57 protein-coding genes (2 of these 57 running past the window's edge) are annotated in these 55,785 nt (G+C 67.4%); 38 read left to right on the top strand and 19 right to left on the bottom strand.

Features of this window, described 5'->3' with window-relative positions:
* Window positions 1–947, bottom strand: the 5' portion of a protein-coding gene (locus JIN95_RS12620) for a lysylphosphatidylglycerol synthase transmembrane domain-containing protein (protein ID WP_095635928.1). 67 nt of this gene lie to the left of the window's left edge; 947 of the gene's 1,014 nt are visible here — the first part of the coding sequence; it begins with the start codon at window positions 945–947; its stop codon lies beyond the left edge, outside the window.
* Window positions 948–1,136: 189 nt separating this feature from the next.
* On the opposite strand from JIN95_RS12620, the gene JIN95_RS12615 reads away from it, so the two are divergent.
* Both JIN95_RS12615 and JIN95_RS12610 read left to right on the top strand, forming a co-directional pair.
* Window positions 1,137–2,006, top strand: a complete 870-nt coding sequence (locus tag JIN95_RS12615; RefSeq protein WP_095635929.1) for a hypothetical protein — start codon at window positions 1,137–1,139, stop codon at window positions 2,004–2,006.
* A 37-nt stretch (window positions 2,007–2,043) separates the two neighbouring features.
* The gene (locus tag JIN95_RS12610; RefSeq protein ID WP_200531713.1) at window positions 2,044–3,036 is read left to right on the top strand and encodes a glycosyltransferase family 4 protein; all 993 of its coding nucleotides are present in this window, start codon (window positions 2,044–2,046) and stop codon (window positions 3,034–3,036) included.
* Window positions 3,037–3,046: 10 nt separating this feature from the next.
* Here JIN95_RS12610 and JIN95_RS12605 read toward each other — a convergent pair whose 3' ends face one another.
* Entirely contained in the window at window positions 3,047–3,751 is a 705-nt protein-coding gene (locus JIN95_RS12605) for a hypothetical protein (RefSeq protein WP_200531712.1), read from the bottom strand.
* Between the two features lie 113 nt (window positions 3,752–3,864).
* On the opposite strand from JIN95_RS12605, the gene JIN95_RS12600 reads away from it, so the two are divergent.
* Entirely contained in the window at window positions 3,865–4,911 is a 1,047-nt protein-coding gene (locus JIN95_RS12600) for a PAS domain-containing sensor histidine kinase (protein WP_200531711.1), read from the top strand.
* A gap of 645 nt (window positions 4,912–5,556) precedes the next feature.
* Here JIN95_RS12600 and JIN95_RS12595 read toward each other — a convergent pair.
* Window positions 5,557–6,369 (bottom strand): SDR family oxidoreductase, encoded by an 813-nt coding sequence (locus JIN95_RS12595; RefSeq protein WP_200531710.1) that lies wholly within the window; start codon window positions 6,367–6,369, stop codon window positions 5,557–5,559.
* A gap of 139 nt (window positions 6,370–6,508) precedes the next feature.
* Window positions 6,509–7,663 (bottom strand): galactonate dehydratase, encoded by a 1,155-nt coding sequence (gene dgoD, locus JIN95_RS12590; protein WP_200531709.1) that lies wholly within the window; start codon window positions 7,661–7,663, stop codon window positions 6,509–6,511.
* 296 nt (window positions 7,664–7,959) lie between these two features.
* Between dgoD and JIN95_RS12585 the strand changes: the two genes are divergently transcribed.
* From JIN95_RS12585 to JIN95_RS12560, 6 genes are all read left to right on the top strand, one after another.
* Window positions 7,960–8,601, top strand: coding sequence for a bifunctional 4-hydroxy-2-oxoglutarate aldolase/2-dehydro-3-deoxy-phosphogluconate aldolase (locus JIN95_RS12585; RefSeq protein ID WP_200531708.1), 642 nt, complete (start codon window positions 7,960–7,962; stop codon window positions 8,599–8,601).
* 389 nt (window positions 8,602–8,990) lie between these two features.
* Window positions 8,991–9,824 (top strand): MBL fold metallo-hydrolase, encoded by an 834-nt coding sequence (locus JIN95_RS12580; protein WP_200531707.1) that lies wholly within the window; start codon window positions 8,991–8,993, stop codon window positions 9,822–9,824.
* Between the two features lie 108 nt (window positions 9,825–9,932).
* A complete protein-coding gene (locus tag JIN95_RS12575) occupies window positions 9,933–11,675 on the top strand; it encodes a hypothetical protein (RefSeq protein ID WP_200531706.1) in 1,743 nt (580 codons plus the stop codon).
* 75 nt (window positions 11,676–11,750) lie between these two features.
* On the top strand, window positions 11,751–12,656 hold the full coding sequence (locus JIN95_RS12570) for a hypothetical protein (RefSeq protein ID WP_095635938.1): 906 nt from the start codon (window positions 11,751–11,753) through the stop codon (window positions 12,654–12,656).
* 674 nt (window positions 12,657–13,330) lie between these two features.
* Window positions 13,331–13,711 (top strand): DUF5805 domain-containing protein, encoded by a 381-nt coding sequence (locus JIN95_RS12565; protein WP_200531705.1) that lies wholly within the window; start codon window positions 13,331–13,333, stop codon window positions 13,709–13,711.
* Window positions 13,704–14,738, top strand: coding sequence for a tyrosine-type recombinase/integrase (locus JIN95_RS12560; protein WP_095635940.1), 1,035 nt, complete (start codon window positions 13,704–13,706; stop codon window positions 14,736–14,738). The genes JIN95_RS12565 and JIN95_RS12560 overlap by 8 nt, the downstream gene beginning before the upstream one ends.
* A gap of 297 nt (window positions 14,739–15,035) precedes the next feature.
* Here JIN95_RS12560 and arsB read toward each other — a convergent pair whose 3' ends face one another.
* The 8 genes from arsB to JIN95_RS12520 form a co-directional block, all read right to left on the bottom strand.
* Window positions 15,036–16,145: an ACR3 family arsenite efflux transporter gene (arsB, locus tag JIN95_RS12555; protein ID WP_200531704.1), complete on the bottom strand. Its 1,110-nt coding sequence runs from the start codon at window positions 16,143–16,145 to the stop codon at window positions 15,036–15,038.
* A 163-nt stretch (window positions 16,146–16,308) separates the two neighbouring features.
* Window positions 16,309–16,764 (bottom strand): RidA family protein, encoded by a 456-nt coding sequence (locus tag JIN95_RS12550; protein WP_200531703.1) that lies wholly within the window; start codon window positions 16,762–16,764, stop codon window positions 16,309–16,311.
* Window positions 16,765–16,956: 192 nt separating this feature from the next.
* Window positions 16,957–17,628 (bottom strand): FKBP-type peptidyl-prolyl cis-trans isomerase, encoded by a 672-nt coding sequence (locus tag JIN95_RS12545; protein WP_200531702.1) that lies wholly within the window; start codon window positions 17,626–17,628, stop codon window positions 16,957–16,959.
* On the bottom strand, window positions 17,625–20,210 hold the full coding sequence (locus tag JIN95_RS12540; protein ID WP_200531701.1) for an arsenate reductase (azurin) large subunit: 2,586 nt from the start codon (window positions 20,208–20,210) through the stop codon (window positions 17,625–17,627). Before JIN95_RS12540 ends, JIN95_RS12545 begins: the two co-directional genes overlap by 4 nt.
* Window positions 20,211–20,212: 2 nt before the next feature.
* Entirely contained in the window at window positions 20,213–20,803 is a 591-nt protein-coding gene (locus JIN95_RS12535; protein WP_200531700.1) for an arsenate reductase (azurin) small subunit, read from the bottom strand.
* A gap of 311 nt (window positions 20,804–21,114) precedes the next feature.
* A complete protein-coding gene (gene mobB, locus JIN95_RS12530) occupies window positions 21,115–21,585 on the bottom strand; it encodes a molybdopterin-guanine dinucleotide biosynthesis protein B (protein WP_200531699.1) in 471 nt (156 codons plus the stop codon).
* A 5-nt stretch (window positions 21,586–21,590) separates the two neighbouring features.
* Window positions 21,591–21,920, bottom strand: a complete 330-nt coding sequence (locus JIN95_RS12525; RefSeq protein WP_200531698.1) for a winged helix-turn-helix domain-containing protein — start codon at window positions 21,918–21,920, stop codon at window positions 21,591–21,593.
* Between the two features lie 48 nt (window positions 21,921–21,968).
* Window positions 21,969–22,400, bottom strand: coding sequence for a RidA family protein (locus tag JIN95_RS12520; protein ID WP_234699205.1), 432 nt, complete (start codon window positions 22,398–22,400; stop codon window positions 21,969–21,971).
* Between the two features lie 420 nt (window positions 22,401–22,820).
* On the opposite strand from JIN95_RS12520, the gene JIN95_RS12515 reads away from it, so the two are divergent.
* The 13 genes from JIN95_RS12515 (at window position 22,821) to JIN95_RS12460 (ending at window position 33,557) form a co-directional block, all read left to right on the top strand.
* Window positions 22,821–23,492 (top strand): helix-turn-helix domain-containing protein, encoded by a 672-nt coding sequence (locus JIN95_RS12515; RefSeq protein ID WP_200531696.1) that lies wholly within the window; start codon window positions 22,821–22,823, stop codon window positions 23,490–23,492.
* 137 nt (window positions 23,493–23,629) lie between these two features.
* Entirely contained in the window at window positions 23,630–23,959 is a 330-nt protein-coding gene (locus tag JIN95_RS12510) for a carboxymuconolactone decarboxylase family protein (protein ID WP_200531695.1), read from the top strand.
* A 100-nt stretch (window positions 23,960–24,059) separates the two neighbouring features.
* Window positions 24,060–24,305, top strand: a complete 246-nt coding sequence (locus JIN95_RS12505) for a 4Fe-4S ferredoxin N-terminal domain-containing protein (RefSeq protein ID WP_200531694.1) — start codon at window positions 24,060–24,062, stop codon at window positions 24,303–24,305.
* Complete coding sequence (locus JIN95_RS12500) at window positions 24,298–27,042, top strand: molybdopterin-dependent oxidoreductase (RefSeq protein WP_200531693.1); 2,745 nt, start codon at window positions 24,298–24,300, stop codon at window positions 27,040–27,042. The genes JIN95_RS12505 and JIN95_RS12500 overlap by 8 nt, the downstream gene beginning before the upstream one ends.
* Window positions 27,042–27,926, top strand: a complete 885-nt coding sequence (locus tag JIN95_RS12495; RefSeq protein WP_303646643.1) for a 4Fe-4S dicluster domain-containing protein — start codon at window positions 27,042–27,044, stop codon at window positions 27,924–27,926. Before JIN95_RS12500 ends, JIN95_RS12495 begins: the two co-directional genes overlap by 1 nt.
* Complete coding sequence (gene nrfD / locus JIN95_RS12490) at window positions 27,923–29,221, top strand: NrfD/PsrC family molybdoenzyme membrane anchor subunit (RefSeq protein WP_200531692.1); 1,299 nt, start codon at window positions 27,923–27,925, stop codon at window positions 29,219–29,221. The genes JIN95_RS12495 and nrfD overlap by 4 nt, the downstream gene beginning before the upstream one ends.
* Window positions 29,218–29,889, top strand: coding sequence for a molecular chaperone TorD family protein (locus JIN95_RS12485; protein WP_200531691.1), 672 nt, complete (start codon window positions 29,218–29,220; stop codon window positions 29,887–29,889). Before nrfD ends, JIN95_RS12485 begins: the two co-directional genes overlap by 4 nt.
* A gap of 3 nt (window positions 29,890–29,892) precedes the next feature.
* Window positions 29,893–30,282, top strand: coding sequence for a hypothetical protein (locus JIN95_RS12480; protein ID WP_200531690.1), 390 nt, complete (start codon window positions 29,893–29,895; stop codon window positions 30,280–30,282).
* Window positions 30,279–31,397: an Mrp/NBP35 family ATP-binding protein gene (locus JIN95_RS12475; protein ID WP_200531689.1), complete on the top strand. Its 1,119-nt coding sequence runs from the start codon at window positions 30,279–30,281 to the stop codon at window positions 31,395–31,397. The genes JIN95_RS12480 and JIN95_RS12475 overlap by 4 nt, the downstream gene beginning before the upstream one ends.
* 10 nt (window positions 31,398–31,407) lie before the next feature.
* Window positions 31,408–31,854: a molybdopterin-dependent oxidoreductase gene (locus JIN95_RS12470; protein WP_200531688.1), complete on the top strand. Its 447-nt coding sequence runs from the start codon at window positions 31,408–31,410 to the stop codon at window positions 31,852–31,854.
* A 170-nt stretch (window positions 31,855–32,024) separates the two neighbouring features.
* Window positions 32,025–32,150 carry a hypothetical protein gene (locus JIN95_RS16420; protein ID WP_255521286.1) on the top strand — a complete coding sequence of 42 codons (126 nt, stop codon included), beginning with the start codon at window positions 32,025–32,027 and terminating at the stop codon, window positions 32,148–32,150.
* 13 nt (window positions 32,151–32,163) lie between these two features.
* Window positions 32,164–32,562 carry a metalloregulator ArsR/SmtB family transcription factor gene (locus JIN95_RS12465; protein WP_200531687.1) on the top strand — a complete coding sequence of 133 codons (399 nt, stop codon included), beginning with the start codon at window positions 32,164–32,166 and terminating at the stop codon, window positions 32,560–32,562.
* Window positions 32,559–33,557, top strand: a complete 999-nt coding sequence (locus JIN95_RS12460; RefSeq protein ID WP_200531686.1) for a permease — start codon at window positions 32,559–32,561, stop codon at window positions 33,555–33,557. Before JIN95_RS12465 ends, JIN95_RS12460 begins: the two co-directional genes overlap by 4 nt.
* 18 nt (window positions 33,558–33,575) lie before the next feature.
* On the opposite strand, the gene JIN95_RS12455 is transcribed toward JIN95_RS12460, so the two are convergent.
* Complete coding sequence (locus tag JIN95_RS12455) at window positions 33,576–33,971, bottom strand: metalloregulator ArsR/SmtB family transcription factor (RefSeq protein ID WP_095635943.1); 396 nt, start codon at window positions 33,969–33,971, stop codon at window positions 33,576–33,578.
* Between the two features lie 319 nt (window positions 33,972–34,290).
* On the opposite strand from JIN95_RS12455, the gene arsD reads away from it, so the two are divergent.
* The 4 genes from arsD to hcsS all read left to right on the top strand — a co-directional run bounded on the left by arsD (window position 34,291) and on the right by hcsS (window position 37,222).
* A complete protein-coding gene (gene arsD / locus JIN95_RS12450) occupies window positions 34,291–34,620 on the top strand; it encodes an arsenite efflux transporter metallochaperone ArsD (protein ID WP_095635944.1) in 330 nt (109 codons plus the stop codon).
* A gap of 3 nt (window positions 34,621–34,623) precedes the next feature.
* The gene (arsA, locus tag JIN95_RS12445; RefSeq protein WP_200531685.1) at window positions 34,624–36,579 is read left to right on the top strand and encodes an arsenical pump-driving ATPase; all 1,956 of its coding nucleotides are present in this window, start codon (window positions 34,624–34,626) and stop codon (window positions 36,577–36,579) included.
* A gap of 77 nt (window positions 36,580–36,656) precedes the next feature.
* On the top strand, window positions 36,657–37,007 hold the full coding sequence (gene hcsL / locus JIN95_RS12440; protein WP_095636243.1) for a halo-CC-star protein HcsL: 351 nt from the start codon (window positions 36,657–36,659) through the stop codon (window positions 37,005–37,007).
* A complete protein-coding gene (hcsS, locus tag JIN95_RS12435; RefSeq protein WP_095635946.1) occupies window positions 36,998–37,222 on the top strand; it encodes a halo-CC-star protein HcsS in 225 nt (74 codons plus the stop codon). Before hcsL ends, hcsS begins: the two co-directional genes overlap by 10 nt.
* A gap of 84 nt (window positions 37,223–37,306) precedes the next feature.
* Here hcsS and JIN95_RS12430 read toward each other — a convergent pair whose 3' ends face one another.
* Window positions 37,307–37,762: an arsenate reductase ArsC gene (locus tag JIN95_RS12430; RefSeq protein ID WP_200531684.1), complete on the bottom strand. Its 456-nt coding sequence runs from the start codon at window positions 37,760–37,762 to the stop codon at window positions 37,307–37,309.
* Between the two features lie 263 nt (window positions 37,763–38,025).
* Complete coding sequence (locus JIN95_RS12425) at window positions 38,026–38,454, bottom strand: universal stress protein (RefSeq protein WP_095635948.1); 429 nt, start codon at window positions 38,452–38,454, stop codon at window positions 38,026–38,028.
* Window positions 38,455–38,606: 152 nt separating this feature from the next.
* On the opposite strand from JIN95_RS12425, the gene JIN95_RS12420 reads away from it, so the two are divergent.
* Both JIN95_RS12420 and JIN95_RS12415 read left to right on the top strand, forming a co-directional pair.
* The gene (locus JIN95_RS12420; protein ID WP_095635949.1) at window positions 38,607–39,683 is read left to right on the top strand and encodes a radical SAM protein; all 1,077 of its coding nucleotides are present in this window, start codon (window positions 38,607–38,609) and stop codon (window positions 39,681–39,683) included.
* A 442-nt stretch (window positions 39,684–40,125) separates the two neighbouring features.
* Window positions 40,126–40,875, top strand: a complete 750-nt coding sequence (locus JIN95_RS12415) for a CbiX/SirB N-terminal domain-containing protein (RefSeq protein ID WP_200531683.1) — start codon at window positions 40,126–40,128, stop codon at window positions 40,873–40,875.
* Between the two features lie 62 nt (window positions 40,876–40,937).
* On the opposite strand, the gene JIN95_RS12410 is transcribed toward JIN95_RS12415, so the two are convergent.
* From JIN95_RS12410 to cobN, 3 genes are read right to left on the bottom strand one after another with little or no spacing between them, the layout of a single operon-like run.
* A complete protein-coding gene (locus JIN95_RS12410) occupies window positions 40,938–41,720 on the bottom strand; it encodes a cobalt-precorrin-7 (C(5))-methyltransferase (protein ID WP_200531682.1) in 783 nt (260 codons plus the stop codon).
* Window positions 41,717–42,439, bottom strand: coding sequence for a precorrin-8X methylmutase (locus tag JIN95_RS12405; RefSeq protein WP_200531681.1), 723 nt, complete (start codon window positions 42,437–42,439; stop codon window positions 41,717–41,719). The genes JIN95_RS12410 and JIN95_RS12405 overlap by 4 nt, the downstream gene beginning before the upstream one ends.
* Complete coding sequence (gene cobN / locus JIN95_RS12400; RefSeq protein WP_200531680.1) at window positions 42,429–46,346, bottom strand: cobaltochelatase subunit CobN; 3,918 nt, start codon at window positions 46,344–46,346, stop codon at window positions 42,429–42,431. Before cobN ends, JIN95_RS12405 begins: the two co-directional genes overlap by 11 nt.
* A gap of 33 nt (window positions 46,347–46,379) precedes the next feature.
* Between cobN and JIN95_RS12395 the strand changes: the two genes are divergently transcribed.
* The 4 genes from JIN95_RS12395 to JIN95_RS12380 are packed head-to-tail and all read left to right on the top strand — an operon-like array spanning window position 46,380 to window position 49,895.
* A complete protein-coding gene (locus tag JIN95_RS12395; RefSeq protein WP_200531679.1) occupies window positions 46,380–48,581 on the top strand; it encodes a VWA domain-containing protein in 2,202 nt (733 codons plus the stop codon).
* 56 nt (window positions 48,582–48,637) lie between these two features.
* Window positions 48,638–48,826: a CbtB domain-containing protein gene (locus tag JIN95_RS12390; RefSeq protein ID WP_095635955.1), complete on the top strand. Its 189-nt coding sequence runs from the start codon at window positions 48,638–48,640 to the stop codon at window positions 48,824–48,826.
* The gene (locus JIN95_RS12385; RefSeq protein ID WP_095635956.1) at window positions 48,826–49,548 is read left to right on the top strand and encodes a CbtA family protein; all 723 of its coding nucleotides are present in this window, start codon (window positions 48,826–48,828) and stop codon (window positions 49,546–49,548) included. Before JIN95_RS12390 ends, JIN95_RS12385 begins: the two co-directional genes overlap by 1 nt.
* Window positions 49,548–49,895 (top strand): (2Fe-2S) ferredoxin domain-containing protein, encoded by a 348-nt coding sequence (locus tag JIN95_RS12380; protein ID WP_200531678.1) that lies wholly within the window; start codon window positions 49,548–49,550, stop codon window positions 49,893–49,895. The genes JIN95_RS12385 and JIN95_RS12380 overlap by 1 nt, the downstream gene beginning before the upstream one ends.
* A 15-nt stretch (window positions 49,896–49,910) precedes the next feature.
* On the opposite strand, the gene JIN95_RS12375 is transcribed toward JIN95_RS12380, so the two are convergent.
* Window positions 49,911–50,714, bottom strand: a complete 804-nt coding sequence (locus JIN95_RS12375) for a MarR family transcriptional regulator (RefSeq protein ID WP_095635958.1) — start codon at window positions 50,712–50,714, stop codon at window positions 49,911–49,913.
* Between the two features lie 150 nt (window positions 50,715–50,864).
* Between JIN95_RS12375 and cbiT the strand changes: the two genes are divergently transcribed.
* The 6 genes in view from cbiT to cobJ are tightly spaced (at most 28 nt apart) and all read left to right on the top strand, a layout consistent with a single transcriptional unit that may run on beyond the window.
* Window positions 50,865–51,434 (top strand): precorrin-6Y C5,15-methyltransferase (decarboxylating) subunit CbiT, encoded by a 570-nt coding sequence (cbiT, locus tag JIN95_RS12370; protein WP_095635959.1) that lies wholly within the window; start codon window positions 50,865–50,867, stop codon window positions 51,432–51,434.
* A 28-nt stretch (window positions 51,435–51,462) separates the two neighbouring features.
* Window positions 51,463–52,206: a cobalt-factor II C(20)-methyltransferase gene (locus tag JIN95_RS12365; protein WP_200531677.1), complete on the top strand. Its 744-nt coding sequence runs from the start codon at window positions 51,463–51,465 to the stop codon at window positions 52,204–52,206.
* A complete protein-coding gene (locus JIN95_RS12360; RefSeq protein WP_200531676.1) occupies window positions 52,199–53,140 on the top strand; it encodes an SAM-dependent methyltransferase in 942 nt (313 codons plus the stop codon). The genes JIN95_RS12365 and JIN95_RS12360 overlap by 8 nt, the downstream gene beginning before the upstream one ends.
* Window positions 53,140–54,150, top strand: a complete 1,011-nt coding sequence (gene cbiG / locus JIN95_RS12355; RefSeq protein WP_200531675.1) for a cobalt-precorrin 5A hydrolase — start codon at window positions 53,140–53,142, stop codon at window positions 54,148–54,150. The genes JIN95_RS12360 and cbiG overlap by 1 nt, the downstream gene beginning before the upstream one ends.
* The gene (locus JIN95_RS12350) at window positions 54,147–55,100 is read left to right on the top strand and encodes an SAM-dependent methyltransferase (RefSeq protein ID WP_200531674.1); all 954 of its coding nucleotides are present in this window, start codon (window positions 54,147–54,149) and stop codon (window positions 55,098–55,100) included. The genes cbiG and JIN95_RS12350 overlap by 4 nt, the downstream gene beginning before the upstream one ends.
* A gap of 2 nt (window positions 55,101–55,102) precedes the next feature.
* Window positions 55,103–55,785, top strand: the 5' portion of a protein-coding gene (cobJ, locus tag JIN95_RS12345; protein WP_095635964.1) for a precorrin-3B C(17)-methyltransferase. 394 nt of this gene lie beyond the right edge of the window; 683 of the gene's 1,077 nt are visible here — the first part of the coding sequence; the start codon lies at window positions 55,103–55,105; the stop codon falls past the right edge of the window.

The raw sequence follows: 55,785 nt of genomic DNA, 5'->3' as shown, positions 1-55,785 counted from the left end.
ACGCCGCCGCGGAAGACGAGCACTGCCGCGGTGACCGCTGACGCCGGGACCCCGGTCGTCGGGACGAGCAGGGCGACGAACGCCGCCTCGATCCCCCCGAGTCCGCCCGGGAGGGGCGTCGCGCCCGCGACGTACGCCAGCGGGACGGCGAAAAGCGGGATCACCGGCGAGATCCCGTGGCCGACGGCGGCGAACGCGACCGTGAGCGCGGCCGCTTGGAACACCCACCCGGCGAGCGAGAGCCCGACCGCGGCGGCCAGCCGCCCGGGGCTCGTCCCGACGCGCTCGATGTCCTCGAAGAAGTTCCGCAGCCTGTTGGCGATCCCGGCCTCGACCGTCTCGGCGTCGAACCGGTCCAGTCGGCCGGCCACCGCGCCGACCGCGCCGGGAAGCCGATCGACGACGACACGCCGGTACCGCCAGCCGAGCGCGATCCCCGAGACGATCGCCGCGATCAGCGCGACGGCGACGCCGACGGCGATTTCGAGGCGTTCGCCGACCGCGGCGCTCGTCGCGTAGTAGCCGACCCCGAGGAACACGAGCGAGATGGAGGGGACGACGTTGAGCACGTCGACGCTGGCGATCCCGACGAGCCCCGTCTCGTAGCGCGACCCGGAGACGCGGGAGATGAGCGCGGCGGCCACCGGCTCGCCGCCCGCTTGCCCGAACGGGGTGACGTTGTTCGCGAAGACGGCCCCGGCGTACACGAGGAACGCCGTGCCGACCGAGAGGGAGACGTCGAGCGACCCGAGGACGGTCCGGAGCATGAGGCTCCACGCGACCAGCCAGCAGAGCGCGAACCCGAACGTCGCCGCGACCAGGGTCGGGTCCGCCGAACGCAGCGTCCCGATCACGCGGTCCGCCCCAACGACGACGAAGAGGACGGCGAGGACCGCGAGCGCCGCGATCCCGCCGATGACCACTCCCCGCCGCTGGCTCCCGTCCATGGGGGGTATGACGCGCTGGCGGACTTGAAACGTCTGATCGGTTCTCGCTCCCCGTTTGGGGGCTCCCCCGATGCGAGGTCAGCGGAGAGAACGCCGAGAAGACGACGCTGAGGGCGTGTGTAGCCGAATTATATCACGAGAGCGGCACCAACAAGAATACAACCGTCGGGGGGGTACGGGGGCGTACTTATGGACGATCAGCGGTTCCTCGAGTCGGAGTGGGACTACTGTCTGGTGTTGGACGCGTGCCGCTACGACGTGTTCGAGGACGTGTACGATGAGTACCTCGACGGCGACTTAGAGAAGCGCCGGAGCGTCGGATCGTCGACGCCGGAGTGGGCCTACCGGACGTTCACGGGCGACCACGACATCGCCTACTTCTCGGGGAACCCCTTCATCAACGACCTCGGCATTCCGCTGAACGAGCTGAAGTGGGGCGCGAGCTGCGACTACGACTGGACCGCCTCCGACCACATCAGCGACATCCACGACGTGTGGAAGACCGGCTGGGACGACGACCTGGGCACCGTCCCGCCGGAGGGGCTCGCCGAGGCGTACCGGAACAACCGCGACGCCGTCGAACGCGCCGACCGCACCGTCCTCCACTACATGCAGCCGCACGCTCCCTACCTCTCCCGCGGGAAGGGACAGAAGCTCAAGCAGATCCAGAAGGGGATCAAACGGCAGGAAGAGGAGGAGGCGAACGGCGGCGACGCGGGCGACGACGGCGGCCTCCTCTCGTCGCTCAGCGACTCGGTCCGACCGAAGATCGAGAGCCGGCTCGACGACAGCGAGTTCGCCCAGAAGGCGGGGCTGTGGCTGGAGCTCGACCCGAAGGACCTCGTGAAAGACGGCACCCGCGTCACCGCGTTGAGCATGTACGAGGAGAACCTCCGGATCGCCTTAGAATCCGTCGCGGATCTCGTCGAGGAGCTCGACGGGAAGGTGGTCGTCACCGCCGACCACGGCGAGGCGTTCGGCGAGGAGGGCGTGTGGGAACACCACATCGAGACGTACATCCCGCCGCTGATGGAGGTCCCGTGGCTGGAAGTGGAGTGACCGTCGCCGCTTCGCGTTCCAATTCCGAGACCGCGCCATGAAGGTCAGCCACTACTTCGAGTTCGAGGAGCGCGTCACCGGCGGCATCCGCGAGTCCGTCGTCCACCAGCGGAAGATGCTCGACCGCGAGGGGATCGCCTACACCACCGAGCCGACCCTCGACGCCGACGTGCTCCACTGCAACCTGATGGGGCCGCGCTCGGTGTGGTACGCGAAGCGAGCGAGCGACCGCGGGGTCCCCGTCGTCGCGCACACCCACGTCACCGCCGAGGACTTCGGCGACAGCTTCCGCTTCACCAACGCCCTGGCGAAGCCCCTCAAGCCCTACCTCAGCCGCGCGTACGGCCTCGCCGACGCGTTGGTCTGCCCCTCCGAGTACAACCGCGGCGTGATCGCGGAGTACGCCGACGCGCCGACGACCGTCATCTCGAACGGCGCCGACCGCGAGAAGCTGGCCGGCTTCGAGTCGCTGGAAGCCGAGTACCGCGACCGGTACGACCTCGACCCGCCGACCGTCTTCCTCGTCGGCCACGTGATCAAGCGGAAGGGGTTGGAGACGTTCGTCGACCTGGCCCGTGCGCTCCCCGACATCGACTTCGCGTGGTTCGGACCGCTCGACCTCTCCTTGAAGGGCCGCGAGACCACCCGGCTCATCGAGGAGTCGCCGGACAACTGCACGTTCACCGGCTTCGTCGACGACGTGCGGGGCGCGTTCGCCGCCGGCGACGTGTTCCTCTTCCCGACCCACGAGGAGAACGAGGGGATCGCGCTGCTGGAGGCGATGACCGCCGGGAAGGCCGTCGTCGTCCGCGACATCGAGACGTTCTCGTGGCTCGACGACGGCGAGGACTGCCTGAAGGTCGACCCCGCCGCCGGGGACGACGAGACCGCGGCGTTCGCCGACGCGATCCGGCGCCTCTCCGACCCCGCGCTCCGGGAGCGGCTCGGGTCGAACGCGGAGGCGCGCAGCGAGTCGTTCTCGCTCGACGCGATCGCGGAGCGGTACCGCGAGCTGTACGAGTCGCTGTGACCGCCGCCCCCTACTCGCTTCCGTCGTCGCCGCCGATCGTCGCCTCGTCCCTCTCGACCGAGAGCGACCCGTCGTCGGCGAGCACGAGCGCGAAGCCGAACGTCGCCTCGGACTCGGGGGCGTCGTCTCCGGGTCGTCCGCGGTGTACCGTCACGTCGTCGCCGAAGGCGTAGGTTCCGGCCGGGAGACACGACTCGTTCTGGTACCCGTACACGGCGTATCGCTGACGCAGCGCTTCTCCCGGAGCCACCGCCGTGTACGCCCCCATCTCTTCGATCACGGCGTCCCGCGTCGCGTTCCAACACCCGCTCTCGACCGTCTCGGAGATCCGGTCGGTCCCGTCGGACCACCCCAAGGGGCTCTCGTCGGCCGGGACCTCGGGAACGAGAACGAGTCGGTTCGCGTCCGGGTCGCCGTCGCTCAGGTAAGAGGTGAACGGCGGCGTCACGCCCGTGAAGACGGAGATCGGGTCGGCGGCGGTGTTCCGGAGCTCGGCCCGGATACGCGCGGGGTGATCCGCGGTGAACGGCTCCGTCGCGCTCGCCTCGAACGCGACGTCGTCAGCGGTCACCGGCGCCGGCGTCGACGTGTCGGTTCCGTTCGCGGAGCCGTTCGACTCCCCGGGCCCTCGGTTCGCGCCGCAGCCGGCGAGCGCGAGCGCGACGGACGACCCGACGACCCGAAGGGCGGTCCGCCGATCGAAGCGGGAGGGCATTCGCGATCCGCTTGCGGGGTCGGCGAGGTAAGCGTTCCGCCGATCCGCGGTCGGAAACTGCGACGTGTGGATCCACGACCGGCCTTTATCACTTTCGGGGTGGAAACGCCGGTATGACTCACGGCTCGCTCGGGAAACGGCGCGATTTCCGAGCCCTGTTCGACCACCTCGACGGCGTCGCGCTGTGGACGGCCACGCAGCCCGGCGAGTTCGACTACATCAGCGCCGGATTCGAGGACATCTGGGGAATCCCTCCCCAGGAGATCAAAGACGACGTGTCCCTGTTGATCGACAGCATCCACCCCGAGGACCGCGATCGGGTGCGAGAGAACATCGAGGCGGCGGCCCGAGGGACCAGAGACGAGGCGTACGAGGGTCGCGTCGTCCGGCCCGACGGATCGGTTCGCTGGGTGCTCACGCGACAGGTCGCGCTCCGAGACGAGGACGGCGAGATCGCGGAAGTCGTCGGTATCTGTACGGACATCACCGAACAACGCGGCCGGGAACAGGAGCTCGAACTGCTGAACCGGATCGTCCGCCACGACATCCGCAACGACATGGCGGTCGTTCTCGGCTGGATGGAGATGCTCGAGGACCACGTCGACGCCGAAGGGGAAGAGTACCTGCGGAAGATCCTCGCCAGCGCCGAACACGTCGTCGAACTGACCGAGGTCGCGCACGACTACGTCGAGGCGGTCGTCTCGAACGGGGACATCGCCGTCGAGCCGGTCTCGCTCCGCTCCGTTCTGACGACCGAGCTGTCGCTCCGCGAGGAGTCGTTCCCACAGGCGGAGTTCGTCGTCGAGGGGTCGATCCCCGAGGTCGCGGTGGCCGCCGACAGCATGCTCAGTTCGGTGTTCCGGAACCTCCTGAACAACGCCGTCCAACACAACGACAAGGACGCCCCGCTCGTCGAGGTGTCCTGCGAGGCGCGCGACGACGACGTCGAAGTCCGGATCGCCGACAACGGCCCCGGCATCCCGGACGACAAGAAGGACATCGTGTTCGGCAAAGGCGAGCGCGGTCTCGGGAGTCCCGGCACCGGAATCGGGCTGTACCTCGTGGAGACGCTGGTCTCCCAGTACGGCGGCCGCGTCTGGGTCGAGGACAACGAGCCGACGGGCGCCGTTTTCGTCGTCGAGCTTCCGCGCGTCGAGTGACGCCGACCGTTGGAACGACGCGTCTCCGTCGAAGGCGTCCGACGCTTGAGTGACCGGGGATCGGAGCCGTATCCGTCCCACTCGAATATACATAATAAATACTATCATTCAAGATTAATATACTATTTCTATCATAACATGAGTCGATCCCGAACCGGTCACCACCGAGATCGCGGTTTCTGCACTCTCTCGAAGGGGCGTTGACCGATCGAATCGAGAGACGACGGACCGATCGGAGCGTTCACACCGCCCTCGTCTCGGCAGTTTGAGAGACTTCGGTCCGCGAAGACGGTCGAGCTCGTCTCGCCCGACATCGAATGAGACTGCCGTTTCGATTCGGGACCGGCGTGGGCCGGCGATCCTACTGCCATCCCCGATCCGAGTCGCGGTCGATGCGAACACCTCTCGGTCCGGAGTCGGCCCGACGGCGGCCGCCGACCCCTCCCTAGTCGAAAACGGCCGATCGATCGGAGTGGAAAATCATACCATATTTCAAAGATATATTTTAATCTGATATATGCCGTCGAATTCGGTGCATATTCCCGTCGGCGGCGATGGTGTGACCTCTCCACAAACGCTGTGGCCCGGTCGGTTCTCCGGTCGCGGCAGCCCCACCGTTGGCCCGAGAGCCCCACCGCCGATCGATCACGCGTCGCGGCGGTAGTCGAGGTAGACCTCGTCTTGCATCACCTGCGAACGCCCGCCGTCGATCAGAATGCTCTCGCCGGTGATGAAGCTCGCGTCGTCGCTCGCGAGAAAGGCGGCGAGCCCGGCCACGTCGGCGGGCGTTCCGAGCCTCCCGACCGGGTGGATCTCCTCCGTGTACTCGTACTTGTCGCCCAGCTCAGCTTCGGTGCGGTCGATCTCGATCCAGCCGGGGTTGATCGTGTTCACCGTGATCCCGTCCGGCCCGAGCTCCAGCGCCAGCGCGCGAGTCATCCCGTTGATCCCGGCCTTCACCGCGTTGTAGGGGAACAGCCCCGGCATCGTGAGGAACGCGTGGTTCGAGGAGGTGTTGAGGATCGTCCCGCCCTCAGGCATGTGGTCGGCGGCGTGTTTCGCGCACAGCCAGAAGGACCGGAAGTCGGTCTCGACGACGAACTCCCAGTCGTCGATCGTCGCCTCGCTCGCGGTCGTCTCCGTCTGGACGCCCGCGTTGTTCACTAACACGTCTATCCGCCCGTACTCCGCGACGGCGTGCTCGACGAGCGCCTCGATCTCCGCGGGCTCGCGCATGTCCGCCCGGACGAACGTCGCCTCGCCGCCCGCCGACTCGATCTCGTCGACCACCGCCTCGCCGCTGTCGGCGGAGCGACCGGTCACCACGACCGAAGCGCCCTCGGCGGCGAAGCGACGGGCGACGCCCTCGCCGATTCCCCGCGTCGATCCCGTGACGACGGCGACGGTGTCCGCGTGTCTGTTCGCGACGGCGTTCTCGGTCGGGTTGCCCGGCGACATATCCCTAACTGGTGATGCCCCCGGCAAATAATCACCGTCTGCGGGGCCGCCGTCGCCCGACTTGCTCGGCGGCGCTTGCGGTCCGGCGGTGCTCACCGTCCGGCGGCGCTTGCGGCCCGGCGATACTACCGCCCGGCGCTCACCACTCGGCGACGCTCCCGTCCGCGTGGCGCCACACGGGGTTGTGCCAGTCTACGTCCTTCTCGGCCTGCGCGCGCACGTGCTCCTCGTCGATCTCGATCCCGAGGCCGGGCGCGTCGGGGATCTGGACGGAGCCGTCCTCGTAGTCGAAGACGGAGGGGTCCGCGAGGTAGTCGAGCACGTCGCTCGTCTCGTTGTAGTGGATGTTGAGGCTCTGCTCCTGGATGAAGGCGTTCGGAGAGACGGCGTCGACCTGCAGGCAGGAGGCCAGCGCGATCGGCCCGAGCGGGCAGTGGGGCGCCATCGCCACGTCGTACGCCTCAGCCATCGCGGCGATCTTCTTCACCTCGGTGATCCCGCCGGCGTGCGACAGGTCCGGCTGGATCACGTCGACGGCGCCGTCCTCGAACACCTCCTTGAAGTCCCATCGGGAGTACATGCGCTCGCCGGTCGCGATCGGCGTCGTGGTGTGCTCGGCGATCTTCGGGAGGGCGTCGTTGTGGCCCGACAGAACCGGTTCCTCGACGAACATCGGGTCGTACGGTTCGAGCGCCTCGACGAGCCGCTTCGCCATCGGCTTGGAGACGCGCCCGTGGAAGTCGACGCCGATGCCGACCTCGTCGCCGACCGCCTCGCGGACCTCTCGCAGCCGCGTCGCGGCGGCGTCGACGGTGGCGGGGTCGTCGACCCGTTCGATCTCCTCGGTCGCGTTCATCTTCAGCACCGTGAAGCCCGCGTCCACCTGTTCGCGCGCCTGCTCGGCCACGTCGGAGGGGCGGTCGCCGCCGATCCACTGGTACACCCGGATCCGCTCGCGCGCCGCGCCGCCGAGCAGCTCGTAGACGGGGACGCCGAGCTGTTTGCCCTTGATGTCCCAGAGGGCCTGGTCGACCCCGGCGATGGCCGACATGAGAACCGGGCCGCCGCGGTAGAACCCGCCGCGGTACATCGTCTGCCAGTGGTCCTCGATCCGACCGGCGTCCTCCCCGAGCAGGTAGGTGTCGAACAGCTCCTCGACCGCGGTCCGCACCGTCTTCGACCGCCCCTCGACGACCGGCTCCCCCCACCCGACGGTGCCGTCCGCGGTCTCGACGCGCAGGAAGAGCCACCGCGGCGGCACTTCGAACAGCTCGTAGTCGACGATTTCGCTCATTCGTGAGCAAGGTACCCCGCCGGCTCTGTTAGTCGTTACGGGACGGCCGGTTCGGAAGCGACGCCGTGTCGGCTCCTTCGGCGGAAGTCGGAGTCCACGCGTGATCGGCTCCGTATCGTTCGTATTCGATCTCGTGTCGACCGTGTTCCGTGTCGATCGCAAGTGCCGCTCCGCACCGGTCCCGACCCCGCGGGTCCGTATTGCGTCCCGGAGAAACTCCATTACAGAGTTATCTCTGTAAGTAGTGTCGTTCCCGAGGCGTCCCATTTATTACGGCCGGCGTCCGGGGTAGCCGTATGCACGCACGACGAGTCGATCAGATCCGAGCGGGCGGCGTCGTCGCGATCCTCCGCGGCGTGGGTCCCGAGTCCGCGGTCGACGTGGCGGACGCCGTGGTCGACGGCGGTGTCACGGCGCTCGAAGTGACCGCGGACACGCCGCACGTCACGGAGACGATCGACGCGCTCTCCAACCGGTTCGACGACGTGCTCGTCGGCGCCGGGACGGTGCTGGACGCGGAGACCGCCCGGGCGGTACAGCTCGCGGGCGCCGAGTTCCTCGTCACGCCGACGGTCGACGCCGGCGTCATCGAGACCGGGAACCGCTACGGGACGCCGATCGCGGCCGGCGCGTTCACCCCGACCGAGGCCGTCCGCGCGTACGAGGCCGGTGCCGACTTCGTGAAGGTGTTCCCGGCGAAGACCGGCGGACCGGACCACGTCGCGGCCCTCGGCGGCCCGCTCCCGCAGATTCCGCTCGTCCCGACCGGCGGCGTCGGCCCGGAGAACGCCGGCGCCTACGTCGAGGCGGGAGCCGCGGCGGTCGGCGTCGGCAGCGCGATCGTCGACGACGACGCGGTCGCGAACGAGGACTACGAGACCATCAGCGAGAACGCGCGCCGAACCGTCGACGCGGTCGCGGCCGCGAGGGACCGATAGGGCAATCGACTGGGCGACACGAATCGCGCCGGACCGATAAACCGAACGTGGAGACGCCGCCATTCGGCCAAGACACATCCGTGCCGAGGTCGCCCTGGACCTATCCGTTCGGGCCGGCTTCGAGCCGCCGAGCGTTTTCAATCGGCCATAGACCGTAACCCCGGCTCGGTATTGACACCGCAGCTGACGGTTGCCGTCGCCGGATTCAGTTCTTCGGTCGGTTTCGCGATCGCCTCGTATTTTGTATCGCGATATGCAGTTTATTCGTCGCTCATCGGACGGTTCAGTGTCGCTTTTCGAACAACGCAATCCACGCTGATTCCCGAGATCGCGATCGAATTCCCGCCGAGAGCGGAACGATTACCCCGCACGCATACCCAACGTCGACCATGACCGACTCCGACTGGGGCGACTGGCTGCCGCGCGCGGTGGCGGACGCAGACCCCGACACGGTGGCGCTGTGGTACCTCGGCTGCAACGGCTTCGCGATCAAGGGGAGCGAGGGGACGGTGCTCTGGATCGACCCGTACGTCGGGACCGGCGACCCGCCGCGCACGGTCCGGATGATCCCGGTCCCGTTCGATCCCGAGGACGTCGACGAGGCGGACGCAGTGCTGGCGACTCACGAACACACCGACCACGTCCACGGCCCCTCGCAGGCGCCGATCCTCGCGAACACCGACGCCGACTTCGTCGCGCCAGACGACTCGCTCGCCGTCGCTCGCGAGGAGGAGCGCTGGACCGAGCACTGGGACGTGGCGGCGGAGGCGTTCCTCGAAGTGACCGAGGGCGACGAGCTGAAGATCGGCGATTTCACGGTTCACGTCGTCGAAACGCAGGACTCCGACGCGACGCACCCGGTCGGGTACGTGATCGAACACGAGTCGGGCACGCTGTTCCACGCGGGCGACAGCAAGCCCTCGGCGTCGTTCTCGGGGCTCGGCGAGGAGTTCGACATCGACCTCGGAATCCTGGCGTTCGGTTCCGTCGGCCGGGTTCCGGACAAGGAGACGGGCGAGCCGGTGGAGACGAAGTGGTACAGCGACGAGAACGAGATCGCGGCCGCCGCCGAGGACCTCGCGCTCGATCGGCTCGTCCCCACCCACTGGGACATGTGGAAGGGGCTGACCGCGGACCCGACCGCGCTCCACGAGCACGTCCGGAGCCGATCGCACCCGAACCGGCTGGAGATAGTCGAGATCGGCGACCGGATCGACCTGTAGGTCGTCGGCCTCGAGAGGGCCGATTCCGCGTTTTTTCACCGATCGGTGGTTATCAGCGCCGAAAGGCGGCCCGTGGAATTTAAGCCCCTGCTCCGGGTGAGTCCCCGTATGAGCGAACGGACGGCAGAAGCGACGACGACCGTCGACGAGGACGGTATCCGCGTCGAGAAGTCCTTCACGGACGACGCGTTCCCCGTGCCCGCGGTGATGTACGAGCTCTCCTCGACCCGCGAGGACCCCGTGCGCGTGCGCATCGTCGACCGGATCCCCGAGTCGTTCCCGATGGACCGGATCGGGTTCCACCCGGAGTACGAGAGCGAGAACTGGACCGCCTACAAGGACCACCGCGTCGAGTTCGAACGCGTGATCGATCCCGACGAGGAGGTCGAGACCGTGTTCGGGATCCGCGACGACGACCCCGACCTCGACGGCTTCCTCGGGACGCCGGTGATAGAGCACGTCCCGGTCGGCGAGGAGATCGAAGACGTCCTCGGCGCCGGCGACACCGACGCCGTCAGAGAGGTGCTCTCCGGCGACCGCGCGACGCTTCCCGGGATGGAGGAGCCGCTCGCGTCCGACGACGAGCCCGCAGTCGACGACGAACCCGCAGTCGACGACGAACCGGCGGCCGATACCGAAGCGGCGGACCCGGACGCGGCTGTCGAAGCGCCGGAGGTCGCCGAAAGCGACGACACAGACGATGTAGACGGCGAGGCCGCCACTCCCGAACCGCGGAAAGTCGCCGCGGGAACGGCGGCGGTCACCCCGCGAGACGGGGAGGAGACCGCGGAGGCCGACGCCGAGGAATCCGAGATCGGTGAGTCGGACGAGCCCGAACCGGAAGAATCCGAACCGGAAGCGGCCGATTCGGAGGCGGTCGAGTCGGAGGAGCCCGAACCCGAAGTGACCGAACCGGCGGCCGACGAGGCCGCAGAGCCGACCGAGGCCGCGGAAACCGCTCCCGCGTCCGCCTCCGGGGAGGGGCTCGCCGCGACGCTCGCCGCGGAGATCCGCGCGGGCGATGTCGACGACGAGGACCTCGAGACCATTCGGTCCGAACTCGACGCGGGCGTCCCCCGGAGCGTCGACGTGCGGATCGGCCGGCTGCAGTCGAGCGTCGCCGACATCGAGGCGTACGCCGACGCGCTCGCGGAGTTCATCGACGGCGAGGGGACCGCCCGCGAGATCCTCGACGACCTCGACGAGAAGGTCGCCGCCGTCGAGTCCGAGATGGCCGCGATCGACGACCGGTTCGCGTCCGCCGACGCCGACCGGAACGACCTGCGCGAAGAGGTCTCGCAGGTCGACGAATCGGTGTCGGCCGTGACCGAGGACGTCGACGCCGTCACCGGGCGCGTTGAGGAGGTCGACGGGCGCGTCGACGGCGTCGAATCGGACGTATCGACCGTCGAGGAGTCGGTCGCTGACGTCGAAGAGACCGTCTCCGGCGTCGAAGAGTCGGTCGCAGACGTCGAGGAGACCGTGGACGGCGTCACGGACGACGTGTCGCGGCTCGACGACGAGACGACCGGACTCGACGAGGCGGTCGACGACCTGGGCGACGACGTGGAGACCTTATACGAGGAGGTCGACGACGCCGCCGCGGGGCTGGAGGCGACCGAGAACCGGATCGAGGACATCGAGGCCCGCGTCGAGCGGTTCGACGAGGAGTTCGACGACCTCTGGGACGACCTCGCGGAGGTCGACACCCGGCTGACCGACATCGAGGACCGGCTCGGCGAAGACCTCGACGACGTGGCGGCGGAGCTCGACGCGATCAACGACCACCTCGAGGAGCTCGAAGCCTTCAGAAAGCGGCTCAACGAGGCCTTCGGTCCGGGCGGACAGTAGGCCGCGAGGAACCCCCCGAACTCACGCCGACCGAAAAGCGCAACCCGTTTTACCCGCGGCCCCCCAGATCCGGCAATGAGCGAACCGGTACCGGTCGCCGTGCCGCGGAAAGGCCGACCCCTCGAAGCGGTCCTCGAACGGATCGCGGCCGTCGGCCCGGACGACCGGCTCGACGGGCTCGCGGACCGCGTGAGCAACACCCTCCGGTACGAGAAGGCCGTCACGAAGGGCCGCGTCGACGCCGAAGACGGCCCGTACGAGCGACTGACGGAGTACTCCGACCCAGACGACCCGCGCCGGCCAGAATTCACGCTGCTGCGCGACGACCGGGACGGGAAGCCCCGGCGGATCGTCTTCGACGCCGCCACCGTCGACCTCGGCGACGTGACGCTGAAGCTCGTCGGCCGCGAGGAGCCGTTCCGAGCCCTCCGAACCCACGAGTTCGCGCTCGGGTTCGACTCGGCCGACCTCGTCTTGGAGGAAGTCGTCGGGATCCGACCGGAGGGACTGGGACAGATCGCCGACATCAACGAGCGGATCGACCCCGTCGACACCGACGTGCGCGTGGTCAACGGGCTCGGAGACACCGTCTACCACACGCTGATGGGAAAGCTGGAGGGGACCGATCCCGGGACCGACCTCGATCGGCGCTTCGTCGCGGAGTACGAGGGACCGCTTTGCATCTCTCCGCGCTACGAGCGGCTCGTCACCGCCGTCCTGGGAACGGACGCGCTGGAGGGCGTCGAGTTCGTCTATCCGAACGCCGACGAGGAGGAGGAGGCCGCCATCGCCCGGACGGGGATCGGCGTCTACCTCACGGTCACCGGGTCGACGGCCCGCGAGCACGGGCTCGTCGTCGGCGAACACCTCTTCCCCAGCGAGACCGTGCTGATGCGGAACGCGGCCGAACACGACCCGCGCGTCGAGCGCGCGCTCGACGCGCTCGCGGTCGAGGAGTCGTCCTCGGAGATCCGGGTCTGATCCCAACACTTTCTATAGCGATATACAATATATACGTCGGCGATCGATCGTCCCCGCGTGTACTCGCAACGGCCGATCACGGGAGAAAAAGTCTGATTGCCCGGATATTTCGGTCGGAGACGGGGTAGTGTGGAGTCGTGAGGGGTTCGATGTCCCCTTTGTCCGTTTCTGGTACAGATTCCATCAGTGGCGCGAGAACGGCCACAACGGTCCGAGAGACACGCGGTGGGACAGACGGGACCATCGACCGGTTCGAACCGTAATCGACGTGACTCCGCCGAGGCGACCGAGCGTTCGCGATCGATAGGCTCGTCGATGGAGTCACGGGCGTGTCGACTGCGGTACACGCCAGGCCACCACGGTCGACGAGCCGGGTCGATGAACGCGCGAACCACGGGCGGCGCTCGACAGCAGCCACGGGCTCCTAGCCCATGTCGTCGTCACCGCCCCACAGGGGCAGTCCCGCTTCGCCTCCGGCCGTCAACGAGCGCCGGCGACGATCGGGTGTCTGAATATCCGGGATTCTATGACTACACATTGAATTTTGTAGTACCACAAAGACAGATATTCAATATTCACCGGGCAAATAGTGGACCTACAGTACTGTATAAGTGACCTTATCCGGAATTGTGGGATAGATTGAAGATGGCGGGCCGAAAAGGCTCGGACGAGAGATGAGCGACGACCGCCGCTCCGTGAAGACGTACGTCCCCAAGGATCAGAAGGCGATCTGGCAGGACCACGCCGACGAGTTGGGGATGTCCCAAAGCGAGTTCGTCAGAACGATGGTACAGGCCGGGAGACGCGGGTTCTCGATCGAGGGCGACGAAAATCCCGTCGAACCGGATCCGTCGGGGTCTGACCGTGGGGGTAACGACCTCGAAAGGCGGGTCGAGGCGGCCCTCGCCGACGGGGTCCTCTCGTGGGAGGAGCTCGTCGACGCCGTGTTCGACGACTTCGAGGGGCGGCTGGAGGACGCGCTCGACGCGCTCCAGGACCGCAACCGCGTCCGGTACAACGGGCGGGAAGGAGGGTACACGCTGATCGATGAGTAGCGCGCGCGCCCCCGCCGAGGTCGACGACCCGATCGGGTACTTCATCGAGGACCTCACCTATCACGGGAAGACCGAGCGGACCCGCGACTCCTACGAGCGCGTGCTCCGCCGGTTCGAGGCGTTTCTCGACGCCGAGACGACGCCGTCGTCGGCCACCCATCGCGACTGTATGGCGTTCGTCCACTCGCTGCGCGGCGACGTGGCCGACAGCACCGTGGCGACGTACGCGGCGTATCTGCACCGGTTCTACGGGTACATGACCGAAGTCGGCGTCTTCGAGGGGAACCCGATGACGCTCGTGATGGAGGAGATGGACGAGACGGTGGACAAGGACCCTGCGCGGCGAGACGTGTCGATCCCGGCGATGCGCGAGTTCGTCGCCGGGGTTCGCCATCCCCTCCACCGCGCGCTCGTCGTCACACTGTTGAAGACCGGAATGCGGGTCGGCGAGCTCTGCAACCTCGATCTCCGCGATCTCGCGGTCGACGACGAGGAGGTCAGGGGGGCGTTCGCGCTCGGGACGCGGCCGGCCCTCGCGGACCGACCGAACTCGCTGTACGTCACGCCGGACGCGACGGTCGGAGAGGAGCTCAACGGCGAGGTCCGCACGGCGTCGAACAAGCGCAAGCGGGCGACCGTGATCCCGGTCGACGACGAGCTGGCACGGACGCTGAAACGGTGGCTCGCGGTGCGGCCGGACAGCCCGTCCCCCGCGGATCCGCTGTTCGTCGGCACCGCGGAGGGATGGGGAGAGCGGCTCGACCCGCAGGCGGTCAGACACGTCGTCGAGCGCCACGCCCGCGACGCGGGGTGGTACCGCACGGGCGGCGGCGCCGCCGAGAACGTCACGCCCCACTACTTCCGGCACTTCTTCACGACGCATCTCCGGGACCGGACGGGCGACCGCGGCGTCGTCAAATACCTCCGCGGCGACGTCGCCGACGACGTGATCGACACGTACACCCACAACTGGGGCGATCAGGTCCGCGAGACGTACGAAGCGAACGTCTATCGGCTATTGACGTGAGCTGACACTCGATCGGGCGTAGTCGTTGCAATTTTGTTGATAGTATTACAACCCAATTGAGGCCGATTCCGATCAGATAAATCGCATGCCGCTATACCGAATTCACGGCACAGCTTCGCGACCGACCCGAGGATCGTCGCGAAGACGGCGGTGCCCCATATCACCCGTCAGGGGAAGGTACAGGAGCCGTTGGGTGCGAACACGTCTCGACGTTGATCGACCTGTTCTACGGGAATCCGTTCGAACCCCGGATCGACATCAAATGGCCGGCACGTCGGTGAGCAGTCCCGTGGGGAATCAGTCGTCGTCTAACGCGGGTTCGCTCGGCGATTCGTTCGCCGGTGCATCGAGGCGTCCGGTCGTGTACCCCTGCCAGTCGTACCGCTTCTGGAGCCACAGCGCCACCTTGACCAACGCGAGCAGGACGGGCACCTCGATGAGCGGACCGATCACGGTCGCGAACGCGACCCCGGAGCCGACGCCGAACACCGCGACGGCGACGGCGATCGCGAGCTCGAAGTTATTTGAGGCCGCGGTGAAGCCGATGGCAGTCGTCGTCGAGTAGTCGGCGCCGATCCCGCGGCCCATCCCGAAGCTCACGAAGAACATCACGACGAAGTAGATCGTGAGCGGGACCGCGATCAGGAGGACGTCGCTCGGCTGCGCGACGATCCGCTCGCCCTGCATGGCGAACATCACGATCACCGTGAACAACAGCGCGACCAGGGTGAGCGGACTAATCGTCGGCTCGAACGTCTCCTCGTACCACTCGTCTCCCTTCGTTCGCGTCCCGACGAACCGCGAGACGACGCCCGCCGCAAAGGGAATCCCGAGGAAGATCGCGATCGCCTCGAACACCTGTCGCGGGCTGATCCCGAACTCGGAGATCCCCGCGACGAGCGACTCCATACCGAGCAGCGGCGGGAGGAACAGCGCGAAGAACCAGACGTACACGCCGTAGGTGAGGATCTGGAAGACGCTGTTGAACGCGACCAGCCCGGCGGCGTACTCGTTCGACCCCTCGGCGAGTTCGTTCCAGACGAGCACCATCGCGATACAGCGGGCCATCCCGATGAACACCAGTCCGAGGAAGAACTCGGGACGGGCCGGGAGTCCGGGAACGAGACCGCTGAAGAACACGATCGCGAGCCCGAACATGAGGGTCGGCCCGATGAGCCAGTTCTGGACGAGGCTCAGTCCGAGCACCTTCACGTTCTTGAAGACGGCGGGAAGCTGTCCGTAGTTGACCTTCGCCAGCGGCGGGTACATCATCACCACCAGTCCGATCTCTACGAGGTGGAGGTCCTGGATCGGACCGGTGACCGACGGTGCGACGTAGCCCAGACCGATTCCAATCGCCATCGCACCGAAGATCCAGACGGTGAGATACTTGTCGAGGAAGTCCATCGACCGGGGATCCCCGCAGGCTTCGCAGTCACAGTTCGGTCTATGTTCGTGGGGAGCGTCGCTCACGACGGCCCCACCCCCGTAGCGACAAACGAACCAACTGGCGGGCGATACCGGCGTGTAAGCGGATGAGCGTTCATAAGTGGTGTCTCGGAGGAGGCGACTACTCTTCGGCCGCGATCACGTCGAGCTGTACGTCCGCACCACCGGGGAGCGAGCAGACGCCGACGACGGTCCGCGGCGGAAGTTCGACATCGTCGAACCGCGACTCGTAAACGTGGTCGATCGCTTCCGCGGCGCTCGGGTCCGTGAGCTGGATCTCGAGTTTCATCACGTCGCCGAACGTCGCGTTCCGGTTGTCGGCGAGCGCGGATTCGAGGTTGTCGAGTGCCGTCGAGAATTGCTCTTCAATTGAGTGATTGCTCAATACTTCCCCGTCAAGTTCAGGGAGAATACCCTCGAAAAAGCGCAGATCGGACGATCCGGTTCGCTTCCCGAACGCTCCGGTATTACCCGTACCCTCGCGCTGAATCCTGCTTTCCTCGCTCAGATCGGGATCGATATTCATCTCGGCACCGTGCCCCTCTCCCGTCTCGATCTCCGTTGTTTGCTGGCCCATAATAGATGAACAGTTGTTCATATATTAAAAATCTTCGAAGGAACTCAGCTACCGGGACACGGATCAAATTACGAATGATATTAGAATTCCGCTAGACTGTTGGCACGGGAATCGGGTGCGATCGGAGACAAAAGCGTCTACTAGCGTATCGCCGAGCAAGACCGGAGCGGAAGCCCCCGAGGATCCGGACGACTACGTCGAGTAAGATTGGGTCACGGACACCGTATCGACAGGGAGGAGTCGTCTCGCGTCGTGGACGAATGCTCGGAGTCGCCGGTCGCGTTCTCGCGACGGGTCAGTCGCGCTGACCGAGACGGCGAGACTGCCGTCGGACACCGTCGCTTCCGCGTCAAGTCCGTGGAGTGCACGGAGGCCCTCGACGCGATTTCGACCCGTGATCCGCCCGTCGACCGACAGGTCGTATTCCAATGTGACGCCAGCGAGCGAGTGGTTGTAATCGAGGTGTACGGCGTCGTCGCCGATGGACTCGATCACGCACTCGCGGCCGGCGACAGAGACGGTCCGCCCGGCCTCGCGCCGGTCAGCCGGTACGAGCGAAGCCGGAACCGTCTCGCGCCTGTTCGGGTCACGCATGCCGAACGCGTCATCGGGCTCCACCGTAACCGTCGTCGATCCACCGCTCCCGACCGTCCGAATCGCCTCTTCGACCGGTTCGAAGACGTGTCCCTCTCCGAGCACGACGACGATCGGCCCGTCGGCGTCGAGGCCGTCGAGGTCGGCGTCCGCGGCGACCGCGGGATCCGTGGTGTCCACGACGTGGCCGCTCTCGGCGGCGCGGGCCGTGTATTCGATCCGGACGAAGTCGCCGTCTACGAGCGTGTCCGCGTGTTCTGTACTCGTCATTCCGGGGCGATGTTCATCGGCTTGAAGCTCATTTCGCCCTTGACCTCGCTCTCGCCGAGGCGTCTGATCTCCCCCTTCCCGTACTTGTAGCCGGGATTGGGGTTGGCGGGATCGAGGTACGCCGGATTGACGTCATTGTTGACCTGGTCCGGATACAGCCAGTATGTGTACGCTAACCCCTCCGAGACGGGCTGTCCCTGAGCCGCGTCGTCCTCGTCGACGACGTAGGCGACCGCGGTGAAGCTCCCCTCGGTGTTCTCGCCGTTGATGTTGAAGACGTCGTCGTTGACGATCTCGACGAGATCGCCGGCTTCGATCCCCCGTTCGGCCGCATCGTTGGGATGTAGCTGGAGGACGTTCTGCGGGAAGCGCTTCTGGACGTACTCCAGTCGCTGGTGGGTGTACATGTTCTGCCAGAGGTGCTGGAGCCGGCCGTTCGTCACCCATATCTCGTCCTCGCCGGGACTGAGTCGTTCGTAGACGTCGCCGATCGTCGTCCCCTCGTCGGGGTCGACGACTCGATCCCAGTCGACGCGCTGGAGGATCGCCTCGCCCGTGCTCGTGTGGAACCGATGGTCCATGACCTCACGTTCGCCGTCCGGGGCGTGGATTCGGGGCGTTCCCTGCACCTCGCCGTCCTCCTCGTAGATCGGCTGTTGGACGCCCTCGTCGACGGTCTCCATGTACTCGGCCGGCGTCATATCGTTCGCTTCGGCGGCAGGCGCGATCCCCTCGAGGGAGTGATCCCCCCCGGCGCCCGGATACTCCTCGCAGATCAGGTTGAAAATCTCTCGGGAGTCGTCCCAGTCCATGTCGTCAGCACCGAGCCGTTGGCCCATCATCGAGAATATCTCCCAGTCCTCCTTCGCGCCCGATGGCCCCTCCATGAAGCCCTGATACTGGCGGAAGCGACGTTCGCCGTTCCAGCGGTGGTAATCGCCGCCCTCGCCGGATTCGACCGCCGTCGCCGGCAGGAGAATATCGGCGTATTGAGTCGTCGTGTTGGGGTACAGCTCTTGGTGGGTAACGACCATGCCGCCGGCCTCGATGCGTTCGCGGAACGCGCGTTCGATCTCGTCAATGTCGGCTGTCTGCGGTTGCGCGCCGCTCGTGCGCTCCCGCATCGCGTTCCGGAGGTCCTGCGTCGCGTACGAGTGGCGGGCCGGATCGTTGCCGATGACGTGCCAATGTTTGATCTCGCCGTCCCGGACGCGTTCGACCGTGTTCGGCGCGATCGTCACGTCCTCGACCGTCTCGCCGTCGAAGGTCTGTGTCGAACGCTCGGCGATGGCATCTCCTTCGGCTCCGCTCGTCCAAAAGCCCTCCTGGTGGCCTCCGGCACGGGTGATTCCGGTACCGGGTCGACCGACGCTGCCGGTGATGAGCGTCAGGTTCGCCATCGCGCCGGTGTTCTCGTGGGACCATCCCCAGATAAGTCCCTTCTCCAGCATGAACAGCGTGTTCGTCTCCTCGGCCTCGGGTTGGGCGATGAGTTCGGCGGCCTCCCGGATTTCTTCGGCTGGAACCCCGGTCGTCTCTGCGGCCTTTTCCGGGGCGTAACGGGGATCGTCCAAGAGGTCGTAGTACTGCTCTGGCGTCAGGCCGAACTCCTCTTGGTACCAACCTTCCTCGTCGATTGTCTCCCGGTTGTCCATCACCCACTCCTCGATGAACCCCTCGTCGTGCCAGCCCTGATCGACGATGTGGCGGGCGATTGCGTTCAGGAGGATGGGGTCCGTCGCCTCGTTGACTTGGAGGTGGATCCCGCCGTTGTTCTCGACGTAGTTCGCGGTGAACTTCTTTCGCGGATCGATGAAGACGATGTCGGCGTCGCCCTCCTCGTTTATCCACTTGCTGAAGATGACGTCCTGGTTCTCCTTGGGATCGGCCCCCGCCAGTACGATGGTGTCGGCCTCCGCGGCGTCCTCGTAGGCGTAGGACCACTGTGCGAGGCCGGCGTTAACGAGTCCGGGGACCTCCGTCGTGAGCCCCGGACGGTTGTGGCCGCCCCAGTTGGGCGAGCCGATGACATCGTGACAGAGCTTCGTCCCGGCGAAGGTGTTCTCGATGAACTGATAGAAGTACAGCTTCTGTCCGTAGCCGTTCGGGTTCTCGCCGTTCTCCGTGGCGATCTCGGTGGCGCGGGCCCACGCTTCGATGGCGGTGTCCCAATCGACGGTGACGAGATCGCCGCCGATCCGGATCTTGGGCTGTTTCAGACGGTCGTCGTAGTCCTCGTTGTTCGGGGAGTACAGCGACTGCGCCTGCGTGCCCCCGCGGACGGAGTGGGAACCACCCTCGTTGACCGGATACTCGGTGTCCGGCTTGAATAGGACGTGATACTCCTGTCCGTTTTCCTTGATGATCTCGTGCATATTTGGCGAGGGCCACTCGCCGTAGCCCGCCGGATAGTCGATCCCGAGCGCGTTCTCGTCGGCCGACGGACCGCCCTCTTCCCCGACTGGCCACTTGTACACCTCATAGCCGCAACCGACGATACAGTACCGGCACGACCGTGTGCTACGCTCCGCGTCCGTCGGGGGAATGGGTACCTCGCTGGTGTTCGGGTTGTCTGCTGCCATGATCACTCCTCCGTGGCGGCTTCGATCGCGGTCCCGTCCCGCATGTTGTTCCGGTATCCATACACGAGCCCGTCTATCCCCGTCGCGTAGATGTCGCCGTCTTCGACAGCGAGACGAACCTGAGGGAGATCGGTCGTCGCGGCACCGCTGACGACCATCCCCCCTTTCGAGAGATCGAACGTCGTGTAGTGGCAGGAACACGGACCGGCCATCTCCCGGTCCGGATTCACCAGCCCCTCGACGCTACAGCCCATATGCGTACAGAGGCCGTTGTACGCGACGATATCGCCGTCCGAGCCGACGCCGCCCCACGCTTCACTCTCGATCTTGGTGAGGAAATTACGCGTCCCTTCGAGGGGATAATTGAACGTCTCTACAGCCCCGTCTTCGAGGTCGTCGACACTCCCCACGAAGATGCGGGGATACCGATCGAGCCGGCCGACGCGTTCAGTCGGCGACTCGGCGGGCGCGTCGCTCCCATCGTCGGCCCGCGGAGCCTGGAACCCGCATCCCGCGACGGAGGCGGCGCCGACCGTCCCCACAGTCGCGAGGAGACGCCGTCGGGTCGCCGATGGATTATCATTATCGTCCATGCTGGTCTACCGATTTAGTATTCATACACTTGTATCTTTCTCTCATCGATCCGATTCTCACAAGCTCCGTATAAAACATCGAATTATCCGGGAGAAAGCTAATTTTAGTGGGTGCCATAGATTTGGAATTCAAATTCTCATGGAGGTGTCCGAATATAGTTGAGTCTTTACTTAATTAGAGGGAGGGAGAGCTATCATCTTCGTTCGTTCTCAGATATCCGTTCTCGTCCCGTACCGACGAGCGAAACCGACCGTAGATCGAGGCTGTCACCCGTAGCGCGCCGACGAAGCGATCGCGATGGATATCCCTGTTACTCGTCACTGCGATCGTCGCGATCCGGGGAATGTTCGGGATCGTACGACGGCAACTGATTGATGAGACGGACGACTTCGTCGAGATCCAGATCGTCCGCTGTTGCGGCTCGCGCAACTACCGGCGGATCTACGGCCCGGTCGCCCAACGCAACTTTCGGTACGTCGCTGTCGCTGAATCCTTCGAGGATCGCGTAGTCGTACCTGCGCGCGAACTCGTCCAACACGTCGCCGAGGGTCCGATTCCGGCCAGTCGCGAACCACGTTCCTTCGTCGGTGAGCCCGACGGTGTGGACCGCGCCGCCCGCGCGGTGACGGGCCGTGTCCTTCCCCTCGGTGTCGACGTCCGGTTCGTGCGTGAGGTGTTTCACCGTCGCGACGGTCCCGCGCTCCCGGAGACGCTCGGCCAAGGAGGCGACGACCGTTGTCTTTCCCGAGTCCGAGGGTCCTGCGACACAGAGGACCTTCATCCGTGTCACCGCGTGTCGTCGAGGGCAGTCACGAGCGCCTCGGCGCGTCGCGTCGGCGTGTATCGGCGCGACCGACCGTCTCTTTCTTTTTCGACCAGCCCGGCGTCACAGAGCAGGGTGAGTGCGTGGCTAACGGCGCTGTCACTGATCGAGACGTACGGGGAGATCTCGTCGAATTTCAGTCCGTCGTCCGATTCGACGAGCAGTCGGACCAATCGGTAGCGCGTCTCGTAGCCGAACGCGGAGAGCGCTTTCACGTCGGCCGCCGTGACCTCGTCGTCAATCACCGCGTCCAGATCATGTGTCTCAGACGGGTCCGACGCCGTGTCCGTCATTATCTGTCAATACGTGTAACTCCGTATAGTCGTTGCGCCATCCTCGGATCACTCCTCAGCGGCCACGACGTCGATCTCGATCGCTGCCCCGCCCGGAAGCGTACAGACGCCGACGACACTCCGTGGCGGGAACTCGACATTCTCAAAGCGCTCCCTGTAGACCCGATCCACCGTCTCCAGCGCGTCCACATCGGTGAGTCGCACCTCAACTTTTAGCAGGTCCGCGAGCGTGACGTTCCGGTTCTCGAGCATCAGTTCGAGCCGGTCGAGACACATCGAGACCTGGGCGTCGGCCGGTTCGTCTCCACGAACGTCCCCATTGATCTCCGGAAGGATTCCCTGAAAGAAGATCAGGTCGGAATCGCCGGTACGCATTCCGAACGCGCCTATGTGCTCGATCCCGGCGCGCTGCCGTTTGCTCTCGCAGCTCGGTCGATCACCAAGTTCGATATTCGCTTCCTCGTCCGTTGCTGTGTTCATACCCTGTGTTGTCTGAGCCATAGTTTAGATTTTATTTAATCGTTAGCTGATTTACTTGGATGATCGAACACTGACGGGTTCGAAGAAGTTGGTCCCGTTTGTTGACAGACTAATCGGCTCGACCGTCTGTGAAGTCGTTTTCGTCCCTTCCGTTGCTACATTTACTCCTGCTCCGGGCTGAATACTGGTAATCGAGTAGAGTCTGGTCTGACTCACCTGAACCCCTGAGTGGTGGTCTGTTATCTCGTCGTTCATGACGCCGTTCGGAACATCGAACGACTTCCAAACGAGCGCCAGTGGGCTGGTTACCACCATCCAGCATACAATTTAGCATATGTTCATATAATACTTTGGAACTCACGCGACCGAACCGCGAGAATCGTCGATACGTATTTGATGGTGAAACCTCGACACTCCGATATGACCGGGGAAGAGAACGCATCCGAGGTCAGAGAACCTGACGATGGCTCAATGCGACGTCTGTACGTCGAGTTCGAGGTCGAGCCGTCGCCCTCGACCGGCTGTCCACTGAGCGCGTTCGAGCGGGATGTCGTGGAAATCCGTCAACAACGGACCGGCGACCAGTGTCACACAGACGTGACGCTTTCCCCCGACGACTGCGACTGCGAGGATGATGACTGTACCGAGGTCGTCCACGCGGCGAAGGCGGTCGAGGATCGCTGTCCGTGCGCGGTATTCGGTGAGTACGGCTGCGTCCCTCGGCTCACTGAGATTGACGGAAACGTGGTCGTGGTCGAGACGTACCTCCCGGACAGGGAGCTACTCACCGATCTTGTCGACGATCTGAAAGTCGTCGTCGAGGGAATCTCGTTACGGCGGCTAAAACGGATCGGGTCGCTCGAACGCGAGGGACCGCGATCTGACGTGACCCTCAATCTCTTCGAACTAACCGAGAAACAGCGCGAGGCGGCCGCCGCCGCGGTGGCCGCCGGATACTACTCACAGCCTCGAGAGACCTCGATCGGCGACCTCTCTACCGACCTTGGTATCTCAGATTCAGCGCTCTCTCAGCGGCTGAAAGCCGTCGAATCGAAGCTTGCCACCTCAGCCTTCGCACAGTCATGCTCCTAACGACTCGGAGGATAACCGAAGGGACGAACTGAGCCGCTCGTCGGTGACCACTCTGTTCATCCCCATCGACGAACACCCTTTGTCAGTCCGGTGGAATCAGCATAAGGTCTATTCGCTAACCCGGAAAATCGGCGACTATGGCCGACGATATTACAGATGCCGACGAACTGCCCTCGACCGCGAGCGACGTGGCGCAGGAGTATCCCGACGCGTGGGACGCTTACACCGAGCTGGGAAAGGCCTGCTCGGAAGCGGGGCCGATCGACGGCGAGACGAAGCGGCTCGTGAAACTCGCGCTGGCGGTCGGCACGCAATCGGAGGGGGCTGTACATTCGCACGTCCGCCGGGGCCTCGAAGAGGGCGTCGACCCGGAGACCCTCAGACACGTCGCGATACTCGCGGCGCCGACCCTCGGGTTCCCGAAGGCAGTGGCCGCGCTCACGTGGATCGACGACCTCGCAGATTGAACCATCCGTTCACGACGATTTCCGTTCTCCGCCGTCCGGTATATAAATAACTTCGATATTCAGCGGTGAGTCCACGCCCTCGGAGAGTCATCGTGTACGTATGAGGCGTGACCACGAGCAACCACCGGACATCGACGACGACGAGTTCGACGAGTGGGCCGAAGACCGTCTCGCCGATGTCGAGTACGACACCGAGTTGGGTAAGGAGATGGGGAAGGACGCGATCCGGCTCGCGCGCGGCGAGATGAGCGAGGCGGCGTTCAACGAGAAGTACCATGAGGAGGTCAAAGCGGAGTTCGGCATCGACGATCGACCCACCAAACTGGAGGGGATCGACGATGAGTAGCGACGGGCTCGACCTCACTAGGCGCGACGCACTGAAGGCAGGCGGCGCGGCGGCGGCCGCCTTGGGGATCGGTGGGAGCGCATCGTACCTGACCGAAATCGACGCGGCGGCACAGTCGGTCGACTTAGAGTACGAGGAGGTCCCGACCGCCTGCTGGATCGGGAAACAGGACTGCGGGGCAGTCGCCAAGAAGGTCGGCGACCGCGTCGTCAAGTACGAGGGGCACCCCGACGATCCCCGCACGGAGGGGTCGCTCTGTCCGAAGGGACAGGCGCAGATCGAGCAGGTGTATAGCCCGTATCGAATCAAGGCTCCGCTCAAGCGGACGAACGACAAAGGTCAGCACGGCGAGTGGCAGGAGATCAGCTGGGACCAGGCGATGGACGAGATCGGCGACCGGCTGGTCCCGAAGCTAGAGGACGACCCCCGACGAGTCGTCTTCCAGGTCGGCCGGAAGAAGTCCCCCCAGTGGCAAGAAGACGCCTGGGTCACCGGCACGAGTAACAAGTACGGCAGCATGGAGAAGTACGGTCACGGAGCGGCTTGTTCCGACTCCGGCTACCGGGGTCAGGAACTCATCTTCTGTACCCACGGCGTCTCCGAGACCGACTTCCAGAACTGTGAGTACTTCATCGGCTGGGGTCACAACATGGCCCAGGGTGGCGGCGCGCACCTCTGTCAGATCACGTGGCCGAAACAGATCGCCGACGCTCGCGACGATCAGGGTATGAAGACGGTCGCTATCGACCCCCAACGTCGCAACTCCGGTCCGTTCACCGATACGTGGCTCCCGATCGAGCCGGGCACCGATATGGCGTTCTGGCTCGCCTTCAACAGCGTCCTCGTGGATGAAGGCTACATTGATGAGGAGTACCTCACGACGGCGACGAACGCGCCGTGTCTCGTCGCGACTGAGGGCGACGAGGAGGGACACATCCTCCGGACCGACGACGCCGAAGACCCAGGCGACGAGTACACGTGGGCCGACGGCGAACTCGTTTGGGACGAGGACGCGGGCGAACCCGTCGCCCACGAGGAGGCATCGGCACCGGAGAACGTCGCGCTGCGGGGTACGTACGAGGTCGATGGCGTCGAGGTCAAACCGGCCTTCCAGCTGTACCTCGAACACATTGAGCAGTACGACCCCGAGTGGGCCGCGGAGATCACCGACATTCCGGCCGAGCAGATCGAGGAGGTCGCCCTGGAGTGGGGCGAGAACGCCAACATCGGCGCGACGGTCGAGATCGACGGCGTCGAGGTCCCGTACCGGCCGGTCGGGATGCACGGCTACCACGTCGCCCAACAGGAGCTGGGCGTCCAGGCGACGATCGCCCACTACCACGCCGCGATGCTGGTCGGTGCGGTCGACGTCGTCGGCTCGACGCGCGTCCGGAAGGCCAAGTACGGCGGCCCGCAGGACTACCGCGCGCCGTTCCGCGACCAGGCGTTCCATCCGGAGAAGATCACGCCCGAACCCGACGGGCCGTCGCTGGGCGGGAGCATGTTCCACCCGATCGACTCGACGGCCTACACCCAGAGCCACGTCAGCCAGAACGACCCCGACAAGTACAACCTCCCCTACGGGCCCGAGGAGATGGCGTGGGTCGTACAGATGGCCAACCCCGTTCACTCGGCCCCGCAGGTCGACACGGTCATAGAGAGCATGAGCAAGCTCGACACGACGGTCGTCGTCGATCCGTGGATGAGCGCGACGGCCGACGTCGCCGCCGACTTCGTGCTGCCGGCCGCGACCGCAGACAAGCTCCAGGGGCCGACCGGCGGCTGGGACGGCTACGCCGACACCGAGTTCGTTCGGTTCCCCTCGATGGACCCGCTCTGGGAGAGCAAGCCCGACGCGGAGATCTTCATCGAGATGGCCAAGGCGGTTGACGCCTACGAGGAGTACGTCGCCGACATTAACGACGAACTCGGCATCGACGGCACCGAGTATGCGTACTCGGGGCCTGAGGAGGCGCCCGATGACCCGAGCGAGTTCCTTCGCGACGGCCTCGACCGCTGGGCGCAGAACAAGGGCAAGAGCTTAGAGTGGTTCCGCGAGGGCAACGTTATCACCAACGAGTGGGAGGTCGGGGGCGGCAACCGCTACGCGTACACGTGGGGGATGGACAACGGCTACGGCGAGTTCAACCCCTACGACGCCAAACACGAGTTCTACAGCGAGACAGTCTACCGGCTCGGCGAGCGCGTCCACGAGCTGTTCGCCGACTCGAAGTTCGACGACCCCGAAGCCGAGTTCCCGTACCTCCAGGACTACACCGCGTTCCCGACCTGGCGGGATCCGACGATGTACGAGTCGCCCGACGAGTACGACCTGACGCTGTTCAGCTGGCACCAGATCGAGCACAAGCAGTCCCGGACGAGCACGAACAAGCTGCTCAACGAGATAGCGCCGCGGGCCTCGATCCGGCTGAACCCCGAGGACGCCGAGCGAATCGGCGTCGAGACCGGCGATGAGGTCGTCATCGAGACCCACAACGCACAGACCGACGAGACGTACCAAGAGGAGGGCGTCGTCATGGTTCAGGACGGCGTCAAGAAGGGGTCGGTCGGCGTCCCGGCCCACCACGGCACTTGGAAGGACCCTGAAACCGAGGCGCTCGATGAGGGGCCGCACTGTAACAAGATCCTTCCGAGCGGTCCCGGTTACCTCGGCTTCGACAACGGACAGGCCTTCCAGGTCCGCGCGAAGGTCGAACCCAAAGGAGGTGACAGCTGATGACCCAACTCGGCATGGCGATCGACTTGGAGCGGTGTTATGGCTGCCGGGCCTGTATGGAGGCATGTAAGGTCGAGAACTCCACGCCTCGCGGGGCGTTCTGGATGCACGTCTTCCGCTACGAGGAGGGCGAGTATCCGAACACCGAACAGAAGAACATGCCCCGGCCGTGCCAGCACTGCTCGGAGCCGTCGTGTGCGTCGGCCTGTCCGACCTCGGCGCGGTTCAAACGCGAGGAGGACGGCATCGTCCTCACCGACTACGACCGGTGTATCGGCTGTCGGTACTGCGAGATCGGCTGCCCGTACGGCGTCAACTACGCGCAGTTCCACCATCCGGACGAGGCGCAGTACGGCCACGGCTCCGGTGGGAGCACCGGCGACGACATGTTCGGCGACGACAGCGCGAGTAGTGTCGCAGAGCAGCTCGGCGAACAGGATCCCGGTGACGGCAAGCCGCCGTGGCACGATCCGATCCACGATGAACCGATCGAACCCCGCGGCACGCAGATGTCGGGGCCGCAGCCCGAGGGGGTGATGAGCAAGTGTACGATGTGCGTCCACCGACAGGACTCCGAGGACCGCGGCCAGCAGGGGACGACGGCCTGTCAGGAGACCTGTCCGGTCGACGCCATCAAGTTCGGAGACATGGAGGACCCCGAGAGCGAACCGCGGCAGCATCTCGCGGAGAAGTCCTCCTCGTCGACGTTCAAACTGCTCGAAGACCGAGGGACCGAGCCGAACGTCGTCTACATCGGCGACGAGCCGAGCGACGACGCTCGCGCCATCGAGAGCGCGGATACGTTCAAAGACCCAGAAGAGGCCATCGAGATCGAGAAGAACCCGCCTGAAACCCGCTCGGCCGATGTGGAGGTGAACCAATGAGCACTCCGTCCGCACGAAGTCGACTGGCCGAACCGTTCGAGGACACCGGCAGGCTCTACTACGCCCTCGTCGGCGTCGCGGTCCTGCTCGTCCTCGGAATGGTGTACAGCTTCGTGACCGTCCTCACGGAGGGCCACGCCGTTACCGGCCTGGACAACTGGGGGACCGACGGCGGCGTCCCCTGGGGGCTCGACATCGGCGCGTTCACCTGGTGGGCCCTGATGGGCGTGGGTGCCGTCGCGCTGTCGGCGATCGTCCGGGTCTTCGGGATGGACGACTACGAGCCGTACGCCCGCGTCGGGGAACTCGTGACGCCGCTCGCGTTCCTCGCGAGTTTCCTCCATATCGTCTTCGACCTCGGGGTGCCGTTCCGGGTGCTCAACACGGTGTGGTACCTCCCGCTCCAGTCGCCGATCGCCTGGGACGTCATCCTCCTCGCCGGACTGGGCGTGCTCTCGGTCGCGTACCTGATCGTCTCCGTCCGTCGGGACGTTCACGCACTCCATCGGGAAAGCGACGTGCTCCCGTCGGCCCTCGGACCCGTCTACAACGCCCTGCTTGTCGGGTACGACGACTCGCGGGGGTCCGACGACGGTCGGGGGCTCCAGTGGTGGCTCGCCGCCGCGGTCCTGGTCTTCATCCCGGTCGTCGGGGGCGGCCTCGTCCCGTTCGTCTGGGGCCCGTTCGGCGTGAACATCAACTGGTTCGGGGCCATCCAAGGGCCGACGTTCCTTGCGGGGAGCATGACCGTCGGCGCCGCGACGCTGCTTTTCGTCGCTGGCGTCCTGCGATTCGCCTACGGCCTCGACGACGTGTTCACCGACGAGACGCTCCGACGGCTCGGCGTGTTCACCGGCGCGTTCGCGTTCACGTACCTGCTGGGCGTCTTCTACGAGGTCCAGACGGGGACGTTTGCGGCCGACCTGGCCGACTCGGACGTTTCGTTGCTCGTCTTCCAGGGGCCGCTCGCTACGCTCCTGATGCTCGCCGTCGCGGCGGTCGCGGTCCCGACGGTCTACCTCGTCCTGCAGGAGGCGCTCAGCCGGTTCAGCCTCGTCGGGACGGTCCTCTTCGCCGGCGTGATGCTCGTCGGCGTCCTCCACCAAGAGACGTGGCTCACCGTCGGCGGGCTGATGTACCCCGACATGATGTACCCGGCGGGCGGGTACACGCCGTCGGTCTACGAGTGGCTGAACCTGATGGGGACGACGGCGCTGGTCGCGCTCGGACTGCTGGTGTTCGCCAAGACGCTCCCGATCGTCTCGATCGGTACGCCGAACGAGGTGGAGACATGAAGTCCGACGCACCCGGTACCCGGACTGACATGGATCCGGCCGGAACGAGCAGCGACGCCGCCGGACGGGTCGTCGACCCCCGCGTCTACCGGGCGCTGGGCGAACAGTTCCTTCGACGCCCCGAGGCGGACCGCGTCGAAGCTGTCGGCGAATGGGCTGGCGAGTGGCGCCGGACCACCCCGTCGCTGCCGCCCGAGTTCGACTCGGCTTTGGGGCGGATCGCGTCCGGCGCCGACGCGGACGCGGAGACGCTCCGGACCGAGTACACCCGTCTCTTCCGAGGCATCTCGGAGGGAGCGCCGGATCCCCCCTACGAGTCGCTGTACGCCGACGGGCAGTTCTACAGCGGCACGACGACGGAGATCCGGCGCGGGTACCGGTGGGCCGGCGTGGACGTCAACGATGCGGACGGTAATGAGCCGCCGGACCACCTCGGGCTCGAACTCCAGTTCCTCGGGGAGCTGGTCGCTATGGACGAGGTGGAGTCGGACAAACACGACGTCGAGGACGCGCAGTGGTGGATCCTCGATGACCACCTGACCGAGTGGCTTCCGGCGTTCCACGCCCGCGTTGCCCGCGAAGACCCGGTGGCGTACTACGGAGGACTCGTCGACTTAGCGCTCGCCGTTGTCGAGGCACACCACGCGAGGCTTGCGTCACGGAGGTAAGCCATGCTCGACGCCCACAACGTCTATGAGATCGAGTTCGACGTGCCCGCGCGCAACCGCGAGGCCTTTCAGGACTGGCTCTCCGGGGAGGTCGTTGCGTGGGTGAGCCACGGGGCAGTCGGGCAGTTCAGCGTCTTCCAGAACGAAAAGGGGCTTTCGCCCGAGGTGAAGTTCGTCTTCGAGTTCGAGACGCTACAGGACTGGGCCGCGTTCGCCGGGAGCGACCGTCACGAAGACGCGGTCAACCGACTCGAAGCGCTCGTTGAGAACCGGAACGCGACCCTGTGGCGGCGCGCGTCGGTCAAACTCGACGCAACGCTGGATCGGACCGCGACCGGACGAACGGACGGCGGCTGCGACGGCCGCGCGATCAACACGGTGAATTCACGATGACCACAGAATTACGGGACGAGTTAGCACAGATAGACGATCCGGTGCTCACCGGAGCGTCACAGACCGACGACAACGCAGATATCGTCTCCCTCGGAATCGTCAGCGATGTCGAGATCGACGACGGGGTGGCACACGTCGAACTCGCGCTCGGGGCGCCTTACTCGCCGACGGAGAGCCGGCTCGCGGAGCGTGTTCGTGATGTCATTCACAAGGCGGGCTACGAGTCGTCGCTGTCGATCGCGATCGACGACGACACGCCGGCGGGACTGGTCGAGGACGCGCCGAATGTGATCGCTGTCTCCTCTGGCAAGGGGGGCGTCGGGAAGAGCACTGTCGCGGTGAACCTGGCGACGGCGATGGCCGAGCGTGGCGCGCGAGTCGGACTGTTCGACGCTGACGTATATGGTCCGAACATTCCACGGATGCTCGGCGTTCACGACCACCCCGGCATGGCCGAGGACGACGAGACCATCATCCCGATCGAGCGACACGGGCTGAAGCTGATGAGCATCGGCTTCCTCGTTGGCGACGATGACCCCGTGATCTGGCGGGGTGCGATGGTCGACAAGGTGCTCACCCAACTGTACGACGACACGCAGTGGGGCGACCTCGACTACTTCATCGTCGACCTCCCGCCGGGGACCGGCGACGCGCAGTTGACGATGCTCCAGCAGATGCCGGTCCTCGGGTCAGTCGTCGTCACGACGCCGCAGGACGTCGCCTTGGACAACGCGCGGAAGGGGGCTCGGATGTTCGACAGACACGACGCCGAGGTGCTCGGATTCGTCGAGAACATGAGCACGTTCGTCTGTCCGAACTGCGGGGACGCCCATAACGTGTTCGACGCGGGGGGCGGCGAGCGGATCGCCGAGGAGTTCGACCGGCCGCTACTCGCCGAGATCCCGCTCGATCCGTCGATCCGCGAGGCCTGCGAGACTGGTGAGCCGGTCGTCTCAAACGGCGACACGGAGGCGGCGAGGGCGTTCGAGTCGCTCGCCGAGGGAGTCATGGATGCGGTCGGTGAGGTCAGGCGACGGTCACACGCCGAGGCGGCGAGATCGGCAGTTGACGAGTCGCAACCGGCTACCGAACGCATCGACGCGCAGACGAGCTGACACACCTGTCATGAGCCACACTACCGAGGCGTCTCGCACGGGTTCGGCGGTCTCCATCTCCGAGATCGACTTCGATCGCCTCGAAACCGTCGAGCGCGCCGTCGAGATCCGGTGTGCGACGGGCGACTGGTGGACGGCCAACTGGCGCGGAACGCCCGTCTCGGCCGTGGTCGACCGGGTCACGGTCCCGCCGGAGACCACCCACCTCGTCTTCGAGACCGCGGACGGATATCGCGCCTGTCTCGACGTACACACCGCGCTCGACGGTGTGTTGGCGGGCGCGATTGACGGAAAGCCGCTCGACGCCGCGGAACGCCCCCGGCTCGTCTGTCCGGGTATTGAGGGGATTCGGTCGGTGAAGGGCGTCTCGGCCGTCGTTCCCGTGTCGCTCTCGCGGAAAGATGACCCGGAAGAACTGGAGGCGCTGGGGATCGGCGAGGGCGACGACGCCGAATGACGTAACTTCCTATCGAATCATCCCGTTTCGACATGTCCGATACTCCCGCGTTCGAGAACCGATTCAGTGGTTTTTCACCAGTGTTCGGACTGTTTCGGGGCGTTCAAAATATATGAACAGAGACTCAATCGAACAGAAATGTTAAGTTAAATCGAAATATACCAATTTGTATGTCGATACTCGACCGGCTCTTCGGGACTGATTCGGACGACGGAAGCTGCTGTGACGTTCAAATAGAGGAGGTAGACGCCGAAAACGACGAGGACGCGCCATCGGAACGGACGGCGGCCGAATAGCAAGAAATCGAGAATGTCCAATCAATTGAATCCCTCGTCCGAAGCTGACTCCGAATCCGCGAGTGGAACGCTCAGACGAATCGAGGGAGATGCGTGCTGTGAAGGGCCCTTCCCCACGACCAGACAAGTCGAGGAGGCGACCCTCGACGCGGAGCTGTCGTCATTCAAGGCGCTGGCCAACGAGAAGCGGCTGAGAATCGTCCACGCGCTCCGGGAGGGCGAACTCTGCGCGTGCGAACTGGAAACCGTGCTCGACGCGCCGCAGTCGACGGTCGCCTCGCACCTCCGGAAGCTCCGCGACGCGGGCATCGTCAACACGCGCAAGGAGGGGAAGTGGACGTACTATCGAATCGCAGACACGGCGAGCCTCCAACTGCTCGACCTGGCCGCGGCGCTGGGTGAAGACCGATGATCCCAGCAGGCACCGAAGCGGCGCTGCTCGACTCGTGGAACTACTTCCTTCACCTCGCCGCGGTCCTCACGCCGCTGTTCATCGGCGCGTCGTTCCTCGTCGGGCTCGCACAGGAGTACCTCCCGCCCGAGCGCGTTGAGGAAATGCTCCGAGCGCGCGACCACGGGAGCGGAAATGTACTCGCGGCGGGGCTCGGCGCGGTGACGCCGTTTTGCTCGTGTTCGACCGTTCCCGTCCTAGCCGGCCTGCTAGGTGCTGGCGCGCCGACGGGGATGGCCTTCTCGTTCCTACTCGCCTCGCCGATCGTCAACTGGATCGCCGTGTTCCTGCTTTTCGGCCTGTTCGGGACCGGCGTGACCGTCGCGTACGTAACGACTGCCCTACTCGCGGCGATCGTCGCGGGCCTCGTCATCGGGACGCTCGACCTCGACGAGCACATCAAGGACGTCCGAATCACGGCGGGTGGTCGCGAGATCGCGACCGATGGCGGAGCACCCGCCTCGAACGGAGCGAGGGCCACCGACGCCGGCGGCTGTAGTGAGTGCGGGACGACCGCGACAAATCGAACCCACACGGAACGCGTGACCGCGGCCGGGAGAGGCGCGCTCTCTTTCTTCCGGGACACGCTTCCCTACATCGCCGTTGGGATTGCGATCGGTGCGCTGATACACGGGGCGGTGCCCGCGGAGTTCCTCCAGCGGATCGCCGGACCGGGGAACCCGCTCGCGACGCCGCTCGCCGCGCTTGCCGGCGCGCCGATCTACGTGAGCCTCAGCGGAATGCTACCAATCGCGCATTCGCTCACCGAGGCGGGCATCCCAATCGGAACGGTGATCGCGTTCGTCATCGGCGGCGCGGGGATCAGTATCCCGAACCTGATCCTGTTGAACAAGCTGTTCGAACGGCGGCTGCTCGCGATCTACGCGACGACTGTCGTGACAATCGGGATCACGATCGGCGTGTTGTTCAACACTGTCTTCGTCGGTCTGCTCTAAGCCGGCGAGAATCCCTTTCTACAGCGATCGAGATCCGTCGAGTGCGACGAGGACAGCGTTCGCGCGCGGCGTGGCGCGGTACATCCGCCACTTGCCCTCCTTGCGACGGGTAACGAGCCCCGCATCGGTGAGCTTCGAGAGGGCGTGGCTGATCGCGCTGTCGCTCACGTCCAGCAGCGGCGAGAGCTCGCAGACGCACAGCTCGTCGTCGTCGGCCGCGTGAAGCATTCGGACGATCTTGTACCGCGTCTCGTTTCCGAGCGCCGACAGCAGCTCGATGTCGGTCTCGAGGTCCGACCCGCCGATGCTCTCGTTCAGTTCCTCCAGCTCTGCGAGCCGCTCGGAGAGGTCCTCGTCGGTACAGGAGCCGCACTCGTCGGCGACGTACCGCTGGAGCCGATCGGTCGATGACATACTCACAATTGAATCGATGTGAGATTAAGCGTTATGGCCCATCACGCAATTGCAGTTACGATTCGACGAACAGTTTATCACTCCCTTATTCCTGACGCAGTCTCGTTTCGGGCGGCTCAAATGAGTAGGAGCGGAACCCTCGCTTTAACCCCGTTTAAATGCTTCACCACGATATTTTTTGATGTGCGCAACGGACAGACCGATCGGAGGGTTTATATTTATCTGAGGGATTGTTCAATTGAATCGATCGGAAAGGGAACGCAGCGTTAGCCCTTGTCGCGACGGCGACTCAGGCGATCGACGACACTCCGACACCACCATGACCGAACTCACCCTCTACGAAGAAGCGATGTGTTGCTCCACCGGCGTCTGTGGCCCCGACCCCGACGACGAGCTCGTCGAGGTCAGCGCGGCGCTCGACCAGCTCGAGGACGCGTTCGACGACCTCGAGGTGACGCGGGCGAACATGCAGCACAACATCGACCAGTTCCTCGAGACACAGCGCATCTACGACCGCGTGCAGGAGAACGGCCCGTCTGTCCTCCCGATCACGGTCGTCGACGGCGAGGTCGTCGCCGAGGGGGAGTACCTCTCGTACGACGAACTGACAGCCGCCGTCGGCGGGGACGCCGCGACCCAGGAGGCCTGACAGATGGCACGGTCACAGTCGAACCAGTCGACGAGCGCGCGGGACATCGTGGAACCGAGCGGCGAGGAGACGGAGTTCGTCTTCTTCAGCGGGAAGGGCGGCGTCGGCAAGAGCACGGTGAGCTGTGCGACCGCGGCGTGGCTCGCCGACAACGACTACGAGACGCTCCTCGTCACGACCGACCCCGCGCCGAACCTCTCGGACATCTTCGGGCAGTCGATCGGCCACGAGGTCACCGCGATCGACGGGATCGAGAACCTCTCGGCGATCGAGATCGACCCGGACACCGCCGCGGAGGAGTACCGACAGGAGACGATCGAGCCGATGCGGGAGCTCCTCGGTGACGAGGAGATCCGGACGGTCGAAGAGCAGCTCAACAGTCCCTGCGTCGAGGAGATCGCCGCCTTCGACAACTTCGTCGACTTCATGGACAGCCCCGAGTACGACGCCGTCGTCTTCGACACGGCGCCGACGGGCCACACCATCCGGCTGATGGAGCTCCCCTCCGACTGGAACGCCGAACTGGAGAAGGGCGGCTCGACCTGTATCGGCCCGGCCGCCTCGATGGAAGAGCGCAAGCGGGACTACGAGCGCGCGATCGACACGCTGCAGGACGACGAGCGCACCTCCTTCGCGTTCGTCGGCAAGCCCGAGGACTCCTCGATCGACGAGATCGAACGCAGCGCGGGCGATCTCGCCGAGCTCGGCATCGAGTCGCAGCTGTTGATCCTCAACGGCTACCTCCCCGAGTCGGTGTGTGAGGATCCCTTCTTCGAGGCCAAGCGCGCGGACGAGCAGGCGGTCATCGAGCGCGCTCGCGCGGAGTTCGACGCCGACGCGACCGCGACGTACCCGCTCCAGCCGGGCGAGATCGCCGGCCTCGACCTGCTCGCCGACGTGGCCGGCGTCCTCTACGACGGCGACGAGGCGACGGTCGACATCGGCGCGGCGACCGACGTCGACGACGGGGGCCGCGGCGACGGGGCGGTCGACTTCGACGCGACCGCGGACGCCGACGCGGTCGTCGAACAGCTGACGCCCGGCGAGGAGACGCAGTACCTCTTTTTCACCGGCAAGGGCGGCGTCGGGAAGAGCACGGTCGCCTCGACGGCGGCGACGAAGCTCGCCGAGGCGGGTCACGAGACGCTCGTCGTCACGACCGACCCGGCCGCGCACTTGGAGGACATCTTCGGCGAGCCGGTGGGCCACGAGCCGACCTCGGTCGGGCAGGACAACCTCGACGCGGCGCGGATCGACCAGGAGGAGGCCCTCGCCGAGTACCGCGAGCAGGTCCTCGATCACGTCACGGAGATGTACCAGGAGAGGGAGGACACGCAGATCGACGTCGACGCCGCGATCGCGAACGTCGAGGAGGAGCTGGAGTCGCCCTGCGCCGAGGAGATGGCGGCCTTAGAGAAGTTCGTGAGCTACTTCGACGAGGACGGCTACGACGTCGTCGTCTTCGACACGGCACCGACGGGCCACACCCTCAGACTGCTCGAACTCCCGTCCGACTGGAAGGGGTTCATGGACCTCGGCTCGCTGACGAAGGGCGCCGCCCCCGCGAAGGGCGACCAGTACGACGAAGTCATCGAGACGATGAAAGACCCCGACCGGAGCACGTTCGCGTTCGTGATGTACCCCGAGTACACGCCGATGATGGAGGCGCACCGCGCGGCCGCCGACCTCAGAGATCAGGTCGGGATCGAGACCTCGCTGGTCGTCGCCAACTACCTCCTCCCCGAGGAGTACGGCGACAACGCCTTCTTCGCGAACCGCCGCGCGCAACAGGCGCAGTACTTAGCGGAGATCCGCGACCGCTTCGACGCGCCGCTCATGTTAGCCCCGCTCCGCCGAGACGAGCCGATCGGGATCGACGAGCTGAGCGCCTTCGGCGAGGAGATCACCGGGCTGACGGACATCGCCGACGCGGACGCGCCGGAGGTGACCCCGTCGTGAGCGACGCCGGCTCCGGCGGCTCGGGCGGTCCCGACGACGCGACGGAGAGCGTCGCGGCGGCGCCAGCGGACGCAGACGTGGAAGCGAACGTCGAGGCGGCGCTCCGCGAGTTCCTCGACGCCCTCGGCGAGTCGGAGACGTACCGGCGGTTCGTCGCGGCCGACGAGGCGCTCCAGGAGGACGCCGACGCGATGGCGCTGCTGCGCGAGTACCAGCGGAAACAACAGCAGATGCAACGCGGTGGCTTCGACGAGTCGGTGATGGAAGAGCTGAAAGAACTCAACTCGGAGCTGTCGAACAACGAGACGATCCAACGCCAGCAGGCCGCACAGGCTGAGCTCGTTGACCTCCTCCAGCAGACGAACGACGTCATCAGCGAGGAGATCGGTGAGGAGTTCGCGCAGTCTACCGGAGGTGGGTGCTGTTGAGCACCTCCGAGCAGAATCCCGATGCGGACGGAGCCACCGACGAGGAGGTCCTCGCGGCCGCCGAGGCGCTCGGCGAGGAGCTCGCCGCGGCGAAAGCGGAGTCGGCGGAGTTCGCGTTCACCACGATGGTGATGCAGTGTAACGAGGCGATCGGCGACGAGACGGGGATCGATTACGGTAGCGTCTGCGGCGCCGACGACGACGGCTGCTGTTAGCGGAGATCGGCCGCCGGTGGTACAGATCGGCTGCCGGGAGCGGCGTTTGATAGGGGCCGAGTCCGGTCGACTACTCTCCCCGCCTCATTCCACAGACGGCGTCTCTGACAGGAGCTCGTCGAACAGCGCGACGACGCGTTCGTCGATCTCGTCGCGGATCTCGCGGACCTCCTCGATCGGGCGCTCGTGCGGGTCGTCGAGCCCCCAGTCGCGGTTCTCCCCGTTCCACGTCGCCGGGCACACGTCCGAGGCCGAACAGCCCATCGTGACGACGAGGTCGACCGCCTGTAGCTCCTCGGGCGTCACCTCTCGGGGCGTCCGGTCGCCGATGTCGATGTCTACCTCCGCCATCGCCTCGACGACGATGTCGTGGACGTGATCCGCGGGCTGTGTCCCGCCGGTGACGATCTCGATCCGGTTACCTGCGCCGCGTCGGTCGCGTTCCCGCTCGGCGAACGCGGCGGCCATCTGGCTCCGTCCCGCGTTCTGGACGCAGACGAAGGCGACGCGATGGCCCGACTGTTCGCTGTGTTGAGTCACGACTCGCTATGCGGGTGCCACCAGTATAGTCGTTGCTTCAGACCGCTACGGAGCGCTATAGAGCGCTATAGAGCGATATACACCGGGGATACACCGATATTTGAGCCCTTTCCGACGTGTTCGCCGAAACGGCGGCTACCTGCGGGGTGCGCGTCGGTCGGGGCGCGGAAGCACCGAACGACACGACGCTGGACCGCACGGCGGACGCCCCGAGACGGGTGAGCGTCGGGGCGCCGACCGATCGCGTCGCCGCCGACCGTCCGTCACTTCACCAGGGTGGTCGGGACGGCGGTCTCCCGGGTCACGGCCTCGGCGACGCTCCCGATCAGCGCCCGCGAGAGCCCCGAGCGACCGTGCGTCCCGAGCACGACGTGATCGAAGTCCCCCTCCTCGGCGTACTCGGCGATCCGGCGCTCGGCCTCGCCCGTGAGGAAGGTGACCGCCACGTCGCGGTCGGCGGCGACCTCTCGAACGGTCTCGAACACCGACGCGGCGGTCTCGTCGCCCACGCCGTCGAGGTCGTCGAGCGCGGCGCCGACGACCTCCTCCGTGTCCGCGGGGAGCATGTCGAGGTCGGGGGCGGCGACGTGGACGACGGTCACGCGCGCGTCCGGGAACGTCTCGAGGGCGAACGCAAGCGCCTCGCTGCTCAGCGGCGAGTCGTCCATCGCGACAAGGACGGAATCGGTCATACGCGACCTTCGACCGGTGCCGGTATCAAACTGTGGGCCGTGGACCGCTCGGGGTTCGGGGACGGAGCCTCCCAGTCCGTTCCGAGCACTTCAACCGTGAACACGTTCGGGACGGGAGCCAAAGGGATGGAACGCGACGTTCGAGTAGGCCGATGTTCGACGACCTCGACACGGACCGGCGGCCGCTGGTTCTCATCTGGGAGGTGACGCAGGCGTGCGGGCTCGCCTGTCGTCACTGCCGCGCCGACGCGAAACCGGCGCGTCACCCCGACGAGCTGACGACCGAGGAGGGGAAGCGGCTCCTCGACGACGCCGCGGAGTTCGGGGAGGGCCAGCTCGTCGTGCTCTCCGGCGGCGACCCGCTCGCCAGAGACGATCTCCTGGAGCTGGTCTCGTATGGCGACGATCGGGGACTGCGCATGACGATCACCCCCAGCGGGACGGGGTCGCTGACGCCCGATCGGGTCGAGGCCCTCGCCGACGCCGGGATCCGGCGGATGGCGCTCAGCCTCGACGGCGCGTCTCGCGAGAGCCACGACCGGTTCCGGGGCGAGGAGAGCTTCGAGAGCACGCTGGAGGCGGCGGAAGCGGCGTCCGACGCTGGGCTCCCGCTCCAGATCAATACGACCGTCTGCGCGCAGACGGCCGACGAGCTCCCCGCGATCCGCGACCGGGTGCGGGAGCTCGGCGCCGTCCTCTGGAGCGTGTTCTTCCTCGTCCCCGTCGGCCGGGGGCGGATCCTCGATCCGATCCCCCCGGAGCGGGCCGAGGACGCGATGGAGTGGCTCCACGAGGTCGCCGAGTCGGAGCCGTTCGGGGTCAAGACGACCGAGGCGCCCTTCTACCGCCGCGTCGGGCTGCAGTCCGACGGGGACCAGGGGGCGATCCGGCGGCGCGGCGGGATCACCGCCGGCCGCGGGTTCGCGTTCGTGAGCCACACCGGCGAGGCGTACCCGTCGGGGTTCCTCCCCGAGTCAGCCGGCAACGTCCGCGACCGGTCGGTCGTCGACATCTACCGGAACGCGGACCTGTTCGAGTCGCTCCGCGAGCCGGACCGGCTGAAGGGGAAGTGCGGCGCCTGCGAGTTCCGACAGGTCTGCGGCGGGAGCCGCTCGCGGGCGTACGCGGCGACGGGCGACCCGCTGGAGAGCGATCCCCTCTGCCCGTACGTCCCCGACGGGTACGACGGCGAGTTACCGACCAGGCTCGGCGGGGGCGCGAGGGTCTAGCCGCGTATACCCGAGCGCGCTATATCGAACCGATCGCGGGGTGGTCGTGTGACCTGGCGGACGGCGGTGAATCGCGCGATCCCGGCGGGCGCTACCGGGCACATCTGTCTCGTCGCGTGCGAGGGCTTTCGCGTGAACGGACGTGCCTCGAGGGACGTATCGCGCACGAACAGACGGGGCATATGCGGGACTCGCCGCCTTCGAGCGTGCCGAGATCCATCGTTTTTCCCGGCGATGCCGCCGAATCGGCGTGTTCTCACCGGCGAATATCCGGATGTCCGTGGCGGCTCTTTGCGAGGCGACGAGCGCGGGAGGACGCGTCGACAGTACGAGTTGTGAGCGTGGGGGGCGACTCGAACGACGGTCGTGGGTAAGCTATTTATCTGAAGCTCGCTACTCGTTTAACAAGTCCGATTGGAGTAGGACAACAAAAATTGTATTTATGCCACGAGAAACACTGCTGCTCGTCGGACGGGACCCGGTCGGCCCCGTCGCAGAACGGCACGCCGAACGGTTGCGTGACGCTGGTATCGCCGATAGGGTCGTCACCGCCACGTACGAGCGCGAGCCGGAATCGGAGCTCGGCGAGGCGCTCGCGGACGTCCGGGGGGAACGAATCTACGCCGTTCCGCTGTGTTTCGCACACACGTACGAGACGCTGAAAGCGGTTCCCAGAGCGCTCTCTCGGCTCGCCGGTGAGGTGCGGTACTGCGATCCGGTCGGGCGGAGCCCGGCCGTGACCGAGGCGATCCGGACCCGGGCGCGGGCGGCGAGCGACGCCGACGCGCTCGTGCTCGTCGCGTTCGGCAACAGCCGTGACGACCACGCGCGCAGGGCCGCCACGTTCCACGCGGGGCGTCTCCGCGGCGAGTTCGACGAGGTGCGAACCGCGTATCTCGTCCAGAATCCGGCGGTCGAGTGTGCCCGCTACACGCTGGAGGGCGACCGAGCGGTCGCGTGTCCCCTGTTCGTCGCCGACTGCGAGGCGACCCGGAACCGGATTCCGGAGCAGCTCGAGTTACACCGCGGCGGGATCGATTACGCCGACCCCTTCGGCGCGGACGACGCCGTTACTGACGCGATCTCCGTCGCGGTCGAGCGCGCCCGTGCGAACGCGGACATCTCGACGCCGAGTCCCGACCTCGTCGCCGACGCCGACCCCGTCGCCACGGACGGCGGCGGCCGCGACTGACCCGCCTCGTCGGTCCGCGGTCGTCCGGTGCTGACGCCCGCGCGCTCTCCTGTTTCTCGGCGCTACCGACGAACGACGAGCACCGACAGATCGGAGAACGGCGAGTCGCCCCGCCCGTCGCCGCCGGCGTGTTCGGCGAGCGCGCCGAGGGTCGTTCGGGTCACGGTCTCGTCGTCGTGAGTGAGCCGCTCGCAGACGAGCGCTTCGGCGGCCGGGTCACCGCCGTGGTCGAGCAGGTCCGCGGCGACGTCGCCCGGCATCCAGTCGAACGGACGAGGCAACACGAGCAGATGCCGGTCGCCGACGTCCCGCCGGAGACGGGCGAAGCCGTCGCTGAGGGCCCCGCTCTTGTGGAGCGTGACGAACGTCGCGTCCTCCATCGGCGTCCGCGCTCGGCTAGCCGCGATCTGTATCGACGAGATTCCCGGGACCACGCGGAGGTCGACCGACCCGTTCGTCGCGGCGTCGACCGCCCGTTCGACCTTCCCGACGAACTGGTATCCCGAGTGGTTCGGATCGCCCATCAGCACCGCCGCCCCCCGCTCGCCGTCGGCGACCCGCTCGGCGAACGCCGCCAGCGCAGCCGATTCGTCGCGGTAGCCGCACGTCAGGCAGTCCGCGTCGGTCCGGTCCTCGACGAACTCGACGACGGTCTCGAACCCGACCACGACGTCCGCTTCCCGGAGCGCGCGCTCGGCCCTCGGGACGAGGTACTCCGGATTCCCCGGGCCGATGCCGACGGCGTGAACGGTTCTCGCCGTGTCGGCTCCCCGGTCGACTTCCGGGCGATCGGCGGCGTACGCCGCCGGGTCCGGGCCCGAGTCGAGGTCGTACGTGTCGGTCACGGGGTGTCCTCGCGAAGCGCCTCGAGCGTGGTCTCGCCGGTCCGGACGTCGCTCGCGGCGTGGACGAGCTCGTTGGTGAGGCCGGCCGCCAGCCCGGAGCCGCCGCGTCGCCCGACGTTCGTGATCGCCGGGACGCCGTACGCGTCGGCGACCTCGCGAACGCGTTTCCGGCTCTCCGCGGCCTTCACGAAGCCGACCGGCGTCGCGACGACGACCGCCGGCCGCGTCCCCTGTTCGATGCAGTCGGCGAGCGCGAGCGCGGCGGTCGGCGCGTTACCGACGACGGCGACCGCGCCGTCGTAGACGCCGCGCTCGTCGAGTTCGAGCACGCTCGCGGCGGTGCGGGTCATCCCCGTCTCCGCGGCGAGCTCCGCGCCGTTTCCGATCGCCTTCCTGACCTCGCAGTCGTGGCCGCGCCCCGTGACTCCCGATTTGACCATCGTGATGTCGGTCACGATCGGTCGCTCGTCCAGCACGGCTTCGGCGCCGGCCGCGACCGGGTCGTTCGCGAACCGCATCAGGTGCGCGAACTCCGGGTCGCCGGTGGCGTGGACGGCCTTCGCGCGCAGCCGGTCGGTCGGGGTCTCCTGCGCGACGAGCTCGTGAACGCGGTCCATGCTCGTCTCGGCGATCTCCATCGCGTCCTCGGTCGTCGCGCCGAGGTCGGCGTACGCCGCGGTCTCTCCGCGGTCGGTCGCCTCGCCGCCGTCAGTCGTCATCGCCGGGCACCTCCGTGGCACCGCGGGACGCGCGCTTCTCGATGTCGCCGTCGACCTCGAGGTTGCGGTCGCGAAGCTCCCCGACGACCTCCTCGTCGGCGTCCCAGAGCCCGCGGTCGACCGCCTCCAGGAGCGTGTCCGTGATCGATTCGAGCGCCCAGGGGTTGACGTCGCGCATCCAGTCGGCCCGGTCGTCGTCGAGGGCGTACTTCTCGGCGACGTCCCGCCAGAGGCGGTCGGAGACGACGCCGGTCGTCGCGTCCCAGCCGAGCGCCACGTCGACCGTCTTCGAGAGGTCGCCGGCGCCCTTGTAGCCGTGTTCCTCCATCGAGTCGAGCCAGTCCGGGTTGAGGACCCGCGCCCGCATCGCCTTTCGGACCTTCTCTTCGTTCGTGTAGACGTCGACGTTGTCGGGGTCCGAGGAGTCCCCGACGTACGACGCCGGCTCCTCGCCGGCCACCTCGGTGACGGCGGTGATGAACCCGCCGTGGAACGCGTACCAGTCCGAGGAGTCGAACTCGTCTTGCTCCATCGTGTCCTCGATCTTCACCGTGGCCTCGACGTTGCCGAGCCGGCGCTCGAACGCGTCGTGGGCCGCCGAGGCGGTGCCGCGGGAGCCGAGGGCGTAGCCGCCCCACTGGACGTACACGTCGGCGAGGTCGGCCGCGTCCTCCCAGTTTCCCTCGTCGACCGCCTTGTTCGTCCCCGCGCCGTAGCCGCCGGGCCGGGTCGTGAACACGCGGTGTTTCGCCGCCGCCTCGGGGTCGTCGTGCCCCTCGGCCGACAGCTCCTCGGTCTCCTCCTCGACGTGCTTTTTCACGTAGTTCATCTCGTGCGGCTCGTCGAGTTCGACCACCGCGTCGACGGCGTCGTGGATGACGCTCGCGGCCTGCGGGAACGCGTCTCTGAACAGCCCGGACACGCGGGTCGTGGCGTCGACGCGGGGCCGGCCGAGCTCGTCGAGCGGGATCGGCTCCACGTCGTCGATCCGCCCCGCGTCGGTCCAGACGGGCTCGACGCCCATCACCGCGAGCACCTGCGCGATCGTCTCGCCGCGGGTCCGGACGGTCGGCGTCCCCCACGCGACGACGCCGATCTCCTCGGGGTACTCGCCCTCCTCTTCGCGGTGGCGGGCGAGCGTGTCGGCGGCGATCTCGCTGCCGACCTCCCACGCCGCCTTGGCGGGGACCTTCCGCGGGTCGAGCGTGTAGAAGTTCCGCCCGGTCGGGAGCAGGTCGACGCCGCCGCGGGTCGGCGCGCCGGAGCCGCCCGGCGGGACGTACTCGCCGGCGAGCGCGTCGGCCGTGCGCGGGATCTCCGCTTCGGCGCCGCGGACGCGGGGCGCGGCCTCTTCGGCGATGAACCGCAACGCCTCTCGGAGGTCGTCGTGGGCGCCCCCGCGAACCCGGGCGTCGCCGAGCGGATCGATGTCGACGATCAGCAGGTTGATCGTCGTCCCGTCTTCGGGGCCGGCGTCGGTCTCCGACTCGGGCACGTCGAAGCCGTGGTCGGCCAGCGTCCGGACGAGCTCCCTGCTCGTCTCGTACACCTCGTCGGCGGCCTCCCCGTACGTCATGCCCAGCGTCTCGTCGTACTCTCCCGGGGCGTCGAGCATCCGCTCGTAATCGACGCCGAGGACGCCGGCGACCGACTCGCGGAGGCTCGGTCCGCCCGGGTTCTCCAGCCGGGTGAGCGCGACGAGGTACTCCACGAGCCGGTCGTCGACCGGCGGCTCGCCCATCGTGTGGAGTCCCAACCGGATCTGGGTGTTCTTCACGTCGGTCAGGTAGGCGTGGATCCGCTCGACGAGCTCCTCGACGGGAACCTCGTCGCCGTCGACCTCGCCGTCCGCGAGCGTCGAGCCGGCCGCGTCCGGGCCGCGGACGTCGGCTCGCTCGTCGACGTCGCCGGCGATCCCGAGTTCGACGGCGAGGTCGAGCTCGTCCACGCGCTCGCGGATGAGCTCTCCGAGGCGGGCGCCGTCGTCGGTGCGGACCTCGGTGCCGCCGGCCTCGCGGTAGCGGCGGGCGAGGTCCTCCAGCTCGGCCAGCTCGTCGTAGCTGCCGGCGCGACGCATGACCGGGGTTAGGTAGTCCACGACGGCCGCGTACGAGCGGCGCTTCGCCTGCGTCCCCTCGCCGGGGTTGTTCACGATGTACGGGTACACGTTCGGCAGGTCGTCGATCAGGCCGTCCGGCGCCGATCCGGACCCGAGCCCGACCGTCTTTCCCGGCAGCCACTCCAGCGAGCCGTGCGTGCCGAGGTGGACCACGGCGTCGGCGGCGAACTCGTTGCGGAGCCATCCGTAGAAGGCGACGTAGTCGTGCGGCGGCCACAGGTCGGAGTCGTGGTACACCTTCTCCGGATCCATCCCGAACCCGCGCGGGGGCTGGACGGTGACGAGGACGTTCCCGAACTCGACCCCCGGGATCGCGAACGGTCGGTCGGGCGGCTCGCCCCACTCGTCGAGGACGCCGTCGCGGAACCGGTCGCTCCGCGCGTCGAACCACTCGGCGTACCGCGCCGGCGACACGGTGTCGACGCTGCGGTCGCGCACGTCGGCCGGCGCGACCCACCGGTCGTCGAGCGTGAGCTGGCCGGTCAGGGCGTCGATGAGCTTCTCGCCGTCGGCGACGGGAGCAGTTTTCGTCGCACCGCCGCCACCCCCCGAACCGAGGTCGTACCCGCGACTCGCGAGCTCGTCCAACAGGTTGACCGTCGATTCCGGGGAGTCGAGGCCGAACGCGGTCCCGATCCCGTCGTCGCTGGGCGGGTAGTTGTGTAACACGACGGCGACCTTCTTGTCGTCGTTCGGCGTGTGTCTGAGCTCGGCCCAGTTGACGGCGAGCCGCGCGGCGTGGTCGACGCGGTCCTCGATCGGGAAGTGCTGTTTCGGCGCGGAGCCGATTCCCGCGGCGTCTTCGGTCCGCTCTTTCCCCGAGACGGGGTGCGTGATCACGTTGCCGTCGAACTCCGGGAGCGCGACCGAGAGCGCGAGCTCGAAGCCCATCACGCCGGTGTCGCTCGACTCGTACCGGGAGCGCGACCGCATCGTCGTCACGGTCTGGATCACCGGGACGCCGAGCTCGTCGAGGAACACGCTCTCGGCGTCGGCGCCCTCGTCCGCCGCGTCGCGGCCGCGCTCGCTCATCGACAGCGAGAACATGAACGACGAGAGGACGGCGTCGACGACCGCGTCGCCGCGGTCGTCGGTGAAGTAGTTCTCCGCCGTCCACTTCGCGTCCTCCTGTCCGTCCTCGTCGCTGACGGGGTTACAGAACACGGGGAGCGCGTTCGCGCCGAGCGCCTCCAGCCGGCGGACCTGCGCGTCGACGTACCGGACGTTCTCGTGGGTCCAGTGCGACTCGTAGAACCAGACCCCGACCGTCGGTGCGTCCTCGTCGAACGTCGCGATCAGTTCCTCGTGGTCCGCGCCGGGGTAGTCGGGGTGGTAGACGCCCTCGGTCGGGAGTTCGATCGGGCCGTCGATCTCGCCCGCGGCGTCGGCGTCCCCGTACTCACGAGCCAGGAACCGAATCCCGTTCGAGATGTTGACCGCCCCGCCGTAGTCGAGGTACTCGGAAACCGTCGTTCGGTCGCCCGTCGCGACGGTGGTGTCTTCCAACGCGAACGCGTCGCCCGTCGCCTTCACGACGAGCGGGACGCCGGCGTCTCGGAGCTCCTCGACCGCGAACTCGTACGCCGGCATGCTGTCCTGTCCGCCGTGGAGCCAGAGGACGACCGCGGCCGCGTCCCCGAGCTCGTCGACGAACGACGCCACGTCGCGCTGCTCGTCGAGGTCGCCGTCGGACCGGACCGCGAGGTCGATCCCGGTCAGCTGCTCCGCGGCCGTCTGGACCGCCCCCAACTCGTTCTCCGTCGCCGTGTAGAGGCCGATTTTTGTCACAAGTTATTAAACCTCCTCTGCAATAACACAAGTATGGTTGATTTGGGGACAAACAAAAAGGTTTCCACCCCCCTTCCGGCGGTCGTCGGCCAAGCGGATCTCAAACGGGTGCTTCTCGCGTTGGCGGTCGAACCGGGCCTCAGCGGCGCCCTCCTAAGCGGCGAAAAGGGGACCGCCAAATCGACGGCCGTCAGGGCGCTCGCGGACCTGTTGCCCGAACAGACGGTCGTCGCCGATTGCCCGTACGGCTGTCCGCCGCCGAACGAAACGGGACCCGCCGGGAACGCGACCGGAACCGCCGCTGACCACTCCGACAGCGGTCGGTGCGCGTCGTGTCTCGGTCGCGAGGATCCACCGGTGGAAACGAGACGGGCCCCGCTCGTGACGCTCCCGCTCGGTGCGACCCGCGACCGAGTGGTCGGGACGCTCTCCGTCGCCGACGCGCTCGACGGCGACGCCGAGTTCGACCCGGGGCTGCTCGCCCGCGCCAACCGGGGCGTCCTCTACGTCGACGAGGTCAACCTGCTTCCGGACCACCTGATCGACGTGCTGTTGGACGCCGCCGCGACGGGGACGAACCGGGTGGAGCGCGACGGCGTCAGCGTCACGCACCCCGCCGACTTCACGCTGATCGGGACGATGAACCCGGAGGAGGGAGAGCTCCGACCCCAGCTGCGCGACCGCTTCGACCTCCGTGCCGAGGTCACCGGCAGCGACGAGATCGACGAGCGCGTCGAGATTCTGGACCGCGTCGTCGACGACGGCGGCGGCCGTGACCTCAGTGCGGAGTTCGCGTCGGAGACGGCCGCCCTCCGGGAGCGCGTTCACGGGGCCCGCGAGCGCTGCCCCGCGATCCCCGAGGAGTTCAAGCGCGACATCGCCGAGCTCTGCCGCGACGCGGACGTCGACGGCCACCGCGCCGATTTCGCCGTCGCTCGGGCCGCCCGGGCGTTCGCCGCGCTCGACGGACGCCCGAAGGTCGTCGAGTCGGACGTGGCGGACGCCGCCGAGTACGCGCTGAGCCACCGGGTACGGAGCCGCCCGTTCGAGGAGACGGTCGACCCGGAGGAGCTGGTGGACGACCACTTCGGCGACGGCGCCGCCGAGGGCGACGGGGAACGGGAGAGCGACGGCGAATCGGAAGCCGACAGCGAACCGGAGGGCGACGGCGAATCGGAAGGCGACAGCGAACCGGAGGGCGAGACCGACCCGCGGGGAGCGGGCGACGAGACGGATAGCGGGGATTCCGGCGCGGACGGGAGCGACCCGGACGGGGGCGATCCGGATGGGGACGACCCGACCGGAACCGACCGCGATCGGTCCGGCGCTCCCGGTGCCTCCGGATCGCGAGGGTCCGACGGCAGCGAACGACCGGCGAGCGACGGGGCGACCGCCGACCGCAGCGACGAAGCGGACGGCGGCGACGCCGACGGCGACGAGGAGGCCGCACCGATCCCCCCCGGCGGCGCTCGTGCGGGGGTCGCTGACGCAACGGCCCCGGCGGTTCCGTCGCCCGAGGACCGAGGTGACGCGGCGGGCGACGGCGGCGGCCGACACGCGGCGGCGCCGTCCCCGGACGGTCGCGGGCCGAGAGTGCGAGCGGAACACGCGGGGGAGTCGGCGTCCGTGGACCCGGCGGCGACCGTCCGGGTGGCCGCGCGGAGCGGCCGATCGCGACCGGCCGACACCGACCTTCGGCGGGCGGTTCGGGCCGACGACGCCCGCACGCTCACAGTGTTCGTCGCGGACGCCAGCGCGTCGATGGCCCCCGCGATGCGCTCCGCGAAGGGCGTGGCGTTGGAACTGCTGCGCGACGCGTACGCCGAGCGGGACGAGGTCGCGCTGGTCTCGTTCGGCGGCGACGGGGCCGAGGTGCTGCTCCCGCCGACGACGAGCGTCTCGCTGGCCGCGCGTCAGCTGAAGGAGCTCCCGACGGCGGATCGGACGCCGCTCCCGGACGGACTCCGCAAGGCCGCGGCGCTCATCGAGCGGAAAGAGCCGGCCGCGGCGACCGTCGTGCTCGTCTCCGACGGCCGCGCGAACGTCGCGGAGGGCAGTCCGACGACCGCGACCCGGCAGGCGGCGAAACGGGTCGCGGAGACGGACGCGTCCGTCCTCGTCGTCGACGCGGGCGAGTCGAGGGCCGGCGTTCTGGACATCGTGTGCGAGACGACGGACGCGAGACGGACCCCGATCGCCGCGCTCTCACCGGAATCGGTGCTCGGAGACCACTAGAATTTCCGAGGAGCGTAAGTTTTACAATCTAACTTTACTTTCTCCAAATCGGATTTATGTCGACGAACACCGACACCGTCGCCGACCGGTTCGCCGCGGCCGGGGCACAGATCGATCCATTGACCGCGCTCACCGCGCTGGCGCTCGCCGCGGCGCTGGGCTTCACGCTCCTGTTCCTACAGGAGCCGCTCGCCCACGACGCGTTACACGACTTCAGACACGGGGCCGGGATCATCTGCCACTGATGATCGATCGGCTCCGATCCGGCGTCGCCGCCGGAGCGCTCGCCGGGCTGGCGTACGGGCTGTTCACGTGGGTGGTCGTCTCGCCGCTCATTCACCACTTGGAGCACCTCGCGTCTCACGGCGGCGACCACGCGCACGACGCGGCGCCCGCCGTGAGCGAAACCGCGACGGCGGTCGTCAGCGCCGGCGGCGGCGTCCTGTGGGGCGTCCTGTTGGGGGCCGCCTTCGGCGTCGCGTATCACCTGTTCGAGCCGGCGCTCCCCGGCGGAACGCTGAAACCGTACGTCCTCGCGGGGGCCGGATTCCTGACGGTCTCGGTCGCCCCGTGGACGGTTCTCCCGCCGGCCACGCCCGGCATGGAACCGCTGTACGGGTCGTCGCTTCGCGTTCCGCTCTACCTCGGTCTGGTCGGTATCGGCGGGCTCGTCGCGGCGACGAGCGTCCTCGGGTACGCCCGCGCGAGCCGTACTCGCGGCCGCGGCACCGGGGCGTTCGTCGCGTTGCTTCCGCTGGTAGCGCTCGGGATCCTCTCGATCGCCGCTCCGCCGACGCTGACCGGCGGCGCCGCTCCGGCCGGGGTCTCGGCCGCGTTCCGGTGGCTCGTCGGCTTCTCGCAGGCGGGGCTCTGGGCGCTGATCGCCGTCGCCTTCTCGCGTTTCGACCGGCGCGTCGGTCGGCCTGACGCGAACTCACCGACCCCGACCGCGAGGGGAATCGACTGATGGAGCGACGAACGGAACGGATGCGCGAGCGCGGCGTGAGCGCGACCGTCCTCGTCTGTACCAACGAACGGACGGAGTACGCCGCCTGCGCCGCCGTCGACGGCGTCGACGTCGCCGACGCCGTCCGCGACTGGCTCCGCGAACGCGACCGCTACTGGTCGGAGGTCGCCGTCGCGGAGACGTCCTGTCTCGGGATGTGTAGCGAAGGCGGCGTCGCGGTCGTCGTCCACCCGCACGACGAGTGGTTCGCGGAGGTGACGGTGGACGACGTGCCGACGCTCATGACCGAGCTGTTCGGCGCCGCTACGGGCGACACCACCGCGGCGGAACCGACGACGATCGGCTGAAGGGCCCGCAGGAGGCTAGAACGCGTCGGAGTCGAGGACCCGGTGCGGCACGTTCCTGTCCCGGAGCTTGGAGGTGTGACGGGGGATCTCGTCGGTCACCGCGACCAGCAGGACGTCGAGGCCGAGCGTGCCCGCCTCGGCGACGCCCTCCGCGGTCCCGAACCTGATGTCCGGGTCGACGCCGCTCCGAGAGACGAGCGCGTACGCCTCCGTCCCGGCGACCGCGACGAGTCCCTCGTCCGGGACGTGCGTCGAGACCACGCTCGGGTCCAGGCGGTCGTCGTCGGTGACGGTCGGGACGGGCAGCACGGAGACGGTTCCGGTGTCGTAGTCGACGACGCCCTCGAAGTCGGCGATGCCGACGGCCTCGCCCTCCGCCGCGCTCGTGACGGTGACCGCGGTCGCGGTCCCGCCGGCGGGGTTGGCGTGGAGGACGCCGTTCCGCATCACCAGCCCGACCTCTCTCCCCTCCGCCACGTCGTCGAGCGCGACGGCGGCGTCGACCTCAACGCTGCCGAGGACGTCGGAGTTCACCCGTTCGAGGTAGGTCTCGAGGTCGTCGGTCCGGGAGATGAGCCAGTCGACCCCCTCCTTGGTCACCTCGTACCGGCCGCGGCCGCCCTTCTCGACGTAGCCCGCCTCGACTAAGTCCCGGACGTAATCGCTGACCGCCTGCGAGGTCACGCCGATCGTGTCCGCGATCTCCCCCTGGCTCACGGCCGGCTGGCGGGCCGCGATCTCGACGAGCACCTGGTAGCGCGTCGCGCTCCGCTTGTTCTCGAGGACGTCCGGCGATCCGCCGTCCGCTGAGTCTCCCATTATCGGACGTTCAGATGCCACAGATAAAGTCTTGTTGTCTATTTCACGGCGTACTTGGCTAAGTACGGCTCACAGCGCCGCTTTTGTAAAACAGACTTTTCTTAATACAACCAAAATTGTTTTGTGGCGCGGTGTAATTGTATATCGCGAATGCAGGCGACAAAGCTTCCGAACGACGCGAAAGCGGGACCGACCAAGCCGGAGGTCCGTGCGGTGTTGGCGCGAAAGCTCGCGCTCGGTCCCGACGACCACTTCGTCGAGGTCGGCTCCTGTACGGGCGCGGTAACGATCGAGGCCGCTCGCCGCGCGGGGCGGGTGACGGCGCTCGAACGGAACGCGGACCGGCTCGAGACCACTCGAGCGAACCTCGCCGCGAACGAGTACGAGGCCGACGTGCGCCTCGTCAACGCCGAGGCCCCGGAGGGGCTTCCGGACGACGGTGACGTGGTCTTCCTCGGCGGATCGCGGAACTACGAGCGGGTCCTCGACGCCGCCGTCGACGCCGGCTACGATCGGATCGTCATGAACGTGTCTCGTCTCGAGGTCGCGGGAGAGGCGGCTCGGGCCTTCCGCGACCGCGACCTCCTCGACGAGGCGCTGTGCCTCCAGATGGCGACCGGCTACGACCTCGCGGGCGCGACGAGCTTCGACGCCGACAACCCCGTGTACATGCTGGTCGGCGAGCCGGGATCGGCCGGGAAACCGGGTGAGGACGAATGACGCGGGAACTCCGGACCGGAGGCCGCGAATGACCCTGTACGGCGTGGGACTCGGTCCCGGCGATCCCGACCTGATCTCCGTCCGCGGCCGGGAGATCCTCGACGGCGTCGATGTCGTGTACTCTCCGGGTCGGCTCTCGCGGGCGGTCGCGACCGAACACGTCCCGGAGAGCCGGATCGGCGACCTCGATTTCCCGATGACGAGCGACGAGGAGCGGCTCCGCGAGGCGTGGAAGCAGGCCGCGGCCGAGATCGCCCCCGAAGCGCGGGCGGGCGACGCCGCGTTCGTCACGCTCGGCGACCCGAACGTGTACTCCACGTTCGGACACCTCAGACGGACGCTCGACGCGTTCCACCCCGACGTCGACGTGGAGATCGTGCCCGGGATCAGCGCGATGACGGCGTTCGCGACCGCGCTCGACGTCGAGATCGAAGCCGGCGCCGGGCTCGCGCTCCGCGAGGCCGCCGGCGGACGCGCGCCCACCGGCCCCGACAGGATGGTCCTGTTCAAGGTGACCGACGCCCCCGAGACGGCCCGCAAGCTCCGCGAGGCGGACTACGACGTGCGGTTCGGGCGCCGGCTCTTCATGGAGGCCGGCGAGACGGCCGTCACCGAGGACGCGGACGCGCTCGCGGACCGGGACTACTACACGCTCGCGTACGCGGAGCGCCGCGGCCTCGAGACGTCGAGGGCGACCGACGAGTTCGCGGCCGACGCGGACGCGAAGGGTCGCGCCTCGGCGACCGCCGACGCGGAGGCCGGCGATGACTGACGGTCCGACCGACTCGCAGGCGGGCATCGACGCCGTCGGCGACCGGACGGGGGGCGAGCTCGACCCGCGGGTCCGCGAGCACACCGCCGGCGAGGAGCAGGAGGGGATCCCGTTCATCGGTGCCGGTCCGGGCGATCCCGGGCTCCTCACCGTGCGCGGCAAAGAGCTGGTCGACGACGCCGACCTCGTCGTCCACGCCGGGTCGCTGGTTTCCAGCGCGCTCTTAGAGGAGCACTGCGCGGACGCGGAGCTGGTGAACTCGGTGGGGAAGGACCTCGAGGAGCTGGTCCCGCTGATGCGGGACGCCCACGAGAGCGGGCGCACCGTCGTCAGACTCCACAGCGGCGACCCCGCGGTGTACGGGGCCGCCCTCGAACAGATCGACGCGCTGGAACGCGAGGGCGTTCCGGCGTACGTCGTCCCCGGCGTCACGTCGTCGTTCGCGGCGGCGGCGACGCTGCGCACCCAGCTCACGCTGAACGGCGTCGCGAACCACGTCGCGTTCACGCGTCCGCGGGGGAAGACGCTCGACGCCGAGGACGACCACGTCGCCGAGTTCGTCGAGATGGGCGACGTGACGACCTGCATCTACCTCGGCACCCACGCGGTGAGCGACACGATGGACCGCCTGCTCGACCGGGACGGGGTGGACCCCGACACGCCGGTCGCGGTCGTCTACCACGCCTCGTGGGACGACGAGGACGTGATCACGGGAACGATCGCCGACATCGGCGAGAAGGTGGAGGCGGCCGGCTACCGCGCGTCCGCGATGGTCCTCATCGGCGAGGCCGCGACGGGCGCGGGGTACGACCGCTCGTACCTCTACGGCGACTGGGCGAACGGCGGAACGGCGGACGCGGAGAACGGCGAACCGGACAGCGCGGCGGACGCGGCCAGCGACACGGAGACGACCGAAACGGAGGCGGACGACTGATGAGTACCGACAGCAACGACGGGAACGCGAGTGGCACCGACGCGGCCGACGCGACCGACGACTCCGGCGGCGGCCACTGTTCGACGGCGGACTCCGACGGCGAGGTGGCGGAGGAGATCGCGGTCGTCAGCTTCGAGCGGAAGCTCGACACCGCCGCGGAGATCGTTGACGGGATCGGCGACCGCTACGAGTCGATCGACGTGATCGAGTACCACGGCGACGTGTTCGCCGAGCATTGGGGCGAGTACGACTGCTTCGTCGGGCTGATGGCGTCCGGAATCGCCATGCGGAAGACCGCGCCGCTGCTCGACGACAAGTGGGACGACCCCGCGATCGTCGTGGTCGACGAGGCGCTCACGTGGGCGATCCCGATCACCGGAGGCCACCACGGTGCCAATCAGGTGGCGGACGACCTCGCGAGCCTGGGCGCCGTGCCCGCGATGACTACCGCCTCGGAGGCGGCGGACAAGCAGGGCGTCGAGAAGCGGGCGAAGGCGCTGTCCGCACACGTCGTCAACGGCGACTCCACGGTCGCGACGAACCTCGCCGTCCTCGACGACGAGCTCGGCCCCGTCGAACGGCTCGACGGGCCGCGGGCGGTGCTGGTCGACGACGACGTGACGGTCCTCAAGCGCAACCGCGACGACGGGATCGTGCTCGGCACGGGCTCCGTCTCCGGCGCGGACGAGGAGCGGTTCATCGAGGCCTGGGACCGTGCGCTCGCGGCGGTCGACCGCGACTGGGACGACGTCGAGTTCGTCGCCACGGCGACGCGAAAGGCCGACGAGGAGGGTCTCCTCGCCGCGGCCGCCGCGCGCGATCTCGGGGTCGTCGCGTTCGACAGGGAGACCCTGCTCGAGTTCGAGGGGCCGACGCCGTCGAAGGCGAAGGAACTCATCGGCTGGCCGGGCGTCGCCGAGGCGAGCGCGATCGCCGGCGGGGCCGACCACGAGCTCGTCGCGGAGAAGACCAGCCACGAGAACGAAGTGACCGTCGCGGTGGGGCGATGACCGGAACCGGCTCGGCGCCCGGCGGCGCGGACGACGCCCCCGACGGGATGGGAACGCTGTACGTCGTCGGCATCGGCCCCGGCCTCCCGCACGCCATGACCCAGCGGGCCCGCGACGTGATACGCCACGCCGACTGCGTCATCGCGTCGAACCTCTACCAGGAGTTCCTCCGTCAGGACGGCACGATTCCCCCCGAGTCGCGGACCGAGGACGCCGCCACGGACGGCGGAGCCGCGGTCGGCTCGGCCGACGGCGGTGCCGGCGACGACGCCGGCTGGGCGTCCGGCAACGTCGGCACCCATCCCGACGGCGAGACCGTCGAGGTCGTCCGGTCCTCGATGGGGCAGCAGATCGAGCTCGCCCGCGAGGCGTTCGAGCGCGTCAGGGCGGGACAGGACGTGGCGCACGTCTCCGGCGGCGATCCCAACGTGTACGGGAAGTCCGACCTGGTGTACCTGATGGCCGACGAGGACGACGCCGACGACATCCCGATCGAGATCGTGCCCGGCGTGACGGCCGCGCTCGGCGGCGCCGCGATGGTCGGCGCGCCGCTCTCGAACGACTTCTGTACGGTCTCGCTGTCCGATAAGTGGCGCGGCTGGGAAGAGATCGCGGAGAAGCTCCGCGCCGCGGCGGTGTCGGGGTTCACGATCGTCCTCTACAACTGCTGGCGCGACTACGAGCGCGCCATCGAGGTGCTCCGGGAGCACCGCACCGACGACGCCCCGGTCGCGATCGTCAACGACGCCGACCGCGGCGAGGCCGGCCGCAACCTCGACGACGAGACCTACACCCTGACGACGCTCGGAGCGGCGACCGACCACGACGACGAGGTCGGCGGGATGGGAACCTCCCTGATCGTCGGCACGCACGAGACCGAGGTCTGGGAGAACGACTACGACCGATTCCTCGTCACGCCCCGCGGCGGGCGAGACGTCGACGACTTCTGACAATGAGTGACACAACCTGCGGAGCGACGGACGACCCGAACTCGAACAGCGACGGAAGCGACACCGAGACGGCGACTGACGGTGGGTGCGGTGCGGAGACGGCGACGGATAGCGGATGCGGCGCGGAGACGGACACTGGTGCGGCGACGGAGACGGCGACTGACGGCGGGGCCGCGACGGAGACTGGGAGCGGCTCGTCGTCCGCGTGCGGGGCGAGCGACGCGTCGAGCTCCTCGTCGTGCGGCGGCTCGAAGTCGGCGACGACCGACGAGAAGGTCGGTTCGACCGCCGACGACTTTGACGCCGACCCCGGTCGGCTCGTCGCGGTCGGACTGGGGCCGGGGCAGCCGGAGGGGATGACCGGCCGCGCTCGGGCGGCATTGCTGGAGGCGGACCACATCGTCGGGTACACGACGTACATCGACCTTGTACCCGACGAGATCACCGACGCGGCCGACGAGCTGTACGACACGCCGATGTGCGGCGAGGTGTCTCGGACGGAGGAGGCGGTCGACCGCGCGCTCGCGGGCAACGACGTCGCCATCGTCGGCTCCGGCGATCCGAACGTGTACGCGCTCGGGGGGCTCGCGCTCGAGATCGTCGAGTCGAAGGGGGCGACGGCGTCCGCGCTCGACTTCGAGGTCGTCCCCGGCGTCCCGGCCGCGCAGTCGTGTGCGGCCCGCGT

This window comes from Halorubrum sp. LN27 (genome assembly GCF_016635065.1).
Classification (GTDB): Archaea; Halobacteriota; Halobacteria; order Halobacteriales; family Haloferacaceae; genus Halorubrum; species Halorubrum salipaludis.
The sequence above is the reverse complement of the archived record's forward strand: the minus strand, read 5'-3'. Positions and strand labels throughout refer to the sequence as shown.

Coding starts and splice junctions, on each gene's coding strand:
- JIN95_RS12360 (WP_200531676.1), top strand. CDS start 52,199: ATGACTGACGGTCCGACCGACTCGCAGGCGGGCATCGACGCCGTCGGC.
- JIN95_RS12415 (WP_200531683.1), top strand. CDS start 40,126: ATGCCACGAGAAACACTGCTGCTCGTCGGACGGGACCCGGTCGGCCCC.
- mobB (WP_200531699.1), bottom strand. CDS start 21,585: ATGAAGGTCCTCTGTGTCGCAGGACCCTCGGACTCGGGAAAGACAACG.
- JIN95_RS12595 (WP_200531710.1), bottom strand. CDS start 6,369: ATGTCGCCGGGCAACCCGACCGAGAACGCCGTCGCGAACAGACACGCG.
- arsA (WP_200531685.1), top strand. CDS start 34,624: ATGGCACGGTCACAGTCGAACCAGTCGACGAGCGCGCGGGACATCGTG.
- JIN95_RS12615 (WP_095635929.1), top strand. CDS start 1,137: ATGGACGATCAGCGGTTCCTCGAGTCGGAGTGGGACTACTGTCTGGTG.
- JIN95_RS12535 (WP_200531700.1), bottom strand. CDS start 20,803: ATGGACGATAATGATAATCCATCGGCGACCCGACGGCGTCTCCTCGCG.
- JIN95_RS12550 (WP_200531703.1), bottom strand. CDS start 16,764: ATGGGCCAGCAAACAACGGAGATCGAGACGGGAGAGGGGCACGGTGCC.
- JIN95_RS12470 (WP_200531688.1), top strand. CDS start 31,408: ATGAGCCACACTACCGAGGCGTCTCGCACGGGTTCGGCGGTCTCCATC.
- JIN95_RS12500 (WP_200531693.1), top strand. CDS start 24,298: ATGAGTAGCGACGGGCTCGACCTCACTAGGCGCGACGCACTGAAGGCA.
- arsB (WP_200531704.1), bottom strand. CDS start 16,145: ATGGACTTCCTCGACAAGTATCTCACCGTCTGGATCTTCGGTGCGATG.
- JIN95_RS12575 (WP_200531706.1), top strand. CDS start 9,933: ATGAGCGAACGGACGGCAGAAGCGACGACGACCGTCGACGAGGACGGT.
- JIN95_RS12505 (WP_200531694.1), top strand. CDS start 24,060: ATGAGGCGTGACCACGAGCAACCACCGGACATCGACGACGACGAGTTC.
- JIN95_RS12455 (WP_095635943.1), bottom strand. CDS start 33,971: ATGTCATCGACCGATCGGCTCCAGCGGTACGTCGCCGACGAGTGCGGC.
- JIN95_RS12525 (WP_200531698.1), bottom strand. CDS start 21,920: ATGACGGACACGGCGTCGGACCCGTCTGAGACACATGATCTGGACGCG.
- JIN95_RS12350 (WP_200531674.1), top strand. CDS start 54,147: ATGACCGGAACCGGCTCGGCGCCCGGCGGCGCGGACGACGCCCCCGAC.
- JIN95_RS12395 (WP_200531679.1), top strand. CDS start 46,380: ATGGTTGATTTGGGGACAAACAAAAAGGTTTCCACCCCCCTTCCGGCG.
- JIN95_RS12570 (WP_095635938.1), top strand. CDS start 11,751: ATGAGCGAACCGGTACCGGTCGCCGTGCCGCGGAAAGGCCGACCCCTC.
- JIN95_RS12605 (WP_200531712.1), bottom strand. CDS start 3,751: ATGCCCTCCCGCTTCGATCGGCGGACCGCCCTTCGGGTCGTCGGGTCG.
- JIN95_RS12460 (WP_200531686.1), top strand. CDS start 32,559: ATGATCCCAGCAGGCACCGAAGCGGCGCTGCTCGACTCGTGGAACTAC.
- nrfD (WP_200531692.1), top strand. CDS start 27,923: ATGAGCACTCCGTCCGCACGAAGTCGACTGGCCGAACCGTTCGAGGAC.
- JIN95_RS12480 (WP_200531690.1), top strand. CDS start 29,893: ATGCTCGACGCCCACAACGTCTATGAGATCGAGTTCGACGTGCCCGCG.
- JIN95_RS12405 (WP_200531681.1), bottom strand. CDS start 42,439: ATGACGACTGACGGCGGCGAGGCGACCGACCGCGGAGAGACCGCGGCG.
- arsD (WP_095635944.1), top strand. CDS start 34,291: ATGACCGAACTCACCCTCTACGAAGAAGCGATGTGTTGCTCCACCGGC.
- JIN95_RS12540 (WP_200531701.1), bottom strand. CDS start 20,210: ATGGCAGCAGACAACCCGAACACCAGCGAGGTACCCATTCCCCCGACG.
- JIN95_RS12375 (WP_095635958.1), bottom strand. CDS start 50,714: ATGGGAGACTCAGCGGACGGCGGATCGCCGGACGTCCTCGAGAACAAG.
- JIN95_RS12520 (WP_234699205.1), bottom strand. CDS start 22,400: ATGAACACAGCAACGGACGAGGAAGCGAATATCGAACTTGGTGATCGA.
- JIN95_RS16420 (WP_255521286.1), top strand. CDS start 32,025: ATGTCGATACTCGACCGGCTCTTCGGGACTGATTCGGACGACGGAAGC.
- JIN95_RS12365 (WP_200531677.1), top strand. CDS start 51,463: ATGACCCTGTACGGCGTGGGACTCGGTCCCGGCGATCCCGACCTGATC.
- JIN95_RS12610 (WP_200531713.1), top strand. CDS start 2,044: ATGAAGGTCAGCCACTACTTCGAGTTCGAGGAGCGCGTCACCGGCGGC.
- cbiT (WP_095635959.1), top strand. CDS start 50,865: ATGCAGGCGACAAAGCTTCCGAACGACGCGAAAGCGGGACCGACCAAG.
- JIN95_RS12600 (WP_200531711.1), top strand. CDS start 3,865: ATGACTCACGGCTCGCTCGGGAAACGGCGCGATTTCCGAGCCCTGTTC.
- JIN95_RS12585 (WP_200531708.1), top strand. CDS start 7,960: ATGCACGCACGACGAGTCGATCAGATCCGAGCGGGCGGCGTCGTCGCG.
- dgoD (WP_200531709.1), bottom strand. CDS start 7,663: ATGAGCGAAATCGTCGACTACGAGCTGTTCGAAGTGCCGCCGCGGTGG.
- JIN95_RS12515 (WP_200531696.1), top strand. CDS start 22,821: ATGACCGGGGAAGAGAACGCATCCGAGGTCAGAGAACCTGACGATGGC.
- JIN95_RS12485 (WP_200531691.1), top strand. CDS start 29,218: ATGAAGTCCGACGCACCCGGTACCCGGACTGACATGGATCCGGCCGGA.
- JIN95_RS12380 (WP_200531678.1), top strand. CDS start 49,548: ATGGAGCGACGAACGGAACGGATGCGCGAGCGCGGCGTGAGCGCGACC.
- JIN95_RS12475 (WP_200531689.1), top strand. CDS start 30,279: ATGACCACAGAATTACGGGACGAGTTAGCACAGATAGACGATCCGGTG.
- JIN95_RS12385 (WP_095635956.1), top strand. CDS start 48,826: ATGATCGATCGGCTCCGATCCGGCGTCGCCGCCGGAGCGCTCGCCGGG.
- JIN95_RS12465 (WP_200531687.1), top strand. CDS start 32,164: ATGTCCAATCAATTGAATCCCTCGTCCGAAGCTGACTCCGAATCCGCG.
- JIN95_RS12420 (WP_095635949.1), top strand. CDS start 38,607: ATGTTCGACGACCTCGACACGGACCGGCGGCCGCTGGTTCTCATCTGG.
- cbiG (WP_200531675.1), top strand. CDS start 53,140: ATGAGTACCGACAGCAACGACGGGAACGCGAGTGGCACCGACGCGGCC.
- JIN95_RS12495 (WP_303646643.1), top strand. CDS start 27,042: ATGACCCAACTCGGCATGGCGATCGACTTGGAGCGGTGTTATGGCTGC.
- JIN95_RS12565 (WP_200531705.1), top strand. CDS start 13,331: ATGAGCGACGACCGCCGCTCCGTGAAGACGTACGTCCCCAAGGATCAG.
- JIN95_RS12560 (WP_095635940.1), top strand. CDS start 13,704: ATGAGTAGCGCGCGCGCCCCCGCCGAGGTCGACGACCCGATCGGGTAC.
- JIN95_RS12545 (WP_200531702.1), bottom strand. CDS start 17,628: ATGACGAGTACAGAACACGCGGACACGCTCGTAGACGGCGACTTCGTC.
- JIN95_RS12580 (WP_200531707.1), top strand. CDS start 8,991: ATGACCGACTCCGACTGGGGCGACTGGCTGCCGCGCGCGGTGGCGGAC.
- JIN95_RS12510 (WP_200531695.1), top strand. CDS start 23,630: ATGGCCGACGATATTACAGATGCCGACGAACTGCCCTCGACCGCGAGC.
- JIN95_RS12425 (WP_095635948.1), bottom strand. CDS start 38,454: ATGACCGATTCCGTCCTTGTCGCGATGGACGACTCGCCGCTGAGCAGC.
- JIN95_RS12390 (WP_095635955.1), top strand. CDS start 48,638: ATGTCGACGAACACCGACACCGTCGCCGACCGGTTCGCCGCGGCCGGG.